Origin of the sequence: Xanthomarina arctica (assembly GCF_014638915.1) — a bacterium.
Taxonomy (GTDB): Bacteria; Bacteroidota; Bacteroidia; order Flavobacteriales; family Flavobacteriaceae; genus Xanthomarina; species Xanthomarina arctica.
In genome coordinates this window covers 403,700-461,370 of sequence record NZ_BMFQ01000004.1, presented here as the reverse complement: position 1 = coordinate 461,370, position 57,671 = coordinate 403,700, and the positions used below count along the sequence as shown (strand labels likewise).

At 32.7% G+C, this 57,671-nt stretch carries 50 protein-coding genes and 2 tRNA genes (2 of these 52 running past the window's edge); 13 read left to right on the top strand and 39 right to left on the bottom strand.

Annotated features, from left to right (window positions below):
• The 10 genes from IEV77_RS17135 to tgt form a co-directional block, all read right to left on the bottom strand.
• A protein-coding gene (locus IEV77_RS17135; protein ID WP_188467053.1) for an Ig-like domain-containing protein crosses the window boundary here: on the bottom strand, positions 1-1,379 show its 5' end (the start). Its footprint begins 2,296 nt before the window's first position; 1,379 of the gene's 3,675 nt are visible here — the first part of the coding sequence; it begins with the start codon at positions 1,377-1,379; its stop codon lies off the left edge, out of view.
• A gap of 97 nt (positions 1,380-1,476) precedes the next feature.
• Positions 1,477-2,145, bottom strand: a complete 669-nt coding sequence (locus IEV77_RS17130; protein WP_188467051.1) for a LytR/AlgR family response regulator transcription factor — start codon at positions 2,143-2,145, stop codon at positions 1,477-1,479.
• A complete protein-coding gene (locus IEV77_RS17125; protein ID WP_188467049.1) occupies positions 2,138-3,835 on the bottom strand; it encodes a sensor histidine kinase in 1,698 nt (565 codons plus the stop codon). Before IEV77_RS17125 ends, IEV77_RS17130 begins: the two co-directional genes overlap by 8 nt.
• 1 nt (position 3,836) lies before the next feature.
• On the bottom strand, positions 3,837-5,021 hold the full coding sequence (locus IEV77_RS17120; RefSeq protein WP_188467114.1) for an asparagine synthetase B: 1,185 nt from the start codon (positions 5,019-5,021) through the stop codon (positions 3,837-3,839).
• A gap of 122 nt (positions 5,022-5,143) precedes the next feature.
• Entirely contained in the window at positions 5,144-6,178 is a 1,035-nt protein-coding gene (locus IEV77_RS17115; protein WP_188467047.1) for an AI-2E family transporter, read from the bottom strand.
• A 31-nt stretch (positions 6,179-6,209) separates the two neighbouring features.
• Positions 6,210-7,757, bottom strand: coding sequence for a replicative DNA helicase (gene dnaB, locus IEV77_RS17110; RefSeq protein WP_188467045.1), 1,548 nt, complete (start codon positions 7,755-7,757; stop codon positions 6,210-6,212).
• Positions 7,758-7,924: 167 nt separating this feature from the next.
• A complete protein-coding gene (locus tag IEV77_RS17105) occupies positions 7,925-8,878 on the bottom strand; it encodes an acetyl-CoA carboxylase carboxyltransferase subunit alpha (protein WP_188467043.1) in 954 nt (317 codons plus the stop codon).
• A gap of 137 nt (positions 8,879-9,015) precedes the next feature.
• The gene (locus tag IEV77_RS17100; protein WP_188467041.1) at positions 9,016-9,930 is read right to left on the bottom strand and encodes a DMT family transporter; all 915 of its coding nucleotides are present in this window, start codon (positions 9,928-9,930) and stop codon (positions 9,016-9,018) included.
• Positions 9,917-10,993 (bottom strand): LptF/LptG family permease, encoded by a 1,077-nt coding sequence (locus IEV77_RS17095; RefSeq protein ID WP_188467039.1) that lies wholly within the window; start codon positions 10,991-10,993, stop codon positions 9,917-9,919. The genes IEV77_RS17100 and IEV77_RS17095 overlap by 14 nt, the downstream gene beginning before the upstream one ends.
• Before the next feature lie 119 nt (positions 10,994-11,112).
• Positions 11,113-12,243: a tRNA guanosine(34) transglycosylase Tgt gene (tgt, locus tag IEV77_RS17090; RefSeq protein ID WP_188467037.1), complete on the bottom strand. Its 1,131-nt coding sequence runs from the start codon at positions 12,241-12,243 to the stop codon at positions 11,113-11,115.
• Between the two features lie 94 nt (positions 12,244-12,337).
• On the opposite strand from tgt, the gene IEV77_RS17085 reads away from it, so the two are divergent.
• The 4 genes from IEV77_RS17085 to IEV77_RS17070 all read left to right on the top strand — a co-directional run bounded on the left by IEV77_RS17085 (position 12,338) and on the right by IEV77_RS17070 (position 15,258).
• Positions 12,338-12,604, top strand: a complete 267-nt coding sequence (locus tag IEV77_RS17085) for a hypothetical protein (RefSeq protein ID WP_188467035.1) — start codon at positions 12,338-12,340, stop codon at positions 12,602-12,604.
• 145 nt (positions 12,605-12,749) lie between these two features.
• A complete protein-coding gene (locus IEV77_RS17080) occupies positions 12,750-13,595 on the top strand; it encodes a transketolase (protein ID WP_188467033.1) in 846 nt (281 codons plus the stop codon).
• 70 nt (positions 13,596-13,665) lie between these two features.
• On the top strand, positions 13,666-14,619 hold the full coding sequence (locus tag IEV77_RS17075) for a transketolase family protein (protein WP_188467031.1): 954 nt from the start codon (positions 13,666-13,668) through the stop codon (positions 14,617-14,619).
• 48 nt (positions 14,620-14,667) lie between these two features.
• Positions 14,668-15,258 (top strand): porin family protein, encoded by a 591-nt coding sequence (locus tag IEV77_RS17070; RefSeq protein WP_188467030.1) that lies wholly within the window; start codon positions 14,668-14,670, stop codon positions 15,256-15,258.
• Between the two features lie 56 nt (positions 15,259-15,314).
• Here IEV77_RS17070 and IEV77_RS17065 read toward each other — a convergent pair whose 3' ends face one another.
• Entirely contained in the window at positions 15,315-16,394 is a 1,080-nt protein-coding gene (locus tag IEV77_RS17065; RefSeq protein WP_188467028.1) for an FKBP-type peptidyl-prolyl cis-trans isomerase, read from the bottom strand.
• A gap of 104 nt (positions 16,395-16,498) precedes the next feature.
• On the opposite strand from IEV77_RS17065, the gene IEV77_RS17060 reads away from it, so the two are divergent.
• Both IEV77_RS17060 and IEV77_RS17055 read left to right on the top strand, forming a co-directional pair.
• Positions 16,499-16,870: an RNA-binding S4 domain-containing protein gene (locus IEV77_RS17060; protein WP_188467026.1), complete on the top strand. Its 372-nt coding sequence runs from the start codon at positions 16,499-16,501 to the stop codon at positions 16,868-16,870.
• 53 nt (positions 16,871-16,923) lie between these two features.
• Entirely contained in the window at positions 16,924-17,427 is a 504-nt protein-coding gene (locus IEV77_RS17055) for a phosphoribosyltransferase family protein (RefSeq protein WP_188467024.1), read from the top strand.
• Here IEV77_RS17055 and IEV77_RS17050 read toward each other — a convergent pair.
• On the bottom strand, positions 17,408-17,923 hold the full coding sequence (locus IEV77_RS17050; RefSeq protein WP_188467022.1) for a shikimate kinase: 516 nt from the start codon (positions 17,921-17,923) through the stop codon (positions 17,408-17,410). The genes IEV77_RS17055 and IEV77_RS17050 overlap by 20 nt on opposite strands.
• Before the next feature lie 131 nt (positions 17,924-18,054).
• Between IEV77_RS17050 and IEV77_RS17045 the strand changes: the two genes are divergently transcribed.
• Together IEV77_RS17045 and IEV77_RS17040 are read left to right on the top strand one after the other, a co-directional pair.
• Positions 18,055-18,127, top strand: a tRNA-Lys gene (locus IEV77_RS17045).
• A gap of 57 nt (positions 18,128-18,184) precedes the next feature.
• Positions 18,185-18,268 (top strand) — tRNA-Leu (locus IEV77_RS17040).
• 3 nt (positions 18,269-18,271) lie between these two features.
• On the opposite strand, the gene IEV77_RS17035 is transcribed toward IEV77_RS17040, so the two are convergent.
• The 24 genes from IEV77_RS17035 to IEV77_RS16920 form a co-directional block, all read right to left on the bottom strand.
• Positions 18,272-18,835, bottom strand: a complete 564-nt coding sequence (locus tag IEV77_RS17035) for a TlpA family protein disulfide reductase (protein WP_188467020.1) — start codon at positions 18,833-18,835, stop codon at positions 18,272-18,274.
• 73 nt (positions 18,836-18,908) lie between these two features.
• Positions 18,909-19,781: an anti-sigma factor gene (locus tag IEV77_RS17030; protein ID WP_188467018.1), complete on the bottom strand. Its 873-nt coding sequence runs from the start codon at positions 19,779-19,781 to the stop codon at positions 18,909-18,911.
• 83 nt (positions 19,782-19,864) lie between these two features.
• Positions 19,865-20,536: a Crp/Fnr family transcriptional regulator gene (locus IEV77_RS17025; RefSeq protein ID WP_188467016.1), complete on the bottom strand. Its 672-nt coding sequence runs from the start codon at positions 20,534-20,536 to the stop codon at positions 19,865-19,867.
• Between the two features lie 105 nt (positions 20,537-20,641).
• Positions 20,642-22,984, bottom strand: a complete 2,343-nt coding sequence (locus tag IEV77_RS17020; protein WP_188467014.1) for a GumC family protein — start codon at positions 22,982-22,984, stop codon at positions 20,642-20,644.
• A 3-nt stretch (positions 22,985-22,987) separates the two neighbouring features.
• Positions 22,988-23,752 carry a polysaccharide biosynthesis/export family protein gene (locus IEV77_RS17015; protein WP_188467012.1) on the bottom strand — a complete coding sequence of 255 codons (765 nt, stop codon included), beginning with the start codon at positions 23,750-23,752 and terminating at the stop codon, positions 22,988-22,990.
• A gap of 100 nt (positions 23,753-23,852) precedes the next feature.
• Positions 23,853-24,968, bottom strand: coding sequence for a glycosyltransferase family 4 protein (locus IEV77_RS17010; RefSeq protein WP_188467009.1), 1,116 nt, complete (start codon positions 24,966-24,968; stop codon positions 23,853-23,855).
• A 306-nt stretch (positions 24,969-25,274) separates the two neighbouring features.
• A complete protein-coding gene (gene wecB / locus IEV77_RS17005; protein ID WP_188467008.1) occupies positions 25,275-26,366 on the bottom strand; it encodes a non-hydrolyzing UDP-N-acetylglucosamine 2-epimerase in 1,092 nt (363 codons plus the stop codon).
• Positions 26,367-27,372: 1,006 nt separating this feature from the next.
• Positions 27,373-28,071 carry a WecB/TagA/CpsF family glycosyltransferase gene (locus IEV77_RS17000; RefSeq protein WP_188467006.1) on the bottom strand — a complete coding sequence of 233 codons (699 nt, stop codon included), beginning with the start codon at positions 28,069-28,071 and terminating at the stop codon, positions 27,373-27,375.
• 4 nt (positions 28,072-28,075) lie between these two features.
• On the bottom strand, positions 28,076-29,296 hold the full coding sequence (locus IEV77_RS16995; RefSeq protein ID WP_229736712.1) for a delta-aminolevulinic acid dehydratase: 1,221 nt from the start codon (positions 29,294-29,296) through the stop codon (positions 28,076-28,078).
• Positions 29,256-31,394, bottom strand: a complete 2,139-nt coding sequence (locus IEV77_RS16990) for a bi-domain-containing oxidoreductase (RefSeq protein ID WP_188467004.1) — start codon at positions 31,392-31,394, stop codon at positions 29,256-29,258. The genes IEV77_RS16995 and IEV77_RS16990 overlap by 41 nt, the downstream gene beginning before the upstream one ends.
• Positions 31,395-32,621 carry an O-antigen ligase family protein gene (locus IEV77_RS16985; RefSeq protein ID WP_188467002.1) on the bottom strand — a complete coding sequence of 409 codons (1,227 nt, stop codon included), beginning with the start codon at positions 32,619-32,621 and terminating at the stop codon, positions 31,395-31,397.
• Positions 32,618-33,076, bottom strand: a complete 459-nt coding sequence (locus IEV77_RS16980) for an acyltransferase (RefSeq protein ID WP_229736711.1) — start codon at positions 33,074-33,076, stop codon at positions 32,618-32,620. Before IEV77_RS16980 ends, IEV77_RS16985 begins: the two co-directional genes overlap by 4 nt.
• A gap of 108 nt (positions 33,077-33,184) precedes the next feature.
• Positions 33,185-34,351 carry a glycosyltransferase family 4 protein gene (locus IEV77_RS16975; protein WP_188467000.1) on the bottom strand — a complete coding sequence of 389 codons (1,167 nt, stop codon included), beginning with the start codon at positions 34,349-34,351 and terminating at the stop codon, positions 33,185-33,187.
• Positions 34,344-35,435, bottom strand: coding sequence for a glycosyltransferase family 4 protein (locus IEV77_RS16970; RefSeq protein ID WP_188466997.1), 1,092 nt, complete (start codon positions 35,433-35,435; stop codon positions 34,344-34,346). Before IEV77_RS16970 ends, IEV77_RS16975 begins: the two co-directional genes overlap by 8 nt.
• Positions 35,436-35,439: 4 nt before the next feature.
• Complete coding sequence (locus IEV77_RS16965) at positions 35,440-36,519, bottom strand: glycosyltransferase family 4 protein (RefSeq protein ID WP_188466995.1); 1,080 nt, start codon at positions 36,517-36,519, stop codon at positions 35,440-35,442.
• Entirely contained in the window at positions 36,516-37,673 is a 1,158-nt protein-coding gene (locus IEV77_RS16960) for a glycosyltransferase family 4 protein (protein ID WP_188466993.1), read from the bottom strand. Before IEV77_RS16960 ends, IEV77_RS16965 begins: the two co-directional genes overlap by 4 nt.
• A complete protein-coding gene (locus IEV77_RS16955) occupies positions 37,666-38,802 on the bottom strand; it encodes a glycosyltransferase family 4 protein (protein ID WP_188466991.1) in 1,137 nt (378 codons plus the stop codon). Before IEV77_RS16955 ends, IEV77_RS16960 begins: the two co-directional genes overlap by 8 nt.
• On the bottom strand, positions 38,802-39,707 hold the full coding sequence (locus IEV77_RS16950) for an LB_356 family protein (RefSeq protein WP_188466989.1): 906 nt from the start codon (positions 39,705-39,707) through the stop codon (positions 38,802-38,804). The genes IEV77_RS16955 and IEV77_RS16950 overlap by 1 nt, the downstream gene beginning before the upstream one ends.
• Before the next feature lies 1 nt (position 39,708).
• On the bottom strand, positions 39,709-40,740 hold the full coding sequence (locus IEV77_RS16945) for an MBOAT family O-acyltransferase (protein WP_373282367.1): 1,032 nt from the start codon (positions 40,738-40,740) through the stop codon (positions 39,709-39,711).
• Positions 40,741-41,147: 407 nt separating this feature from the next.
• Positions 41,148-42,299, bottom strand: coding sequence for a glycosyltransferase family 4 protein (locus IEV77_RS16940; protein ID WP_188466985.1), 1,152 nt, complete (start codon positions 42,297-42,299; stop codon positions 41,148-41,150).
• 2 nt (positions 42,300-42,301) lie between these two features.
• Positions 42,302-43,231, bottom strand: coding sequence for a sulfotransferase domain-containing protein (locus IEV77_RS16935; protein WP_188466983.1), 930 nt, complete (start codon positions 43,229-43,231; stop codon positions 42,302-42,304).
• Entirely contained in the window at positions 43,231-44,238 is a 1,008-nt protein-coding gene (locus IEV77_RS16930; RefSeq protein WP_188466980.1) for a polysaccharide deacetylase family protein, read from the bottom strand. The genes IEV77_RS16935 and IEV77_RS16930 overlap by 1 nt, the downstream gene beginning before the upstream one ends.
• A gap of 4 nt (positions 44,239-44,242) precedes the next feature.
• On the bottom strand, positions 44,243-45,235 hold the full coding sequence (locus IEV77_RS16925) for a GNAT family N-acetyltransferase (protein ID WP_188466978.1): 993 nt from the start codon (positions 45,233-45,235) through the stop codon (positions 44,243-44,245).
• 22 nt (positions 45,236-45,257) lie between these two features.
• Positions 45,258-46,688: a lipopolysaccharide biosynthesis protein gene (locus IEV77_RS16920; protein ID WP_188466977.1), complete on the bottom strand. Its 1,431-nt coding sequence runs from the start codon at positions 46,686-46,688 to the stop codon at positions 45,258-45,260.
• Between the two features lie 227 nt (positions 46,689-46,915).
• Between IEV77_RS16920 and IEV77_RS16915 the strand changes: the two genes are divergently transcribed.
• The 5 genes from IEV77_RS16915 to IEV77_RS16895 all read left to right on the top strand — a co-directional run bounded on the left by IEV77_RS16915 (position 46,916) and on the right by IEV77_RS16895 (position 53,675).
• Positions 46,916-50,458, top strand: coding sequence for a DUF8693 domain-containing protein (locus IEV77_RS16915; protein WP_188466974.1), 3,543 nt, complete (start codon positions 46,916-46,918; stop codon positions 50,456-50,458).
• 134 nt (positions 50,459-50,592) lie between these two features.
• Positions 50,593-50,784, top strand: coding sequence for a hypothetical protein (locus IEV77_RS16910; protein WP_188466972.1), 192 nt, complete (start codon positions 50,593-50,595; stop codon positions 50,782-50,784).
• A 2-nt stretch (positions 50,785-50,786) separates the two neighbouring features.
• Positions 50,787-51,917, top strand: coding sequence for a phosphoenolpyruvate carboxykinase (ATP) (locus tag IEV77_RS16905; RefSeq protein ID WP_188466970.1), 1,131 nt, complete (start codon positions 50,787-50,789; stop codon positions 51,915-51,917).
• Positions 51,918-51,958: 41 nt separating this feature from the next.
• Positions 51,959-53,023: a nucleotidyltransferase family protein gene (locus tag IEV77_RS16900; RefSeq protein ID WP_188466968.1), complete on the top strand. Its 1,065-nt coding sequence runs from the start codon at positions 51,959-51,961 to the stop codon at positions 53,021-53,023.
• A gap of 79 nt (positions 53,024-53,102) precedes the next feature.
• Positions 53,103-53,675, top strand: a complete 573-nt coding sequence (locus tag IEV77_RS16895; RefSeq protein ID WP_188466966.1) for a porin family protein — start codon at positions 53,103-53,105, stop codon at positions 53,673-53,675.
• A 478-nt stretch (positions 53,676-54,153) separates the two neighbouring features.
• On the opposite strand, the gene IEV77_RS16890 is transcribed toward IEV77_RS16895, so the two are convergent.
• The 3 genes from IEV77_RS16890 to IEV77_RS16880 all read right to left on the bottom strand — a co-directional run.
• The gene (locus IEV77_RS16890) at positions 54,154-56,418 is read right to left on the bottom strand and encodes an aconitate hydratase (RefSeq protein WP_188466964.1); all 2,265 of its coding nucleotides are present in this window, start codon (positions 56,416-56,418) and stop codon (positions 54,154-54,156) included.
• A gap of 280 nt (positions 56,419-56,698) precedes the next feature.
• On the bottom strand, positions 56,699-57,652 hold the full coding sequence (locus IEV77_RS16885) for an AAA family ATPase (RefSeq protein ID WP_188466963.1): 954 nt from the start codon (positions 57,650-57,652) through the stop codon (positions 56,699-56,701).
• 2 nt (positions 57,653-57,654) lie between these two features.
• On the bottom strand, positions 57,655-57,671 hold the final stretch of the coding sequence (locus IEV77_RS16880; RefSeq protein ID WP_188466961.1) for a peptidylprolyl isomerase. It continues 1,429 nt past the right edge of the window; the window shows 17 of its 1,446 coding nt (coding positions 1,430-1,446); its start codon lies off the right edge, out of view; the stop codon is at positions 57,655-57,657.

Sequence of the window (57,671 nt, the reverse complement as noted above, 5' to 3'; positions counted from 1 at the left end):
GGTGTGCTCGTTAAATTCTCTACGGTTGCAGACCCACAAAAGGCTTGTGATGCTTCGCTAATTTCCTTAACGGTTATTGCTGTTTTTAAGCTTTCTCCACATGTGGTGGTTTGACTTACATAATACGTAGTACCATCTACTAAACTGACAGTTAAGTCTAAAGACGTGCCATTTGTAGCAACATCATACCAAAGTAAGCCTGTACCTGTAGCTGTTAAGTCTGCAATAGTTGCTTCACTAGTATAAATTTGTACGCTATTTGCTGTTGGTGCATGTGGCACTCCGTTTATTGAAATATTAACTGCAGTTCTTTCACTTTCACATCCATTCGCATTTGTTTCTGAAACATAATATGTTCCTGCTGTTAAAGATGTAGTAGAACTTAATGGGGAACCTTCCGTCTGTAAATCATACCAAATTATAGTTGAACTAGATTCTGGTAATAAATCTGCAACGGTTGCAACGCCACAAAAAGCTTGAGCTTCTGCTATTGGTGCTAAAATAGAATTAACAGAAACATTAACGGAAACTCTTTCACTTTCGCAACCATTAGCATTCACTTCTGAAACATAATATGTTCCTGTTGTTAACTCTGAAGTAGAGCTTAAGATTACACCTTCTGTTTCTACATCATACCATACTATTGTAGCACTTGGTTCTGGTACTAAATCTGCAACTGTTCTACTTTCACAGAATTCTTGAGCTTCTGCTGTAGGTATATTAGGAGTGTCATATACAGTGACAACAACCGAACTTCTCTCACTTTCACAACCGACGGCATCTGCTTGTGAAACCCAATATATAGTTGAGCCTAATACAGATGTGTTTGGAATTACTGAATTAGATGGCAATCCTCCAGAATTCGTTGTGTACCATTTTAATCTAGTTGCTCCTCCTGTTAAGGTTGCTGTTAAAGCTGTAGCAGAAGTATTTAAACAATATGAGAGCTCTGATGTTGTTGGACTAGTGGCTGGCATAGCTACTAGAGAAGAGCTTACTACTAAATTAGCATTTATTTTTATGGTATCATCAATATCATTGTAAGTATTATAACCCACTATTTTTACATTATTTATTGCGCCATAAGTTGACAAATCAAAAGATTGCGCTTCTCCTGTACAATAATCCCCAATTTCTACATCATTGACAAAAACTTTATATTTAACAAAAAGATTGGCACAAAGATTAGTTGGATATGATAAATTCCGAAATTCAGTAATATTTAACACTACATTAGATTGACAGGCACTGATATCGTTAAAATTTATTTCAACAGCAGAACCTTCAACTGTATCTGAATATATATGGTCGAAATTTTGAGCATAGCCAATTAAGCTAAAACACATTAAAAAGAATAAAAAGTAAATTTTTAGTTTCATAAAATTAGATTTGGGTTTATAATTGGGCCAAATCTAAGTATTTATCTATGAAATACAAATAAAAAGGGTTGAAATGCATTATTTTGTATTCCAATAACTACTTAAAGTGCTTTGCATAAGATCTGGACAAGGGTATTTCTGTTCCATTAATAATTACTGAATTTGGTGTAATTCGCTCCACTTTGATTTTATTCACAATATAAGATCGATGCGATTGTTTAAAAATATCGGAAGGTAGACTTTCAGCGATAGCCAATAAAGATTGACGTATGGTATATTTTTTTGAGGTAGTGTGAATATTAACATAATTACCATCTGCAACAACAAATCTTATATCGAAAAATTCTAAAGTAACAAGATCATAACCATCTTTAAATTGAAAGTTTTTGGACTGCTTTTTTTGCATAGCCAACCTTATTGCGGCCAAAACATCTACTTTTTTGATGGGTTTAGTTAAATAAGCATCCGGATTGGTTTTTAATGCTTCACTCATTAATGCAAAATCATGTTGCCCAGTTATAAAAATAACTGTTGCATTTTTATTTTTAACTTTAGATAATTCTATTCCAGAATTGACACCTTTCAAATTAATGTCCATTAAAATGATATCTGGTAAAAAAGAAGTCATCTCTGTTAAAGCTATTTCTTTATTCTTAGCTATTTTAATGTTTGAAAAATGTTCATCTTGTAAAAGTTCTGCTATATATTCTGCAATTATTACTTCATCTTCAACAATAAGAATTTTTATATTTTGCTCTTTAGTCATTTATTATTTCTTTTACAAAGGAAAAAGAAAAGCCGTTTTCCGTATTAATTTCATATTCTATTTCTAATTGACGGCAGATTTTATCTATCAGTTTGGGTTGAATAATATTATCCATACGGGTTGTTCCGTTATCAGAATATTTAAAAATAATTCTATCCGTGTATTTTAATTCAAAATTAATCTCTTTGTATTCTTGGTTCTCAAAAGCATGTTTAATGGAATTTATACACAATTCGGTAAGTAACAGTCCGAAATACATTGCGTAATCTGAAGGGATCTGGACCGGGGCAATATTAAAATTAGTTTCAATATTATTTTCCTTAAATACCTGAAAAAAACCTGTTTTCACGTCATTCAAATAACTACAAACATCCACTTTGTTTTTATCCTCATTTTTATACAAATGCTTATGCAATGTAGAAATTGCCTCAACTTTTGTCAAGATACTTTTAAGTTGAAAATTTCGTTTTTTAGGTGTTTTTTTTAATTGATCTGAGATAAGAATAACCATCAATTGTAAATTATTATTAATTCGATGGTTTGCCTCACTTAATAAAAACTTATTTTCCTGAGATAAACGTTGAAGTCGCTTATTACTCCTCTTTTCTTTTTTTAAGAAATAAGCAATTAGAACAGAAATTCCAATGGCAGCTAAAAGTAGAGCAAAGCTAATAAACAGTTGCCTTTTGTTTGTCTCTAAAGCTTTATTCTTGTTTTCAATTTCAAGATTATTAATTGTAATTTGATTTTCTTTTTCAGACAGCTTGTATTTTTCTTCAAGATCAAACAAAAAATTATCATGTTCAATTTTATAATACTTATCTGTAAGATCTAATCTAATTTCCAAATATTGATAAGCTTTGGTTATATTTCCCAGTTTTTTATAAATATTTCTAATATTATCTGTAAAGAGAATTTCACCATAAAACAGTTCATTCTCTTTTGCAAATTCCAGTGCTTTTAAGCATTCACGCAAAGCCTTTTCTAATTGATTGTCTTTTATTAAAATTCTAGTGTAATTTATATAAGCATCAACTTGTTGCTGAATGAGCTTATTATCCTCAGAATATTTTATTAAGGTCTCTAAAGACTTAATAGCATTTTGAAATTCTTTTTTGTCCTCGTAAACACCTGAAATCTCTAATGACGAATAAAAAACGCCGTCCTTATCATTCACTTTTTCTGCTAGCTTTAAAGCTTTACTAGCATAATACAAAGTAGAGTCTTGTATAAAATAATATTCAGTAAAAAGGGCCGCTTTTCGACCGTAAAAATTAGAGAGATACACATCATCAATTTGATGACTCTTCAAGATGATGTCCGCTTTTTTGAGTTCTACTGCAGCCTCTTTAAACAAGGTTCTTTTCCTGTAAAACTCAGCCATTTTAACATAATAAAAGAATTTTAATTGTGTGTTATTTGAAAGCTCAATTTCTTCAAAAGCTCTAGTATAATATTTACTTGCTTCACTGTAATTTAATTGCAACTTATAAGCTTCTGCTAAGCCTAAAAGCAAATGGATACTCTGTTCATCGTTTTGTGAAACAATTAAATGCTTATTATAATAAGAAATGGCAATATCTAATCGGTTTTCATTTAGTAAACTTTGCCCAAAATCTACTATAGTATCATTTTGAGAGAATGATACTTGCAAAAACAAAAACGTTAAAATAAATAATACAGACCTCATATTAGGTTTTCTGCTTCTTCTTTTTGGCTGCTGGAAACAAAACATTATTCAAAATAAGTCTATATCCTGGAGAGGTTGGATACAAATCCAATTCTGTTTTAGGATCTCCAACTTTGTGGGTGTAATCTTCAGGATCATGACCTCCATAAAAAGTAAAAAAACCTTTTCCTTTAATACCATGGACATATTTTGCCTCGCCATTGGTTTTGTTTTCACCTAAAACTAAGACATTAGATTTTATTTCATCTCGTGTAAAAGACGTTGTTTGGCCCATAAAACCTTTTACCAAAGCTGTGTGGTTTTGACATAACATAGTTGGAATTGGATCCCATTTGGCAGAGAAATCCATAAGCGTGAAATAGTCTGTCATTTTTGGGATTTGTCTTTTCTGAGTCATATCTATGGATGAAAACTCATAAACCATCGGGTTTCTTTCTAAGGTGAAATCCTTAAAGGCAAATGTATTATTGTAATTTATCTTTGCTTGATAATTGGCGTCACTTGGATCTCCATCGAACATAGGTTCACAAATATCTACGCCCTCTGCCGATAAAGCTATATCAAAACTATCTGTTGCACTGCACATGGCAAACATAAAACCTCCACCAATAACATAATCTCTAATTTTTAGTGATACAGCTAGTTTTTCTTCAGATACTTTGGCATACCCTAATTTGGTAGCTAAAGCTTCGGCTTCTTTTTTTTCTTCAATATACCAAGCGGCCGTTCTATAATTGGCATAAAATTTTCCAAATTGTCCAGTAAAATCTTCGTGATGTAAATGCAACCAGTCGTACAATAATAGTGCATCATTTAAGACTTCTTCATCATAAATGGTTTCATAAGGAATCTCGGCATAAGTTAAAACCATGGTTACAGCATCGTCCCAAGGTAAATTACCCTTGGGAGAATAGACAGCAATTCTGGGTGCCTTTTCTAGAACTACCGCTTCCATGTTTTCACTTGGACTGCTAATTTTTTCAAGAATAGATTCTGTTTTAGCATCAGACAATATTTCAAATGAAACACCTCGTATTTGGCATTCACGTTGAATTTCTTCTGTATCTGGTAATAAAAATGAACCTCCTCTATAATTTAACAACCATTTTACCTTTAGCTGTTTTTCTAAAGTCCAGTAGGTTATCCCATAAGCTTTTAAATGATTTTTCTGTGTCTCAGCATCCATTGGGATTAGGATATATGAGCCAAATGTATTTAACGAAAACAATAAAACGAAGATGAATGCTAGATTTTTCACAGTTGAAATATACTTAAAAATAACTCCTCTTAATTGGTTTTTAATAAACTTTAACCAATGCTTTTTTTATTGTTTCCTGAAATAATACTAGAGATTACTTTAGTTTCAGGAAATTGGTCTAAGATAATTTTTATAAAGACCGTTATAGGGATTGCCATTATTAAACCTGGAACACCCCAGAGAAAGCCCCAAAGCATAAGCATAACCAAAACAGTAATGACGTTTAGTGAAAAGGATTTTCCCATAAAAATAGGCTCCAAAATAGATCCAAATAAGACTTGGACGCCTGTAATTGATATGATAAAAAAGGCTAAGGTACTTGTTGGATCAAATTCTATAAAGGCAAATAAGGATAATAATACGACTGTAATGATAGAGCCTACCATTTGTACAAAATTTATTATAAAAGCAAATAGGCCCCAGAATATAGGAAAACTAACATCAAAAAACAGACAAGCCAAACCAGTCCCTATCCCAGTTGCCAAACTTACAAGAAACTTTACTTTAATGAATTTAATAAGGTCTTTTTCAATTTTAAGAAATGTTTTTACAGAGGTAATACGTTGCTTAAAAATGGTACTATTTAATACTTTCTGAATGTTAATAGATTCTGCTAGCCACAAAACCACGAAAAAGATGGTCATAAGAATCATGGTTAGGGTTTTTTGAACAAAATTTAAGGTTTCGCCTAAGTTATCATTAGCAACTAACTGCGTTAAAACATTCTCTTTATCACCTATTTGAAATCCAAAAGTTTCTTGGGCTGCAAACCATAAATTATCAATCTTTTGTTCAGCTTTTAAAAAGAAATTAGAATCTGAATTAAGTATTTCATAACTAGAAAGTTTGATTAATTCCACACCAATTTTCACTCCTGCAGCAATCAATAGAATAATGATTGCAATACTAATAAATTTAGGAATGTTCTTTTTAGTTAACCATCGCATTATAGGTAAAAACAACAAAGCAATAAACATTGAGAATACCAATGGAATAAATATAAATGATAGAATTTTTAAAAGATAAAAAACTAAGGGTACAACAATAACTAGTAATAAAATATTTGTGGTTCTTAATTTGTCCATAAGGCTTTGTTATATAAAAAACTTGGGAATTTTAAAATGGCACGTCGTTATCTTCTTCTGGTGCACCAAAAGCATCATCAGCTGATGGAGATGGAAACTTATCAGGTGAAAATGTATTATCGTTTGCAGCGGCATTCATTTTAGAATGAAACTCCTGTCCGAAAGGCGTATCAAAATCATCTAAATTGTCAAATTTACCTAAATGACCTACAAATTTTAATCGAATGCTATCCAAACCACCATTTCTGTGTTTTGCAATAATAAACTCTGCTTGACCCTCGGTTGGAGATCTTTCTTCATCGTCCCATTCGTCAATTTTATAATATTCTGGTCTGTAAATAAAAGATACAATATCTGCATCTTGCTCGATAGCTCCTGATTCACGAAGGTCAGAAAGTAAAGGTCTTTTGCTTCCACCACGAGTTTCTACAGCACGAGATAATTGAGATAATGCAATTACAGGAATACTCAATTCTTTTGCTAAAGCTTTTAGGTTTCGAGAGATTGTAGAAATCTCTTGCTCTCTATTACCTCCACCTTTCTGACTTCCACCAGCTGTCATTAATTGCAAATAATCTACTACAATAAGTTTTATACCATGTTGTGAAGCCAAACGTCTCGCTTTGGCTCTTAAATCGAAAATAGAAAGCGAAGGCGTATCATCAATAAATAAAGGGGCTTTTTCTAAGCTCTTAACTTTCACATTTAATTGTTCCCATTCGTGTTTTTCTAATTTTCCAGTTCTTAGTTTTTCTGAAGATAAGCCGGTTTCACTAGAAATTAAACGCATAATTAATTGTACTGATGCCATCTCTAAAGAGAAGAAAGCTACAGGAATATTTTGAGTAACAGCTATATTTCTTGCCATGGACAAGGTTAAGGCTGTTTTTCCCATACCTGGACGAGCAGCGACAATAATTAAATCACTTTCTTGCCAGCCCGAAGTCAATTTATCTAATTTGGTAAAACCTGAAGGTATTCCACTTAAACCTTCCTTGTTGGAAATTTCTTCAATTTTCTTTTTTGCTTGAATTACTAATTCTTGAGCCGTTTCACTAGATTTTTTTATATTTCCTTGTGTAACCTCGTATAATTTAGATTCTGCGCGATCTAATAAATCGAAAACATCTTGAGTTTCATCGTATGAATCTTCGATAATTTCATTTGAAATTTTTATTAAACTACGCTGAATAAATTTTTGTAATATAATACGTGCATGAAACTCAATGTGAGCTGAAGAAGACACCTTTTGAGTCAATGAAATAAGGTAAAAATCTCCACCAACCAAATCTAGTTTGCGATTTTTCTTTAATTGACTAGAAACGGTTAATAAGTCGACTGGCTCACTATTTTCAAACAACTGAAATATAGCTTCAAAGATGTGTTGATGGGCTTCTTTGTAGAAAGCATCCGGACTTAAAATATCGATTACTTCATCGACACCTTTTTTATCAATCATCATCGCACCTAACACAACCTCTTCTAAATCAAGTGCTTGAGGCGGGATTTTACCCCTCTCTAGATTAATAATCGTGCTTTTATCTACTTGATATCCTTTAATTTGATTTGGTTGTTTCATGTTTACGAAAGTAGCTAAATTGAGATGATAAACGGTGTAAATATCTGTCTTGATTGTCCACCATAAGTTAACAATTTAACTGTTAATAACTTAATTATATTGTTGATAAGCATAAAAAAAATCTGAAATAAGACATTTCAGATTTATATTTATAAGGTTTGAAAGTCTTAGCCTTTAAAAACTCCTATTTCTAAATACTTTTCTTGTCGTTTGTTTACTAAATCTTTTGGTGATAAGTTTTTTAATTCATCAAAAGTTTTAAGAATGGCACTTTTTACAGCTAGATATGTTTTCTCTCTATCGCTATGTGCACCGCCAATTGGTTCTTTGATGATTTCGTCTACAATACCCTGCTTTTTCATGTCTTTTGCAGTCAGTTTCAAAGCGTCTGCGGCTTGTTCCTTATATTCCCAGCTTCTCCACAGTATGGAAGAACAAGATTCTGGTGAAATAACAGAATACCACGTATTCTCTAACATAAGCACCTTATCTCCTACTCCAATTCCTAAAGCTCCTCCAGAAGCACCTTCACCAATAACGATGGTAATAATTGGCACTTTTAGACGAGTCATTTCAAGAATATTTCTAGCAATTGCTTCCCCTTGTCCACGTTCTTCTGCCTCCAATCCTGGATAAGCACCTGGCGTATCCAATAAGGTTACCACAGGAATTCCAAATTTTTCTGCAGACTTCATTAAACGTAAGGCTTTTCTATAACCTTCAGGATTAGCCATCCCAAAATTTCTAAACTGTCTTGTTTTTGTGTTATAGCCCTTTTGCTGGCCAATAAACATAAAACTTTGATCTCCAATTTTTCCTAATCCGCCAATCATGGCTTTATCGTCTTTAAAGCTTCTATCTCCATGAAGTTCTAAAAAACTATCTCCACATAGGGCTTTAATATAATCTAGGGTGTATGGTCTACTTGGGTGGCGAGACATTTGCACACGTTGCCAAGGTGTTAAATTTTTATAAATCTCTTTCTTAGTAGCGATTAATTTCTTTTCAATCTGTTTGCAAGTTTCAGTAACGTCAACCTCGCTTTCCTTCCCTATAATCTCACATTTTTGTAATTGATCTTCTAGTTCTTTTATAGGTAGTTCAAATTCTAAATATTCCATTGGAAATTATAGTTTGTTTTTATTAGCACACAAAATTACATATTTTATTTTGTTTTAATTTTAGAATTAAAACGAAATACCTGATAAATTTAGTGAATTGCTTTTAAACTAGATGTATCTAGCTAAGGATAAAATCGTTACTTGTTAACAGACCTTAATGCTTTTTTAGCTTTACTACGTATTCTCTGTTTTAAGATACCGTTTATCATGACCACAGAAATAATTATAATAGCGCCGACATAAAAGGAAGAACTCATAACTTCATTCTCAGGAAAAAACAAGAGAGCTAAAAGGATGCCATAAATAGGCTCCAGATTATAGGTTAAAACAACCGTATATGGGCTAATATACCTCATAACATAAACCGAAGCAATAAATGCATAAGCTGTACAAACAGAGGCTAAAATAAATAGAAATATAAAATCTGATGTACTTAAAACAAAAAACTCTTTTGAAAAACCATTTCCGAAGAAAAGCATGAATAAACTTATAAATAAAACCCCACTTACAAATTCATAAACTGAAATAACCGTCGCGGTGTGTTTTTCTAAAAACTTGCCATTTAAAACAGCAAATGTTGAAGATAAAAAAGCTGAAATTATTCCTAAAATAATCCCAGACAAATACTTAAACTCGCTATTGGTTATGATGGCAACTCCTACTATAATTAGGAGTCCGAAAATAATTTCATAACAAATTATTTTCCGTTTATAGACCAGCGGTTCTATTAAAGATGCAAAAAACGCACCTGTAGAAAACATAGCAAGTGTTATGGATATATTGGATATTTTAATGGACTCAAAAAAGGTGATCCAATGTAAAGCAATAATGATACCTGCAAAAGCTAGTTTGGCAACAGATTTTAATGGAATTCTTAAATTAATTTTGGCAAAAGCAACATAGATAAGCATTAGAATGGTTGCCATAAGCATGCGGTACCAAACCAATGAAACTGCGCCAATGGTAATAAGTTCGCCTAAAACAGCGGTAAAACCAGCTATAAATACCAGTACATGTAAGTGCAGGTAATTTTTTAAATTATCGTTTTGCATTGTAAAGAAGATAAGCTGCTAAAAAGCCAAATATAATGTTTGGAAACCAAACGGCAACCAAAGGTGAAAAATCTGACTGAGATGCTAAAACACCAAAAATTTTATCAAAAAACACAAAAACCATGGCAATGCAAATACCAAAAGCTAGGTTTACTCCCATCCCTCCACGACGTTTTTTAGATGAAACGGCAACGGCAATTATGGTTAAAATAAATACTGAAACTGGCAAACTCCATTTTCGGTATTTTACTAATTTATATCTATTAATATACGAAGACCCTCTTTTTTCCTCTTTTTCAATAAATCGGTTTAATTCGCCATAAGGTAAGGTTTCAGCAATGTAAACCACTGGAGTTAAATCTTCTAAATCGAAAGAAAAAATGGTATCTTTTCTTCTTGCTATTTCAAGAATATCATCTCCTGCCCCAATTTGTCTTTTGGTATAATTAGATAACCTATAAGTAGAATCTTTTTCTTCATATCTAATGGTAGAGGCACTAATTTTATAAGACATTTTATCTTCTTCAATATGCTCTAGGGTAAAATCTCTACCAATCTTTTGTCTGACATCAAAACTACTTACATAAATATATTCATTATCATTAATTTGCCGATACACGTTTTGATTGTCGAGGGCATCATTTTTATTCTTAAGATACTTATAATTAAAATCATTAAAGCCATTACTTGCATTTGGAGCCAAATACATCCCTAAAACCAAAGCTAAAAGGGCAACAATAGTTGCGCCAATCATATAAGGTCTTAAAAATCTAGAAAAAGACACTCCAGAACTTAAAAAAGCAATCACTTCTGTATTATTGGCAAGTTTGGAGGTAAACCAAATGACCGAAAGGAATAAAAACAAAGGAAATAATAGATGGGCAAAATAAATGGTAAAATCCAAAAAATAGAGCAAAACTTCCCCAAACGGCACTTCGTTTTCAAGTATTTTTCCAATTTTCTCAGCTAGATGCACAGTTATTCCAATAGGAATAAACAACAATAACATGATAAAAAATGTAAATAAATAACGTTTTAATATGTACCAATCGAGTATTTTCATCCTCCTACAACTTCTTCAAAAAAGAAGTCTAATTCTTTGTTTTTAGTTAATATAATAAGATTAAAAACATGTTCATTTCTCAATCGTTGTTTTTTAATCTATTTTCTACTTTATTTAGTCTATAAACGCTTATCCATCTGCTTCACCATCATATCTTTCCAAGTTCTAAAATCTCCAGCCAAGATATGTTTTCTTGCTTCACGAACCAACCACATATAAAAACCTAAATTATGGATGGTTGCAATTTGTGCGCCCAATCTTTCATTAACCGTAAATAAATGACGTAAATAAGCTTTGGTGTAATCTGTATCTACAAAAGTAATTCCCATGTCATCTACTGGAGAAAAATCGTCTGCCCATTTTAGATTTTTAATATTTATGGTTCCATGAGCTGTAAATAACATCCCATTCCTAGCATTTCTTGTAGGCATCACACAATCGAACATATCCACCCCTAAAGCAATATTTTCTAATATATTAATTGGGGTTCCTACTCCCATTAAATAGCGAGGTTTATCTTCTGGTAAAATATTAGTAACAATTTCCGTCATGGCGTACATTTCTTCTGCTGGTTCACCAACAGACAAGCCTCCAATGGCATTTCCTACAGCTCCAGCGTTAGCAATATATTCCGCAGACTGCATTCTTAAATCCTTGTAAGTACTTCCTTGAACAATTGGAAAAAATGCCTGACTGTAATCGTATTTAAAAGGCACTTTTTCTAAGTGATTAATACATCTATCTAACCATCTATGCGTCATTTTCATAGAGCGTTTTGCATAATGATAATCGCATGGGTAAGGTGTACATTCATCGAAAGCCATGATAATATCTGCACCAATAGTTCGTTGGATTTCCATGACATTTTCAGGAGTAAAGAAGTGATAACTTCCATCGATATGCGATTTAAACTTAACGCCTTCTTCCTTAATTTTTCTATTAGCCGAAAGAGAATACACTTGGTATCCTCCAGAATCGGTTAAAATACTCCTATCCCAATTCATGAATTTATGTAAACCACCAGCTTTTTCAAGAATATCAGTTGTTGGTCGTAAATATAAATGGTAGGTATTTCCTAAAATAATATCAGGATTTATATCATTTTTAAGCTCGCGTTGGTGCACTCCTTTTACAGAAGCAACCGTCCCAACGGGCATAAATATAGGTGTTTCTATTACGCCATGGTCTGTAGTAAGTATACCAGCTCTGGCACTAGATTGAGCGTCTTTTCCTTTTAATTCGAATATCATGTTCTTATTTCGTCAAGTGGCAAATATAAATAACATAATACTATAGACTCTTAAACATTTAATAAATTTGAAACCTATGTGAGAAAATTTTTCTGTGTCTAAAGTGTCTAAAGTGTCTAAAGTGTCTAAAGTGTCTAAAGTGTCTAAAGTGTCTAAAGTGTCTAAAGTGTCTAAAGTGTCTAAAGTGTCTAAAGTGTCTAAAGTGTCTAAAGTGTCTAAAGTGTCTAAAGTGTCTAAAGTGTCTAAAGTGTCTAAAGTGTCTAAAGTGTCTAAAGTGTCTAAAGTGTCTAAAGTGTCTAAAGTGTCTAAAGTGTCTAAAGTGAAAAATAATATTTTGAGAATTATTACATCCTTAAATTGATAAAAACTTTATCATATTCTGTTTTCCACTTCAATTTCAGCAATTGTTAGCAAATCCATACAATTCGTTAATAAGTGCCTCACATCTCTTTTTGATTAAGGATAATAAACCTTTATTTTTGCAACTGAAAATTAACTAATAAAACATGTCAAACACACAACAATTAAAAGATTTAACAACACAAGTACGTAGAGATATTTTGCGTATGGTGCACAAAGTAAATTCAGGACATCCTGGAGGTTCATTAGGTTGCGCAGAATTTTTTGTTTCACTTTATAGTGACATATTAGATAGAAAAGAAGGCTTTGATATGGATGGGATTGGCGAAGATTTATTCTTTTTGTCTAATGGCCATATTTCTCCTGTTTACTACAGTGTATTAGCTAGATCTGGATATTTTCCAGTTAAAGAATTAAGCACCTTTCGTTTAATAAATTCACGTTTACAAGGACATCCAACAACTCACGACAACTTACCAGGAATTAGAATTGCATCTGGTTCTTTAGGTCAAGGTATGTCTGTGGCTTTAGGTGCTGCACAAACAAAAAAATTGAATAATGATTCTCATTTAATTTATAGTTTACATGGCGATGGCGAATTACAAGAAGGTCAAAACTGGGAAGCTATTATGTATGCCGCAGGTAATAAAGTTGACAATATTATTTCTACTATAGATTTAAACGGGCAACAAATTGATGGTTCTACGGACACGGTGTTACCAATGGGAAGCATCAAAGGAAAATTTGAAGCTTTTGGTTGGACCGTTGTTGAAATAAATGAAGGTAACGATATTGATGCTATTTTAAAAGGAATGGCTGAAGCTAAATCTAAAACTGGAAAAGGCAAACCTGTTTGTGTTTTATTAAAAACGGTTATGGGTAATGGTGTGGATTTTATGATGCATACACATGCATGGCATGGAAAAGCTCCAAACGATGAACAGTTAGCAAACGGATTAGTTCAGAATCCTGAAACTTTAGGAGATTACTAAAATAGTTTACAGTCTCAGTTTGCATTAAGAAAATATTAATTAAAAGATACCCGCTTTAGTGGACATAAAAATGAAAACATACACAAATACAGGAAGTAAAGACACTCGCTCAGGTTTTGGAGATGGATTAACGGAATTAGGAAAAACTAACGAAAATGTTGTGGCTCTTTGTGCCGATTTAATTGGTTCATTAAAAATGGACGAGTTTAAAGCCAATCACCCAGAACGTTTTTTTCAAGTAGGAATTGCTGAAGCTAATATGATTAGTTTGGCGGCAGGAATGACCATTGGCGGCAAAATTCCTTTTACGGGAACTTTCGCAAATTTTTCTACTGGTAGAGTTTACGATCAAATTCGTCAAAGTGTTGCTTATTCTGATAAGAACGTGAAAATTTGTGCTTCGCATGCAGGTTTAACTTTAGGTGAAGATGGCGCGACACACCAAATTCTTGAAGATATAGGCTTAATGAAAATGTTACCTGGTATGACGGTAATCAACACCTGTGATTACAATCAAACAAAGGCCGCAACCATCGCTATTGCAGAACATCATGGCCCAGTATACTTACGTTTTGGAAGACCAAAAGTTGCTAATTTTACTGAAGCAAATCAAAAATTCGAAATAGGGAAAGCCCTTCATTTAGTTGATGGTACAGATGTAACTATTGTTGCTACTGGACATTTGGTTTGGGAAGCTTTGGAAGCTGCGAAAGTTTTAAATGAAAAAGGCATCTCTGCCGAAGTGATAAACATTCACACTATAAAACCACTTGATGATGAAGCTATTATCAAATCGGTTACAAAAACAGGCTGTATTGTAACAGCTGAAGAACATAACTTCCTTGGAGGTTTAGGTGAAAGTGTTGCAAGAGTTTTAGCAATAAACAAACCTACACCACAAGAATTTGTAGCTACTAATGATACTTTTGGAGAATCTGGCACACCAGAACAGCTTATGGAAAAATATGGTTTAAATAGCAATGCTATTGTAAAAGCTGTTGAAACTGTTATAAAAAGGAAATAATTGCTGCATTATGTCGTTTTAACTTAAGAAATCAAAAAAACGACAGACATGAAAAAAGTAATTTATTTAAGTTTAGCCTGTTTATTATGTGTCACTTTTACTCAAGCTCAAAATAAAACTGGCTTTGGCTTAAAAGGTGGTATTAATTTTAATGGGAATGGCGATTATTTCGAATCGGTAGGTAGCCAAGCTGAACATCCAGAAAAAAATATTGGGTATCATGTTGGTATATTTGGAAAATTTGGTGGAAAGATTTTTGTAAAACCAGAGCTAGTTTATACCAGTACAACAAGCGACTATAATGACGGAAGCTTTAAAATGCAAAAACTAGATGCACCGCTTTTAGTTGGCTTGAGATTCCTTAAGATGTTTAATGTGTTTGCAGGACCATCGCTCCAATATATTTTGGATACTGAATTTGAAAACAATAACATCCATACTATTGAAAATGATTTTACAGTAGGTTTAAACTTTGGGGTTGGTGTTAGTTTTAATAGCATTGGAATTGACCTTAGATATGAAAGAGGCTTTAACGACAATGAAGCAACCTTTATAAATAACAATGTAAGCCCTGTTGTTGAAAGTAGAATAGACACCAGGCCAGAACAACTTATTTTAAGTATATCATTTATTTTATAAAACAAAAAAAGCCACTTTTTACAAAGTGGCTTTTTTTTATATAATTATTTTTTTACTTAATAAACGCTACTGTCTAAGTAATCTGGAATTCCGTCGTCATTAGAATCGGTGAAAATTACTGTATTTAAAGTAAAAGTCCCGTCGTTATTATCAATAATACTATAAAGAACTTCATCTGCCGCCGCGTAGGTATCATAATAAACTTGCGCTGCAATATTAGATGTAAACACCATCATGTTCTGATCTTCTGTATAAACTGTATGCTCTATTTCGTCGGTTGTTAAAACACCATCACCATCATCATCAACATCAATAAAATTTGGAATACCATCTCCATCCGTATCATCATCAAATGAATCTTGATTATCATTTAAATCCTCCAAGTAAGAAAATACACCATCATTATCATGATCTAAAAGCACTCTCTTTTCAGCGCTAAAAGAGAAAATCAAATTAGAATACGCAGGTATTCCAGTTTGAGTTTGCGCAGAATAACCTAATCCTGAAGGAACAAAAACTGCCCCAATTCCATGATTATGATTTGTTACGGTTCCATCATTATTAACAGTATAACCTTGACGTGCTTTAAATTTTATAATTCCTTCTTTAAAACCATCAACCACACCATATAAAGTACCAACAGTTGTTAAATAAAATGGTACAGCAGAAATGGCACTATCAAATAGAGTTCCATCAATTAATAAACCATTATAATTAGCAAAAACCTGATCAATTGGGTGGATAACTCCACCTAGGCCATCTCTAACTACTAAATAATAAAGGGTACTAACAATTCCATCAGAACTTGTAACTTCTTCACTTGTTACTTGGTCAATTAAAGGAATTTTATCACTATTAGCTCCAGCAATTGTATCGAATACAATTTCGAAGTTATCGTTTGGTGTCACGGTGTATGGCATGGCACTTAAGTCGCTATAGGTAGGGTTTTGTTCAAACTCTTCATAGTTATAAAAATGAGTTTCAAGGTAAGTTACTATTTCTAGTATGTTTTCATCATAAACTTCTTGAGCATCTCTTACAGGAGCAACTTCAGGAGTTATTTCATCGTCTTCCTTACATGAAAAAACAGTGAGGCCAAAACATAAAATGATAACTGATAAATTTCTAATTTTCATTATTCTTTCTTTTTTACGGTGCAAGATACAATTTATTAATAATTTTGTACAAGAACATTAACGTTGTTTTACAAGAACATTAACTTAGTTTTTAGATTTTTATTATGCGAATTGACAAGTATTTATGGTGTGTGAGATATTACAAAACAAGGAGTCTTGCCACAGTTGCATGCAAAAAAGGACATGTTAGAGTTCGTGGAGAAGTTGTAAAACCAAGTCGTGATGTGTTCCCTACTGACGAAGTGCAAGTTAGAAAAGAACAAATAAACTACACGTTTACCATCAACGATGTTCCTCCAAATCGGGTTGGCGCAAAGTTGGTTGATATTTACCGAATAGATACCACGCCAAAAGAAGCATTTGAAGCCCAAGATCTATTAAAGTATTCAAAAGACTACTACAGAAAAAAAGGAGTTGGGAGACCTACTAAAAAAGATAGAAGAGATATTGATGATTTCCAAATTGAAAATGACTAATAAAAAACTGTTTTTTTAAAATTGTATTTTATCTTTGAACAAACACTCTTAAAATGGCTTTAACAAAAAACATCATCTTAAATCACGAAGAAATAAATCATAAGATTAAGCGAATTGCTTATCAGATTTATGAAAACAATGTAAACGAGACTGAAGTTGTTTTAGCAGGTATTGATAGCAATGGGTATATCCTTGCCAAAAAATTAAAAACCATTTTAAGTAAGATTTCGTCTATAAACCCTATTTTATGTAAGGTTATTATCGATAAGAAAAATCCTAGAAACGATATTTCAACATCTCTTAAGAAACAAGATTATGAAAACAAATCTGTTGTTTTAATAGACGATGTCCTTAATTCTGGAACGACTTTGATCTATGGTGTTAAGTTTTTCCTAGACGTGCCCTTAAAACAATTTAAAACAGCTGTCTTGGTAAACAGAAACCATAAAAAGTATCCTGTTAAAGCAGATTTTAAAGGAATCTCTCTATCAACTTCCTTAAATGAACATATTGATGTTATTTTAGAAGGTAAAGAGTTTAGAGCATATTTAAAATAGATTCTATCACTTCCCCCTTCGATTTATTAGCATCGACCTTATAATTGGCTTGATTATAGAATGGCAAGCGTTCAAACAAATGCTTCCCAACAAATTCTAACATATCATTTTCATTTGTTACATATTTTACAAGTGGTCGGTTGTTTTTATCATTCATCAATCTTTTAGCAAGCTCATTTACGGGAACATTTAAAAAGAAAGATCTAATATCCTTGTTTTCTGTTAGTAGTTTTAAATTGTTGGAAAAACAAGGGGTCCCTCCACCAAGTGATAAAACCATCTTTTTATTTGAAGATAAAATTTCATTTAAATAGCTGTTTTCAATTTTTCTGAAAAATATTTCACCTTTTTCTAAAAATATTTTCTGAATGGTTTTACCCTCTTTTTCTTCGATAAATTGATCCAAATCTAGATATTCTAAATTCAAAATCTTAGCTAATTCACTGCCAATTAACGACTTCCCTGAAGCCATATATCCTATCAAAATAACTTTCATAACTGCATTATATTATCAATTAAAACTCTTCGCAAAGTAACAAAACAAAAAAACAAAAAACTTTTTTAAAAAAGGCTTGCAAGATCCATAAAACGTTCTATCTTTGCACCCTCAATAAAGAGAAACAAATTGACCTGGTAGCTCAGTTGGTAGAGCATCTCCCTTTTAAGGAGAGGGTCCTGGGTTCGAGCCCCAGCCCGGTCACAAAAAAAAAGTTAAGCAATTTTGCTTAACTTTTTTTATTTTTACACAAAACATAATGCGCACGTGGCGGAATTGGTAGACGCGCCAGCTTGAGGGGTTGGTGAACATTAGTTCGTGGAAGTTCGAATCTTCTCGTGCGCACTATTATTCTTTAAGTAGCTGCTCTATTTGATTTCTTACGCCATCACTATTCCAATTAGCTGCCCCAGTTTTATCTATAACTATCTGACCCTTTTTATCTATAATGAACGTTCTAGGAATGCCGCTTACATCAAATAATTTTGGATTGGAAGATTTTGGAGAGTAATATTGAAAACTATAGTTATTCTTAGTCATAAAATTTGCAATCGCTTTTGGATCTTCATCAGAAACAAATAGAAAAACCACCTCATCCTTATAAGAACTATATAAAGCTTCCAAACTAGGCATTTCGGCAATGCATGGTGGACACCAAGTAGCCCAGAAGTTAATTACTACCACTTTTCCTTTCGCATCGTTAAAATCGAAGCTTTCACCAGAATCGCTTAGCAATTGCCAACTATAATCTGTGAGTTTCTCCCTTTCAGTTTCTTCAATAATGGAAGGACCAAATAAAGCCAAGCCTTTATTCATAAACACTTGAATGGGTTGTCTGGTCTGTGGAATTATTAATAGTACAATGACTATTAAAAAAATAATGTTACTGGTATTTAATTTAGGTCTTTTCATAATATAAATAAAGCATAGTTTCTTAGACGAAACTATGCTTTAAAACTAACAATTACAAAATCTTTAAAAGCTATTATCTGCTTACAGAACCAGTTGGCATTGAGCTTAAATTAAGACCTAAATCATGTGTTGCAGGAGCTGTAGCAGTTCCTGTGACCCCAACTAAAGGTTTCATAACAAACGGGGCTGGAGAATTATCTGGTACAGGCTCAATAGAGATAACAACCGTTCTATTTCTAACATCTAAGGGAAAGGTTTCTCCAGCAGGTGCATTTAAAAAGAAATCTTCACCAGGAACCGGAGGGCCTGATTGCATTGTTTCGCTAAAAGGTGCCGCATGATCAACTATATCAAACATATTGAAAGTTCCAGTAGACAATGGTCCTGAATCACCAACTACCCATCCTTCATAAGCCCAACCATTAGGTAATGTTGGTAAATTAAAATTTGGTGTTGGAGGTGCACCTGGAGTACCAAACCAAATACCATTTTCATCATTACCATTATTTGTACCATTTTCGTCTGTTGGAGTTCTTAAAAAATAAGCTCCTGACGCATTTAAGAAATCTCCAACAATACCTGTACTAACATTTGCGGCATTTCCAGAAAAATCACCAGCTAAAATTTTAGTAGCAGACGGATCTGGATCAAGATCGTTTGTAGGTTCTATAGACAACACAAAAGTTGTTGCACTACTCAGTTGAACCGTATTTACTGTAAATGTTTGAGGAAAAGTGACACTTGAAAAGGTTCCTGTAGAAACAGGCGCTCCATCTACAATTATCCAACCTTCATAAACATAATTAGCTCCTAAAGGTTCCATTCCTGAAAGATTTAATGTTAAGCTTGAAGTGGTAGGTTCCATACTGTTATTATCGTCATCGCTACTACAAGAAACTAATACTGTAGACAATGCTAATACCGAGAAAATCATTTTTTTAATCATCGTTTTATAATTTTATAATTTATTCTACAAAATTATAACCCTCGATTTAAATTAAATGTTAGCTATCTAACATAAACTAATAATTAAGCTGAATTTTTTAAAATACGAATCTCTTTTCTATTAAAATCAATATAATTTTCATCCTTAAGTTCATTCAATAAAATGTTAAGCGTGGGCCTGGAGGTGCCTATTAAAGATGCAATATCTTTTTGAGTATAGGGATGCTTAATCACATGATCGCCTGTTTTATCACAATCATATCCATATTCCACACAAAGCTCATCTAAGAATTCTTTTAAACGGGTTTTGGTATCCTTAAATAATAACAACTGAAGTCTGCGTTCTAACTTTTTAAACTTGAAGCCAATAAATTTATATACGCTAAAACTAAATGTTTGATTGTTTCGCATTAACTCATGCATTGTTTGCACACCTATTGGGCAAATTGAAGTGGTATTATCTATTGACTGAGCGAATTCGTCTCGAGTAATATCTCCAAGAATGGCTTTTTCTCCAAATAATTCTCCTTTAGATAAGATGGCTTTTACAATTTCATTGCCATTTTCATTGTAGTAGCCAATTTTCACTTTTCCTTTTTCTATGAGATAAACCTTGTTCGCGGAATCTTCTTCAAAGTAGATGTAATCTTTTTTATGATAGGTATCAAAACTATGTGTGCCCTTATAAGCTTTAAATTTATGTGGACAAAGTATTTTAAAAAGATTGACATCGTCAAAAAACCAAATGGAATTCATAACGTCATATTTGTTAGTTATGTAGGTAGTCGTGAATTTATTAAGACCTTGCAAAAAAAAAGCTCCTTAATAGGAGCTTTTAATTATACTTATTCGATTATTATACTATTTATCCTCATTATAGCCATACCCGTACCCGTAGTTATAACCATAACCATGAGACTTACTTGTACCGACACTATTCACTACGTAAGCCATGTTTTTCAATTTACCAGACTCGTTTAATTCTTTAGAGAATTCTAATAGGTTCTTTTCAGTATAATTTGCTTTTACTATGTAGACATTTACATCCGACAAATGAGAGATTAACATGGTATCGGTTACTAAGATTGTTGGAGCTGTATCTACAATTATATAATCGTATAGAGATTTTGCCTCTTTTATCAATTCATCAAATCTGCCATTAGTAAGTAAATGTGCTGGATTTGGAGGGATAGAACCCGACAATAACACATCATGAGTTAGATGATTTTTAAATCCTCTAATTAATAAATTTTTCCAATCAAGATCTATATCGTGTAAATAATTAGATAATCCTTCTGCATTTTTATTTTTATTAGAATATGAATGTATTTGCGGATTTCTTAAATCAGAACCAATCAAAAGCACTTTTTTATTTAAACTAGATAAGGCCAAAGACAAATTAACACTTACATAGGTTTTCCCTTCCCCTTTAATTGTGGAGGTACAAAAAATAACCTGTCCGTCTCCATTTTCTTTAAGAGGTAAAACGTATTTCACATTAGAGCTTAAAATTCTAAAAGACTCTGCCAAGATTGATCTATCATTAGGGTCTTCGAAAATAAGTTTCGCTTTGTCTTTAACTTCAGGAATTTGACCGATAATAGGCACGTTTTTTACAATTTTTTCTATATCCTTTTTGTCATGTACTTTTGTGTCTAACATAAAAATAAGATACAAAACTCCAAAAGGCAAGAGGATTCCCCCAAGTAATGCCGCCGCATAAATAACATTGGGTTTTGGTGAGATAGGACCTGAACCCGACAAAGCAGATTCTACAATTTTAATTGACGGTTCCGTTATGGCTAAATTAATAGCTGCTTCTTCACGTTTTTGTAAAAGCAATAAATAGAGACTTTCTTTTATTCTTTGCTGTCTGTCTATAGCTCGCAATAGTTTTTCTTTTTGAGGGATTCTACTCACCTCTCCTCGAGCTCTTAAATTTCTTGCATCTAGTTGCTTACGTGAAACCTCTAATTGATTGTTATAGCTATTTAAAGTTTTATTAATATTTTCTCTTAAATCTGCCATGGTCAATTTAAGCTGTTTCACCATAGGGTTATTGTCACCACCTCCACTTCCGGTAAATTTCTCATATTCCAATACTGCTGTATTGTATTGGCCAATTAACTCATTAACACCTCCACTCTCAACTCCAACATTTGAAGGCAACAAGCCACTTGAGTTTTCATTACTATTTAAAGCTTCCTTGACTAGCTGCGCTAAAGCAATTTGACTTTCAATTCTAAATAACTCATCTTCAGATTGGGCTCTTCTTTGTAATCCTAATTCCGTATCGCTTGGTAAATAGACCAGGTTATTATCTTGTTTAAATTCCTTTTTATCTATTTCAATAGAGTCTAATTCTCTAGCTAAAAACATAAAGCGATCATCTATAAAATCTAGGGTTCTTTTAGATACTTGGGTTCTATCGTTTATACCATCTTCATTAAATACTTTCACCAGCGTATTTAACACATGCTCGGACCATAAGGTGCTTTCAGAATTAATAGATAATTGCAATAAATCACTTTGTTCTCCAATAGGTTCAATCTTAACTTGTGATTTTAATCGCAAGGTTGCTGATTTCATTGGCATAAAACGAACGACGTATTTCTTGCCTTCAATACTAGATAAGGTAGATTTGTTATTCAGCTTAATATCAAAAGGTAGATTATGAGATTTACTATATGAATCATGTCCCTTGAATGAAATTTTCTCATCTGATTTAACATTTAGTACTTCAAAATCATTTTCATTTACTAAAATCTCATATTGAAAATTATTGGAAATACTATCTGGTTGTATATGCTGATCAAACTGAAAAGGGAGTTCAGCCAATAGTGACGTTTGAATTTGACCTTCTTCTTGAAATGTTGTATTCAATTTTAATTCTCGAACAACTCTTTCAATTATCATGTAAGAAGTTAAAATCTGTATTTCATTTTCAAGATTGATATTAGAACGTTTAAATACAAAAGCAGACGTTGGCAATTCCAAACCATCAGACTCATCTAAAATTTTAATTTTAGTGTGGGTTTGATAAATTCTAGGCGTATAGCGTAAATACACATATGCTGCAGTAAAACATAAAGCAATAGCGAAAGCAAACCATGGCCAATACCTCAGGTACTTTTTAACTTCATGTTTTATATCAACATGAGAATTATCTTCTTGAAAATTTGAATTAGTTAAGTTTGTATCCATTCTTTATCTCGTTAATAAAATAATGACACTTAATATGACCGTGGATACCCCCAATAAGGTCGCTATATTCCCTATATATCCAGCTGAGGTTACTTTTGGTGGGTTTTGGTTTATGACAATCACATCATTTGGTTTGACATATGAAAAATCACTATCCAACCAGCTTGATTGGGTTAAATCCAGATGTCCTATTTTTCGCACACCATCTACTTCTCGCATGATTAGTACATCCTCGCGTTTACCTTGAATTGTTAAATCTCCTGCATATCCAATGGCTTGTAAGGTGGTAATACTTTCTTCGGTAAAGGTATAGGTACCAGGGTTATTAACTTCTCCAAGAACCGTCACTTTCGCATTTATAATACGCACCGTGACATCTGGTTGCACTAAATGTCCCTCATTGGTTAATCTATCTTTAATAAAAGTCTCCAATTGCAAAGTTGTTTTATTTTCTACAGAAATAGATCCTAAGTTAGGGAAAGAAATTGTGCTCTCCTTTGTTACTAGATAGCCTTGCAACCTCAATATATCCATTGAATTTTGTTGTATCGTACCTCCATCAAAATTTCTATTGTAAGGTTTTGCCGTTTCTGGAACTAAAGCGCTAACAGAAATATTTAAAATATCATTGGGCTGAATGGTTATATCGTTGTAGATTATTGCTTTATTATTATAGTCTTCCACATCTTGAAGATAAAAGATTTCTTTCTTAGAAACGCAAGAGCTAAATAATACAATACATGCTATGCCAATTAATTTAATTTTCATTTAGATATGGTTACAGTTTTTATGCAAATATAGGGGCTATTCATTCAAAAGCAAAGGCATTTATACGATTAAAAAATTATGAATCATTCGTTTAAACGGCTTAATTATTCACTTTGAAACCAAAGCTTTTTGTTTTAGTTCTTAGGATTACAAATGGTAAAACATACAACATGCTACCATAAATAAGAAGACAAACAATTTGTGTATTTAGATTAAGGTGCAATAAACTATAGGCAATCCCTATAATGGCTACATTAATTACGGTTATAATAATAGTAGTAGAAACATGGCTAAATCCAGCTTTTATAAAATGATGATGGATGTGGCTTTTATCTGGTTTAAAGGGACTCGCTTTTAAAAGTATAATTCTAACTAAGACAACTCTTAACGTATCAACCAATGGATAAAATAAGATTGCTAAAACCAAAGCGGGTGCTGCTCTATGAAATTGTGAATCTTGATTGACTTGCGCATCAGAAATAAAACTAATTGAAAAAAACGCGAGTAAAAACCCTACAATCATGGACCCCGTATCACCCATAAATATTTTGTTTTTTGTCGAAAAATTCAATCTTAAAAAAGCAATCAAAGATCCCATTAATGCCACTGAAATAGTTGCTAAACTATATTCTTTCGTCATAATAAACAACGCCCCGAAAACGGCACTTGCGCAAAAAGCAAAAGAACCTGCAAGTCCATCGACACCATCCACTAAATTATAGGCATTAATAATAAGGATGTATACAAATAATGTAAACCCTATGGAGACCCAATAAGGTAACATTTCCACATCTAAAATATTTGAAAAACCAATAATTCGTGTGTCTGTAAAGACTATTAATAAAAGCGCCGCGAACAGTTGACCACTAAATTTTTTTCGGGCTGAAAGAACGGTTAAATCATCTTTTAAACCTAAAAAGAAAAGTAATGTGATTGCTCCCATAACTAACAATATTACTTTAGGATTTAATAGCGCTCCAGTAATGGTCATTACCATAACTAAACTAAAAAATATCCCTATTCCTCCTAGTGTTGGAACACTATTTGAATGAATGCTTCTTGAATCTGGTACATCAACTAAATGCTTTTTTTTGGCCACATACAAAATAGTAGGAAAGGTACTATATGCAATTACAAAAGCCATCACAAAAGCAGATAGCAACCAGACGACAAGATGGTCTTCAGGATTAAATACATTAAGTAATGAAGTTGACATTTAGTCCGTTTTTATATAATTCGTGCAAATATCTACCATTTTTTTGAACAATCCTTTCAGAAACTAATAAGTTTTGTGCCAAACAAGATTATTATATGATTAATCCATTGGGAACTATGCTCTCTAAATGTCATTTGATATTACTGTGGCATCCTGAGTATCCTCTGGCGATCGACTAGTGACTATAAGTGACTTGCCTTCTACAAGCTCAGGCTGACAGTTAGTGACAATTAGTTTCTAAATGATATTTGGGATAAACACTTATTTTTACCGATTAATTTATGAACCTTTAAATAATATTAAAAACTATGAAAGTTTTAAAATGGCCTCAACGATACGATGGGCTGTTTTTCCATCCCATAATGGTATGTTTTGAGCTACCTTCCAATTTCCTTTGAACAGTTTTTCAAGATAAGGCTTGATGTTTTCGGGATTCGTGCCAACCAACTCATTTGTTCCTAAGGTAATAGTCTCAGGCCTTTCCGTATTATCTCTTAAAGTAAGACATGGCACATTCATAATGGAAGCCTCTTCTGTAATTCCTCCAGAATCTGTAATAACCGCTTTGGCATGCTTTACCAAATAGTTAAATTCTAAATAACTTAAGGGCTTAACAGTGTGCAATCGTGGATGTGAGATTTGAAGACTTTCTAAAATTTGTGCTGTTCTCGGATGAACAGGAAAGATTAATGGCAGGTCCGTTGTGTTGGCTACTATTTCATCAATCATTGCTTTTAACTGACCTTCTTCATCTACATTTGCCGGTCTATGTAATGTCATAACTATATATTCCTTTTCCTTCAAATCCAATTCATCCCAAACTTCTGGAGCCTTAAAATTGGGCATTTGTTTTAGAAGCGTGTCAATCATGGTGTTTCCAACAAAAAATATTTGATTTTCTTTTACACCATTGCCTTTTAAAATATTATTAGCAGTTTCTGAGGTTGTGAAAAAATAATTGGTAATACTATCGGTTACTAATCTATTTATTTCTTCTGGCATAGTCCAATCGTTAGAACGAATCCCTCCTTCAACATGTGCTACTTTTGTATTTAATTTTTGTGCCACCAAAGCACAAGCCATTGTGGAAGTGACATCGCCAACCACTAAAACTAAATCTGCAGGGTTTGCTACTAACTCAGTTTCAAAAGCCATCATAATATTGGCCGTTTGTACCGCTTGGCTTCCTCCACTACATTCTAAATTGGCGTGAGGTTCTGGGATTTGAAGTTGTTCAAAAAAATCGCCAGACATATTTTTATCGTAATGTTGGCCTGTATGAACCAGCCTAAAATCTATAGCATGTCCGTTTGATGTTGCGGTTTGTATTTCATGAATTATGGGCGCTATTTTCATGAAGTTTGGTCTAGCACCTGCTATGATTGTGATTTTATACATGTTTACTATTTTTTATTGGTATTCTTTATTGTTTATTGGAGAAGAGGCTTCAGCCTCAGTTTTCAGTCATCTATCACTCATGTTCTGTCTTTGTTCATTGAGTTTCTGTATTTATGTCTCTCGCTGAGATGCAAAGATGCAAAGAATCTAAAAAAAAACGTCCATCTTTTGAATTATAAATGTTCATGGGACAATGAATTAATGTGGCAATGAATTAATGAGTTAATGAGTTATGATAAAGGAATTAGAATTAGTCTAATACCTATTCAATATTCCTTTATTGCTTTCTTTTCTCATAGGACGCCATAGGATAGCCATAAGGAAGGTATAGGATAGCCATTGATATGACCAGCCCTAAAATAACTATGCAGATTAATAAATAAATCCTAATATAATTATACAACTATATTTCTTAATCCTAAAATGACTGTACAAAGGTTAAAGTCGTTTAGAATTCAAACCTCCTGCTTGTCTACCTTTATTTTAGCTCTGTTGCACCTGGCCAAACTATTGATCCACGTGCCTTCTCTGCTCATTCGCTAAAAAAATTCACTGGATTATTTTACATGCTTGGGTGCCTCATTAACCAAAGAGAGGAGCTGGACTTCGTTTGTTTTTCGAAATTATTTAACACGGAGTTACTACGGAGTCACTACGGAGTCACTATATAGTTTTCCCGTCTAAAAAACACCAAGCGTGGCTGTACGTTTTTTTTTATTTGGTTATAGGCATGTCCATCCAATTCTTCTATTCAATCCTTGTTCAAAAAACCCTATTAAGGTGGGAAGTTAGATCTTGTCTTTTCCGTTTTCAAGTTTAGATATGAAACCATTTTTTTTTGCACCCGCTTTGTCTGCAAGTGGTTCCATGACTTCTGTTTTTTGTTTTCATACACTCCTCATACATTAGCCATACATGAGCCATACATGAGCCATACATGAGCCATACATGAGCCATACATGAGCCATACATGAGCTATATAGTAAGTATGAATCTTTATGTCTTTTTAATACTTTCCTAGGTGCAAATTTACGAAGAATTTCACTAAATGTATTTGTCTTTTTATTCTTGATGGTTGCTTTACTAGGCGATAGGCCCACTCTAAATTGTTCTTTACCCACCATTCTGGAGCTCTTTTTACATTTCCAGTATAGACATCAAAACTACCACCTAAACCTTGATAGGTTGCCTCATGAGAATTTTGAATGCGTTCCATAAGTAATTCTTGCTTTGGAGAACCCATAGCTACCAAAACGATATCTGGTTTATGCTTGACAATATCTTCAATTAAAGCTAATTCTTCCTCTTCTACTTTGATATACCCATTTCTATAATTACAGATATTCATACCAGAAAAATCTTTCTTTAGGGTATTTACAGTTCTTTCAATAATCTCTTGTTTTCCTCCAACAAGGTAAAAGGATTTTTCTTTATAAAAAGATTGAACTAGATCCAACCATAATTCGCAACCAGGAATTTTCACCACATTTGGATGACCTTTTTTCTGTAAAGCCCAAACAGCACCTATACCATCTGGATATCCTAAATTTCGGTTTATAAGGTTCCGACTTTCATCCGTTGCATGTAAAATCTTTTCTGCATTTACAGCAATCAAAATCTTTTTATGACTCATAGCATAGTCCATAAGTTCTTTTCTTGAACTTGGAGCATAGGTTTTAACGCCATTTAGAAATTCTGTTATCATAATTTTAGGATTGCATTTCTAAGTGATAATGAGCCATGGCATTAAACATAAAGGCATTAGACCAGCGCATATAAGAAATTTTAGAACTCACTCCTTTTTTTAGTTGATAATAAAAATAACCTTTTTTATGTTGCATGTTATCTATAGTCCAATCTAAAACCTTAGATATTAATACTTCATTTTCTTTAAACAAGTTTAGTTTAGAGAGTGTTACCATTACTTGAGCGGGACAATGAATGTCTATGGGATATGTTTTATTATGATAATATTTTGGCATCCCATTAGTTTCAAAGAAATTGTTGATGTAGAAATCCAAACCTTTATCAATATGTTTTTGAAATGAAACATCACCAGTATTTTTCTGATAGGTTTCTATAGCATCTAAATTAAAGCCTGTATGAAAGCTATCAATCCAAGATTGAACAGGTAATAAACCATAAATCCAAGAGCCATCTACTTTTTGCAATTCACAGGCTGCCAAAACGGCCTCTTTTGCTAATTTTAAATGTTCTTTATTTTTTGTGTATTTATAAGAATAACTTAACACTTTAGCCCCCAAAAGCGACGCATTAATAACCGTATTATTGCCATCTTTCACACTATATGAAAACAAAAACCCATTGCCTTGTGGCGTTCTGGATAAATCGTTTATCACAAAATCGGCTGCCGTTAAAGTGTCTTTTAAAACAGCTACGTCTTTTGTTATTTCATAACTCTCCAACAAAGCCTCTACACAAAATGCAGTAGCCACAACAGTAGGTGTATTTTTTTTGAATAAGAATAAACGTCTTGCCTGCCAATCGAAATTATAGCCCCAGCAGGAACCTGAATACCCCGGAGATTTGAGACTTAAAAGCAACTCGGTAATCTCCTTAATCTGCTTTAATAAAACATCACTATTCCCGAACGTATTGTCCCCTTTTAAAGACGCTTTATACAACTTGCAGTAACCTAGTAAAAATAAGGCTACTCCTTTTGAGTTATGCTGTTTTGGTACTAATAAAAATTTCCTAAAATTAATAGGACTTCTTTTAAAACCTTGAATCCAAGCCAATCTGGCAATGTCCCAATGTTTTAAAGGCAGAGCTTGAAAAATTTTCGAATTCAGACCATCATAGGGATCCCAACCCTTAAAATTTTCAGCTTCGCAATAGGCCTTTAATTTTAAAAAACTTGTTTGAAATTTAGATATCAACCTGCTCTCCTCCACGTTTAATTGATTCAATGATGCTAAAACACGTTTTTGTTACTGCAACCACTTCATTAAATGCAATTGGCGCATTACCATCTTTTAAAAGACCATTCACAAAAGCATCTACCATTTCTTTCTGCCCTTTATTCTGATTGATTAGTTTTGTCTTTTTTGGTTTACCTTTCCCATAAAGATTCAGGACTTTAAAATCCTCAAGAACTCCTGTAAAACCAGCGCTAAAAACTTCTATATATTCTTTTGTTAATGATTTTGATCCATTTGAATAATACGCAATAACTCCTGAAGAGCCATTCTCAAATTGTATTAGGACGTTAATCGTATCATTTAGCTGATTGGCATCTGGGATGGCAGTTGCCGACACCTTAATAGGTAAACTACCATTTAAATAGGTCAGATAATCTACAAAGTGACAGACCTCTCCATGAATTCGCCCACCACCGATTTCCATATCCTGAATCCAATTGTCTTTAGGAATGGCTCCAGCATTAATTCTATAAATCATCGTCATAGGATTATTACCTACGGCTTTTTTTAATTTTTGAGTTAAAGGCGAAAAGCGTCGATTAAAACCAATCATAACCGATTTATTAGAAACTTTTTGCACCTCCATAATCTGTTCTAGCTCGGACTCATGAAGACATAAAGGTTTTTCTACGAATACATGTTTGTTGGCTTCCAACGCTTTTAAAACATAAGGACCATGAGAATCATGACGCGTAGCTATAAAAACAGTATTTGTTTTTTCATTTAAAACATCTTGTTCCTCACTGGTACAAAATTGAAACTTGAATTTCTCTGCAACTCTTTTTGAAGTAGTTCCTGTATTGGTTAGAACACCGATTCGAGAAATATCTGCATGTTGTGGAATATTTGGCAATAAATTGCCCTGTGCATAACTTCCTGCGCCAATAAAGGAAATATTAATCTTCCCTAAAACTTCAGATTCTGAAGTTGCAATGGCTATTTTTGATGGCAATTTAGCCACATCATATTTAAGAGCAATCCCTGTAAAGGGCTCTGTTTTTTCCACCACCAGATCGAAAGCCTGTTTCGCATTATCGAATTCAAATTCGTGAGTTGTTAAATAGTCAATATTTATGCGATTTGTAGCTAACAGCGATTGAAAGGCTTCCATGTTACGTTTTTCTGTCCAACGCACATAAGCTACGGGATAATCGATCCCTTTTTCTTCGTAATTTAGATCGTAACGTCCTGGACCATAAGAACAGGCCATTTTTAATTCTAATTCTTTACGATACCAAAATGGATCGCGATCAAAACCAGTTGGAACAGCACCAAGAACGATAACCTTTCCTTTTTTGCGCGCAATAGCACCTGCAAAATTAATAGGATCTAAACTTGAAGTCGCCGCAGCAATAATCACCGCATCAGCTCCAATGCCATTCGTTGCACTTAGAATTTGCTCTTCTATACCTGCAACATCTCTTGTTAAGCCTATATCAACGGCTTTATTTTTTACTGCTTGCTCTACTGCAGATTCAGATACATCAACTCCTATTACTGTAACACCTGATGCTTTTAAAATTAAAGCCGCTAGTTGACCTAGTAAACCCAGCCCAATAACAACACATGATTCACCTAAACGCAAATCGGCTTGACGAACACCTTGCATGGAAATGGCACCAACGGTATTATAAGCGGCATCTTTTAAATGAGCATCCGCCTCTAATTTTACACATAAATTTACAGGTACCGAAACTATTTCTGCATGATTGGCATAACCTGCACCTGCACAGGCTACCTTGTCTCCTACCTGAAATTCTGTAACGCCTTCTCCTACTTCGATAACTTCTCCTGCGCAACTGTAACCTAAAGGGGAATAGGCATCTAGTTTTTTCATAACCGCCCGATAGGTTTGAAGAGGGCCTTGCTTTTTTAAAGCGTCAAAGACCTGCTTTACCTGTTGTGGACGTTCTTTTGCCTTACCAATTAAGCTTTTACGAGCTGCTACTACGGTAGAACCCTCGGTTCCTGCACTAATAATGGAATAATGGTTCTTGACTATGAGCATGCCTTTTCCTAATTGTGGATAAGGTACTTCTTGGATAATCATGTCGCCAGAACCTAGCTTTTGTGTTAATTGTTGCATTTAAATTTTCTTTATAAATAAATCTTTTCTTAATAATAATAAACCGATGAGGCCCCAAACCAAAATGTTATAATAGTAATAGACACCAGGCACTAACCCGATACAATCTATCATATACATTCCAAGCAACATCAAACCAAAAACGCGAATGGTTTTATGAATTTTAAACACATTCTTAACCATGGTGAATACAAAAATAACCAATAATAATAAGCCTATTATACCATTTGCCATTAAAACTCGTAAAAACTCGTTATGTACTGGCCTTACAATCCCGTCACCCATCCATTGAAAAAATATGGTTTGCTTGGTTGTCCAAAAATTCCATGCACTATCCCAAATATAGCCTCTACCAGCTAGAGTATACCTTACATCCTTGACATCGCCTGCTTCATAACCAATTTCTTTACTAAATAATTGTTCTATGCTATTATAAAAAGTATCTCCAAAAACTATAAAAATTACAGATAGACCAACAATAATTGAAAAAACCTGTTTTACTTTCGATTTTGAAAACAATAACAATAATACAATCCACAATCCTATAATCCCCACTCCTGCTTTAGTAAAAACTAAATAGATGGAGAAAATAGCCCCCATACTAATTAACACCATAAATATTTTTAACCAGATGGACTTTGTTATAAATAGTGTGTTGTAAATTAATACGGCCATCAAGGTCATCAGTCCATAAAAACGTACTGGAAATGCATCGTGATAAAAACCAACATAACGAATTAAGCCAACTGTTTGTCTTACTTGAAAGATAACACCGGTTTGAAATTGATACAAACTAACTAGAATCGGGAATATGCCCCCTATCATAATTGCAATTAAAAGCTTTCTGAAATCTGATTGTTTGTTTATAAGTAATGGGATTATAAAGAAACCTAAATAAGCATTTAAACTTAAAAATACATTTTCAAAAGCTCCCAAAGGTTTTTCTAGAAACCCCCAAACTAATCCAAAAGACATCGCTACCAAATATATGTTAGCCGTTCGTAACCAAAATTTGGGAACTGTTTTCCTTTTTTTTAGAATATCGAAAAACAAAATTGGAATTAGGACACCTTGCAGAGCAAGAATAGATAGTGGCCCAAATTTAGACTCCCAAAAGGCATCTATTATAGATTTTGTAGCCACCAATACTAAAAAGGCCATGAACATGCCTTTTTGCATTTTGGTAATAACAATAACAAATAAAATTATAAGGGGAATTAAAATCATTCGACTGATTTATGCTTTTTAGGAAGTGGTTTATAAGGTTTTGTAAGCTCCTTTAATATTTTAATAGGATTCCCTGCGGCAACCACACCCTCTGGAATATCTTTATTAACCACAGAACCTGCCCCTATAATAGAATGACTTCCAATAGTTACATTTCGCATGACAACTGCGTTTACACCTATAAAAACATGATCGCCAATGGTAACATAACCAGTTCCATTATCCTCGGGATTGATAACATGTGCTGCACCATCGTGAGATAAAACATAACATCCATGGGTAATTAAACAATGGTCTCCAATGGTTACCTTCCCTCGTCTCACATCAATTTTGGCATTTAAACTTATCATGGTGTTTTTTCCAATCTTTGCACCTGAAGCTCTTAGAAAGGACAGATGGAAAAACCTCAGAATATTCCCAAAATAATGTACCAATTTTCTTATAATAGTTTTCATGTGTATCTATCTATAGTTTTTTAGGACATACTTCGACTTCGTTCAGAACAGGCGTGTTATTCGCTTTTAACAATTCTTTAGAAGAATAAATCTTTAAGCACCCTCTTATCATGTTGCAAGTGTATTTGAAATGATTGACTTGAAATCATTTGCTATAGTCTCAATAGAAAAATTTGCAATAACATTTTTTCTATTGTTCTCTCCTATCTCTTTACGTTTTTGCTCATCACTTAATAACATTCTCAAAGCATCTTTAAGTTGGTCTAATTTACCAGGCTCAAAAGAAAACCCATGAACCATGTTATTAAAAACTTCACGATGTGCTCCAACGGGTGTAAAAACTGTAGGTTTCCCTATTGACATAGCTTCTAGTAAGGATCTTGAAAATCCTTCAGAATAAGAGGCTGTTAAAAATATATCGGATGATTGTAAATGCTTCATTTTATCGTTTCCACTAATAATCCCTAAATTGACATAGTTATTTTTGTAATCTGAATTCAAAATTTTTAGCTCGGCTTCAAAAGGATCTTCATAGGTTATTTTTTCACCAGTAAACTGATTATAAAACACCCCTCGTTCTCCTTTTCTAATATTCCCGGCAAAGTAAAAATTAGCAAAAGGAAATTCTTGACAAATTTGAGGAATTATTTTTAAAATATCGGTATAACCTTTGGCTTTCGTCATATGGCCCATGACCAATATTTTTCCTTTTTCTACGGCAACATGAGTATTATTGGTGTATTCGGTTACATCCATCGCCTGATACAATACAGCCATTTTCTCTTGCGAAATAAATGGTTCAAACTGATCTTTCAAATAGTTTGCTTGCACAATGGCACAGTCTACTTTTCTTAAACTAAAACCTATAAATCTTTTTATGACACCATTAAATTGTTGAAAATTGAGTTTAAAATGACTCCCTCTTAAATGAATAATCACTTTCGCTCCAAAAAGTTTACTTAATAAAATAGTCCAAACATCTCTTCCTATCCAACCAACTTGTGTGGGTGTAATTGGGTAATACACACAATTAGGCCTATTTGATATAAGAAGCTTTAATAACTTTGAAAAGAAGATAAAAAAGTTAGTTAGCATGGATAAATCGAACTTCCCTTTTTTGGTGTTATCGGTTCTAAAATTGGTTTTTAGAAAACTGATATCATATGTTGCATTTAAAGTTTTGGATTCTAGAAACTGTTGCATGCTCAATTCTGGGCCAGAATAAGGAGGTGGTGTTGGGCCTATAAATAATATTTTTGCTTTTTTATTATTCATGTAATAAACTTGATTTTAATTGATTTACCCATTTCTGGACAGATAAAGAAGCACCCTTTTGTTTTGCATTCACACAAAATCTTTCTAATTCATTAGCGTTTATAAGCAACTTTGAAATTGTATCAATATTAGTTTTAAAATCTCCAGCTAGAACATATCCGTTTTCTTCATTGTCAATATAATCAAGTTCTGGGGCATGACTTAGCCCTTTTAGGGTAATGTATGGTCTTCCATAAGCAAATGCATGATTTATTGATAAACCAGAATGACCTGGAACAAATACTAAAGATCCGTTAGACATTATTGGGGCTATTTTAGATTCGTCAACTAGGGTGCCATGCCAAAAAACATCAATGTCAACTTTTAAAATAGGTTCTAAAATTGATTTTTCTGGCCCATCACCTATGATGTCTAATTTCAAATTTGGAATTCTTAATTTTAGTTCCCTATAATATTCAAGAAGAACCTCTATTTTCTTAGAAGCAATTAATCTACCAATAAATACAATTCTAGGATTATCATTTGGTGGTAGATGAAAAGAATAAAATTTTGCTATTTCAGTATTGTCAATAGTATTATTTGCCCAGAATGCTTTATTAGAATTGATAAGCTTCTTACTTATTGCCCAATCGCAACTTTGTTTTGTATAAAAAATAACCCGATCTAGTTTTTTGTAATAAATTTTAGTAATTAGTTTATCTAAAAATGTAATTTTTCCATTTTTAGATTTCAAAATTGGATGATTATAAGAAAACAATTGAACTGATGGATTATTTTTTTTAAGCTTCAAAGCATAAAATAATAATAACAAGTTTTTTTTTTCGGCAGGAATTAAGACCCAATCAAAATTATCGAAAATAGATTTAAGTTCGTTTCTAACAATTTTAGATTTACCAAAGTCTTTTTTAGACACATTGATTTTTATGTGCTCAAATTTCCAATTATCATCAATTTCTTGATCTCCCATCTTATCTCGACCAGCACCAGATAATATGGTTAATTCAACATTGGCATCGTTTGCCAAATGATTGAGAAAACGCGCTTTGTAGTGATTGAAATTTGGTGCGAGCCATAGAATTTTCATAAAGCTAAAGGATGTTTTTATAAACGTTATAATAATCTCTTTCCATACGTTCTATTGAAAAATTATTTTGAGCATATTGTATTCTTTTTTCCGAATTTTGTTGGATTTTATCTTTGTTTTGTAAACACCAAATTAAGCGTTCGGCTAATTCATTTTCAGTGTCGACAATGTTTTCTGGTTCTAAAGGGGCTACAACTTCCTTTAAACCGCCAGAATCGTTAAAGGCTAAGACTGGTTTACCATGAAGGTAGGCTTCAACAGCAACCAAACCAAATGGTTCATGTTCAGAAGGAAATACACATACATTAAATGTTTTATAGTAATCTTCTACTTTCGATTGATACCCTAAAACATCAATGAAGTCTCCTATTTCTAATTTAGTTATTAATTCATTAATGACCTGGAATGTCGAACCGTCTCCAACCAAAATGAGCCTACCTTTCCCTCCTTTATCTAAAAATAGTTTAAAAGCCTCAATTAGTCTATCAATTCTTTTTCTTGGCGTAAACCGAGAGACTAAACCAATATTGAAATCCTGTGAGCTATTATTTCCTGTGAGCGTATCTTTAGGTAGTTTAATGCCATTTAATACAACTAACTTATTAATATGTTTTAATCCATAACCAGCAATAGCTAAACCTAAAGTATATTCTGAATTAGCCACCAAAATATCAACGCGATTTAAATAATATGTCTTGATAGCCTCCCTGATAACAGTTTTTATTTTACTCTCATTTCTTATTCCTTTAGAAAGCCCATGTATTGTATAAACAATTTTTACTTTGGAAGCTTTAGCCGCCATAGATCTTATAGGTGAAAAATTATGAAGGTGAATAATTTGAAATACTTTAAATGCTGTTTTTAAATTTTTATAAGTTCTTAGACTCATATCGAAACCACCTTTAACTTCAGACTCTAGAATTGGTATGTTTTGAGATAACAAATACTCATAGTATTGTCCTTCTAAACTATCTAACATTACGGACACATCAATCCCTTGTTTTTTTTGCTCTATAGCAAGCTCAATCACCAAACGCTCAATACCTCCTATATGGGGACTGTTTATGCAGTGTAATATTTTCATTTAGTTTGAAGGACTTTTAAAAAATTATCAGTCATTTTTTTTATACTGTGATTTTCTATAGCATATGTGTAGCTGTTTTTGGATAACTTCTCATATTTGGCCTGGTTATTTAGTAAATCTTCTATTCGTTTTACGGCTTCGTCTGGTTGTGATACATTATAACCTAATTTATTATTAAAAATAATATTATCTGGGTCAAAGCCAAAACTAACAACAGGAACCTCTCTTAACCAAGCCTGAATAAATGTATTTGGAAAACCATCACCACCAGGTGCCGATGTATTCACAAAAATAGTGGCTTCATTAAAATAGCATAAGGCCTCATCAAAATTAAGCGTGCCTGTGGTAATAAGATTCTTTGGTTTGTTAGAAAATAACTGTTCAACATAACTTTTATCACTATGACCTCCAACCATAACAAATTTATAATCTGTATGTACCATTTTGGATGCTAATTCAATAAATAACTCAGGACGCTTATGGGCTCCAAAATTTGCACACCATAAAATGGTTTTGTTCTGAAAACGTTTTGAAATTGATATTCCATGTTCTGGTAAGGGATGACCAGAAATCATATGATGTGATTTTAAACCAAAACTACTTTTTACTTTTTCCTTCTGAAAATCATTTTGTGAGAATGCTATATCTACTTGATTCATACCTTTATTTCGGTAATAATCCATGAGTTTATTACTCGCTAATAAAAGTGAGTATTTCAAAATTCCTAAAGATTTAATTGTTGACCGTTCTTTAAATTTTGAAGCATGAAAATCAGAAAACGGGCTTTTATTATCTGTACAAAACCATATTAATTTACAGTTATTTTTAGAACTGTATTTCCCTATTACATAAGTGACATTAGAAGACAACCGCTGTAAAATATAGTCTGGTTGAATTGCATTTAACGGTTCTAGATATTTATATTGATCACGCCATTGAAACCTTCCAGATGCTCTTAAGAAATGTACATGAATATTGTCTATTCGTTCAATGGTATTTATTTTGCTTGTTATGGTTGTCTGACAAATATAGGAAACATGAAAACCTCTTTCTGCTAATTCTTGGGCTAAATAATTAGCCTGAACCTCTGCTCCACCACCTCGTTCCGAAATATGCCAAGGCATTACAAACACCACTTTATCTCCTTTACGCATTTTTCTGAAATAAATTTATATAGCTTTCTATAATACTATCATTTGAAAACTGCTGTTTTGCAAATGTTTTTGAATCAGCACTCATCTTTTTCAACTTCTCTCTATCTTCCAATAAATCATTTAGAGTTCTGGTTAAATCTTCTAATTTACCGTTAGCGCAATATCCAATGTTAAAATCGGTTAACCAATTATTAGGATTAGAATTCAAGGATAAAACAGGAACACCATTTAACATCGCTTCAATAAATGTATTTGAAACCCCTTCTCTATAGCTGGTGTTTACAAATATTAAAGATTGTGCAAAATAATCATTTACATTTTTGTAAGCTATTTTCCCAGGTGTTTCTATATTAAATTGTTTAGCCTTTTCCTTTAATTTGTTATTCTCATCCAAATTATTAGAGGTTCCTGCCATGATAAAACTAAAATTCTGTTTTTCTAATTTTGATACCATTTCGATAAATAGTTCGGGCTGTTTCTCTTTAGACCATCGAGCTAACCATGACACTTTATTTTTAATTGGACTTCCTTCTGTACTTTCAATATAATAGTAACTGTTTAAAACAAGTCCATCTCTATTTAAGCACTTTTTAGTTTGCTCTTTTTGATGTGTATTTTGATTTACTATGTAGTTAGGCATTTTCATACCCATATTAATGTAAATATCTTCAAGAGCTTTAAAAGGATAGAGCAAGAATTTTTTGACTATTGATCTTTTAGACTCTCTTAAACGCTTTACATTTTTGTTAAACTCCGCACTATCATCACCATTGGTTCCCCATACAAAAACTTTATTTTCGGCTTTGGCATAAGTACCCGCTATAAATTGTAATACATTTCGACCACGAACATAAATAGCGTCAGGTGAAATATTAATAAGTATTTTTTTGTAAAGAGTCATGGTTCGCTTCCATTCAAAAAGACCCTTTTGAGACTGAATCCAATAAAATTGAACGCCATTTATAAGTTCATATTTTGGTTTAGAGGTATCATTCGTTGTACATATATAATGAACCTCTACTCCATTTTTGTAGAATCCTTGAGCTAAATTATATAATTGCACCAAAGACCCATTGATGGAAGCAGTTTCATCAAACAGGTAGGATTGTGCAAGTATGGCTAATTTCATTAATTATTTATTTCTTCAATTACCAATTCAGTGAAATATTTAGCTCCTTCAAAATTTAAATGATCGCTATCTAGATAGAAGTTATCTGGAATGCTTAACTCTGTATAATCAAGTATTTGAATTTTTGGAAATTCCTCTTGTAGCTGTGACAAAAATAATTTATAGTCCCCATATTGTTCTTGAGACAATAAGCTTAAATATTTTTCATGAACTGGTGTACCAATAATTATTACCTCCTCATTTGTTGAGGTTGTAAAATCGATTAATTCTATAAAATATTTCTTAAATTTCTCCGAACTTAACTCTATATTTTTATTATTAAAATTTTCATCACCAAAATGACGTTGGAACGATTTTTTAACAAATTTTGAACTTAAAATTGTTGTATCCTTATCTCTATAAAAACCACCTTTAAAATTATTTTTAACTAAAAATGAAGACTCAATATTAGGAGCACCAGTTACTTTTTTTAAATGCAATAGGGCTCTTGTTTTCACAGGTAAGCTACTGTAATTATTCAACAGATATCTATGACCTATTAGACTCCAATATTTGCTGATCATTCCTGCAGAAGAATCTTGTTCATAATATTGTTTTTCTCGCCAGTTACTAATATTATGAGGTGATAATGTCATAACAATTTTCTGATTACTATTTGGTTTTAGAAGGTGTTGAGCTTTCAATAATGTAAAATTAGGAGCTTCAGAGCGCACACCGAAATTTTGAATCTCATTACCTTCATCATAAAAATTACATTCTGCATGAGAATCACCAAAAACTAAAATAGTTTTATCTGCTTTTATTTTGAAATCCTTTAACGCAATCCTTTTTATTATGAAATTCATAATTAAGCCAAAGACAAAGATTCCAGCTATACTTAAAATTATATGTTTTACAAATTTCATCTTAAAAATCAAAATATATAAATTCTTGAGGATTCAAAAAGTTACCCAACCAAATTATTAGAATTATTACGAGTACAATCATCATGGAATTAAACCAAGTAAATTTATTTGAAAAAATCATGGACTTATTTGCTTTACGCAAAAACCACTCCATTATAATAAATATGAATAAGATAGGTACAATTCTTATAAACTCAAGCCTCCCTAAAAAACCATTCGGATTAAAAACAATAGAATGATAATAATTAAATGCATCATTTATAGTATCCGCACGGAAAAACACCCAAGCAATGGTTGTTAGACAAAATGTTGTAAGCATCAGAAATAATTCTTTTATTGATGGCAAAACCGAATTTGGGGCAACCACATCCAAATGATTCCTATTATTCTTGGTGAGCAAAATTGGTAAAAAATATAATGCATTTAAAAATCCCCAGACAATAAATGTCCAATTGGCACCATGCCAAAACCCACTTACTAAAAATATAATAAACGTATTCCTAACCTTAAACCATACAGACCCTCTACTTCCACCTAGCGGGATATAAACATAATCTCTAAACCAAGTTGATAAAGAAATGTGCCAACGTCTCCAAAACTCAGCTATATCTCTAGAAAAATAAGGAGTTGCAAAGTTTTGCATCAAGTTAAAGCCAAATAATTTAGCTGTACCAATAGCTATATCTGAATACCCTGAAAAATCTCCATAAATTTGAAACGCAAACATAACTGCTCCAAAAACCAAAGTAATCCCATTATAATCTTGAGGTGCATCAAAAATTTGATTGACGTAAACAGCACAGTTATCTGCAATCACCACTTTCTTAAAAAGCCCCCAAAGTATTTGTCTCAATCCATCTTGAGCTAACGTAGCACTAAATTTTCTCTTCGTATTAAATTGTGGTAATAGATTCTTTGCTCTTTCAATGGGTCCAGCTACCAACTGCGGAAAAAAACTCACATAAGCAAAAAACTGAATAGCATTTTTTGTTGGTTTTAGTTTTTCTCGATACACATCAATAGTGTAACTCATGGTTTGAAAGGTGTAAAAACTAATACCCACAGGCAAAATAACTTGCAATGAGGACAAGTTCATATTAATACCAATAGAGTCAAACGCAAGCTTAAAATTATCGATAAAGAAATTATAATACTTGAAATACCCTAGAAACCCTAAATTAACTAGAATGCTTGTATACAATAATAGTTTTCGTTTTTTTACAACCTTGGTCTTATCTAATTGTAACCCTATGTTATAATCTATTAAAGAACTAAACGCAATTAATGTAAGAAATCGCCAATCCCACCAGCCATAAAAAACATAACTTATAACTAATAAAAAAAGGTTCTGAAGTTTTAAGTGTCGATTAAATACAAACCAATATAACAGAAAGACTGTTGGTAAAAAAATTAAATATTCGAAAGAGTTGAATAGCATAATTAAACAACACTTTTATAAACTTCTACCATCTGCTTTGAAATCCTATCCCAAGACAATTGGTTTATAGAGGTTTTAATTACTTTATTATTTAATTTTAGCATCTCCCTATCCTCATATAGACTAAGAATTAAATCGGCTAACCCATTTGGAGTTTCAGATTCCATTACCCAACCTGTTTTACCACGTTCAATAACATCTTTCACCCCGTGTTTTTGACCTATAACTATTGGAATACCGCAAGCAAGCGCATCTGTTGAAGCACCACTAAAAGCTTCGACATAAGAACAAGACACAAAAACATTCGATGCTCTGTAGGCATTGATTAAATCTGGATAAGGGGGCTGTATATTGAAGTTCATATTTTCTGGAATAGATCCAGACAAAACTACCTGATCAAGAACATCATACTTTTTTGCCAGCTTTTCTAAATTTTGTTTAGGTCCAACACATAGACATTTTATCGATTTATAATCCTTTAATTTTTGCAAGGCTTCGAAAAGTAGTTCCATACGCTTCACCGGTTTATTACGACCAACAGTAATAATCACAAAATCATCAGGTTTTAAATTAAATTGTGGTCTTAAATCATAAAAAGGTATGGCATTAATTTTTTCTATATCTACACCATTATGCACTACTTCCACATTTTCTGGTTTGGCACCAAGATCAATCATATTCTGCTTGTTAATTGAACTTACAGCAATTAGCTTATCTGCTCTTTTTAAGACCTGTTTTATTTGCTCCTTTTGTTCTATATTATTTAATGCTCCATAATTAATTTCTGGAACTACTTGAACATCTGCTCCATGTGATTGTGCAATAAACGGAACTTGAAACTTTTTACTTAAATCCATAGCATCAAAACCTCCTCCATGAAGCATTTGACCATGCAACAAATTTATTGATTCTCGTTTCACCATATGTTCCCGGTTCCTCTGAAACAACCAAGGTGTTAATATTGAAAAACTTTTAGCTCGATAACATGGGTAACTATACTTAAAATCAGAAGGAATATCAGTCAAGGTACTACAAGCTACAGCAACATTTACACCTTCTAAGTGATTCAGGTATTCTGCTAAATGATGCGTGCAGTATTCTAAACCACCCATTTGAGGGTAGTGATTATTCGTTATAAAACCAATGTTTAGCATATTCAATTTTCATTAAAATCACTGCAAATGTAACCTTTGCTTTTAATATCCATGTCTAGTAATTGGTTTAACTCAGCATTACTTTCCTTAAACCTATTATCTATATCTACCAGTATTTTGGGTTTTAAAAACCCATGATTCATCCAAGAATAAAACATGACATCCATGAACTTACAAAATTTAGTAATTATAAATCTTAAAAATGGAATTTTTATGGCTGGATACGGGTTTAGATTTTTGTTTTTTGAAAATTTATTGGCCCACCTTAAAAGTTTTAAAGACTTCGTGGAGAAACCTTTATTAACCTTTTTATTAAAATCAAATTGTGACAAATCAATATCTAAATTTAATTCTTTGGAAAAGGCTGTTAAAAACTTTTGCGGTTCGTCTGTAAAATCTTCATAGGCATAAACCTTAACATTCGATTTCCCAAATAACTCATAATAATAACTAACATGTTTATGATAATTAAAATAATCTAATTGAAAACTCGGGATGGTTCTTTCGTGTGTATAGATCCATTTTTCAAAGGGTGCAATACCTCCACGTTTCACATACTCCTTATAGGTAGAAACAATCGCTTTTTTTTGTTCCCTAATAAACAAAACGACTGTTGCATCCGAATAGGTTGCCTTAAGCCTGTCTCCAATAAGCTTTGCGTCATAACCTCCTGTAAAGGGATGACCAGACAAACGCTCTCTTGATAATAAGAGTGTTTTGTTGTCATCTACCGGTAATAAATCATCAATATGTCCTCTTACCTTTTCAGAAGAAAAATCGAAAGGTCTAATAAGTATTAAGTTCTCATCTAAAGATGAGTTTGCCCGATTACTAAAAGCAATATTATTCACTTTTGGAAAGAACACTTCTTGAAACCAAGTCGTTCCTGTTTTAAAATATCCAATATGGATTATTACCTTTCTATCCATCATTAAGTATGTTTTGTGTCTTTATTGTCAAACACGGTTTTGAACTCTGAAAGTCCTATTCCAAACGTATTATGTGTTTTATTTAACCACTCTAAATAAGAATCTAAACGTTCCATAATTTTATCCAATGCTGGTTTTGTTAGACTATAAGGACTCATGTCTAATTCAAACTCATTGCTATGAAACATCATACATAAAAACACATCTTCATTATCGCTTAATTCGATAAATTTATTAGTAACATTTTGCATTGTTTTAAGATTAGAGTAAGTTGGCCTCAACCATGTTGGCTTAGTAAAATTAGTCCCATAATTAAACATAATATGTTGATATGGTTTATTTAACTTAATTCCTCTTTTTAACCATAAAGGTAATCTTGAAAGTTTAGGATTGATTAAAGTTACTGGAACCTGCAAAATATCCATGGTTCCTTTTTTCCTAAAATCCTTTATTGAAGGATAGTAAGGCTGATAAGGTGCACCAAAAAAATTTGCTACATTACCACTCACTTGATTCCGCCATTGCATATCTGGAGTTACAGAACTATCAACGACATAACCTAAGTCTTGAAGAATCTGCAAGGAATCTTTACTAATTCCAAAACGGCCAGCTCTAAATGTTAATGGCTGATAACCAAAAGTTTTCTTAAACAAGTCGGTTAAATTTTCGAGTTTCGCTCTTTCAATATCGGCATTAAAATCACTCTGATAAAGACTTGTATTTGTACAATTAAAATTTGATTGCGGTTCTATAAACTCAGCATGTAAATGGGTACTTAATTCAACTCTATCCTCAAGATTCTTAAAAACCTTTACCGATTTTTCATCCATCATAATCTCTGGACTTAATAAATAGGTCGCCTTAATTTGATGTTTATCAAATATGGGTTGCAGATTATTAACAACACCATGATAAATATTCTCAAAAGTTAAGGGCTGTTTTACCTTCCACTTAGCGCCTTTATCGCATTCCGTATCTATAGTAATTGCTAGATGGATTTTTAAACTCATTACTTTACTCGTTTTTATCTATTCGCATGTAGTGCATCATTTCCAATTCAGATTGCGATATTTTAAATCCTGGTTTCAATGCGAAAAGTAAAGCACTTGAACCTTCTGTAGCGATATTAAATTTATTAGCCTCAAATACTTCTTTTATGTTCTTGAAGTTGTTATGCACACTATTTATTTTTAAAACATTTTTATCTAGAATGGCTAACTTATATACATATTTAACCAACTGGGTTAGATAGGACGTTTCATTATTGTAAATGGCATCTACAATATACAGTAAATTCTTTGATGCTTTAACAACAAGTACAGCCTCTAGAATTTGATTATCATTTAATGACCCATAAATTTTATAATTCCCTGTTGGATCTGCTAAACGCCATTTTAGATAACCTTCCGTTTTTTCATAACTTATGGTATGTTGACTTTTTTGTTGGGCAGAAAACACAACATAGTCTTTTATGGATATCTCCTTAATATTATCCGTCTTTTTAAAAGTAAACTTTCCAAAGTTATTTAAAAAAAGATTGTACCCCATCATTAACGGATGATTATACCTAACTCTCTTGGTTGCTTTAAGTGTCGTAAAAAAATCTTCAAAACCCAATTTTAATAGCGCCTTTCTCGATTTCTCATTTCCTGTACTATATACAAAAGCGACATCATTCTTTTCTCCAAACTCATTAATATGACTCAATAAATCTTCAAATAACCCTAGTCTTCTATAGTCTTTATGAGTTGCTCCATCACATAATATTCCAAAACGATATTTTTCACCATTAATTATGATTACATTGATTATCGCTTGCGTTGTAGCAATACACAAGTTATCTTTAAATATACAAAAGGTATATTCCTCTATTTCCTGAGTTTCATTAAAGTTATGTTTCCATTTAAAATATTCTAAGCTACCTTTAAAACTATTTTGTAATAAGTCAAGGCATTGACTCACTTCTGATTTTGATGTTTTATCCAATAATTTAACTTGATACGTCATTATTTCTAAAATTTATCTAGGCTTATTTCTTAATTTTCATTTTTATAAGCAGACTTTCAAATAATTCTCTCTCAAACTTTCTTAGCAAAAACACAAAAATCATTGTACCCAATATAAGTTGTAATAATAAACCAAATAAGGGCTTTAAATTTAAAAAATCAATGCTATAAACCGGAATAAAAATTATGAAAGCCATATAAATTGCTTCCTTAATTGCAGACAAAGCTGCATTATTTTCTTCGAGAACCTTGTTATAAAAAAATGAGGTATAAACCCAACCTGATAGAGCGCCTACCATATATCCACAAATTAAACCATAAATCCCTAAATGTGGTAAAAGCAAGTACATTAGTGGTAAGGAAACAACTACTTCAACCAAAGTTGAAACCAACATAACACGAGATTTCCCTTTTGAAATTATAGCACTTCTTAAAATATGAACCAACCCTCTTAATAAACCAACTACCGCTAACATACTTAACATTTTTCCTGATTCAGACCATTCTGGACCATAAAAAACAAAAATTAAATTATTACTAATTGCCATCAACATAACCATAAACGGCATAAATAATAAGGAGGTATAATGTAAGGCTTTTGTATAATTTGCTCTAAATTTCTCAACTTCGTACTGTAATTTTGAAAATCCAGGGGTTAGCACACTTGTTAAAACTGATTGAATTTTTGAAGCTGGAACAATAGCTAAATTAAATGCAATATTAAACATCCCCATAATTTCCTTCCCCAAATATCTACCTGTTAACAAGCCTATCATATTTTCAGCAAAAAAATAAACCATTTGAGCTCCTAACATGTTAACTCCAAATTTCAACAAGGGTTTAATCCCTTTAAACTCTGGTTTACCAGGTAGCCATTGTCCAAAATAAAAGGAAAGAATACCGTAAATGACGCCTTGAATAATCAATCTCCAAACCAAAGACCAAACCCCAAACCCATATAAAGCCATAATTACAGCTACCACGTTAGAGATTACCATAGAGCTTATTTCAGCAATCGAAAAGTTTTTAAACTCCATGCGCTTACGCATAAGAATATTTGGAAACTGAAAGGTTTGTAAAAAAAGCACTACGGCAATAGCTTCAATGATAGGTCTAATTCCTGGCTCCTCAAAAAATGAGGCAGCAAGACCAGCTCCAAAGTACACTGTTAAAGTTAATACTAAATTTAAAACGAATTGCATATAAAAAAGAGCAGATATTTGCCCCTTCGAAATCTCTTGACTTTGAATAATAGCCTGACCAAAACCAATAGATGTCAAAGCTTTTACAAAACGATTAACAATTAACGCCATAGCCACAAGTCCAAAATCACCTCTAGTAAGTAATCGAGCTAATATAATTGTAAAAACTATCTGAAGAATCTGTTGTAATATATCAGCACTTCCTCGCCAAGCAATTCCATTTAATACTTGTTTTTTTAATGTTTTTTGCAAAATTTTCGGGCAATGAATTTAAAGTAAATATCCTGAAACATGGAAACGGCCACAAAGATATCTTAAAATTATTTCCATTAGCAAGTTAGACAACTATTTTATTTTAAATTCTCGAAAACAAAATGTTTCAGAAGTCAGCAACTTTTCATACATTTGAGGTCAGCTATTAAAAAATCAAACACCTGATACTCAAGCTTGACTATCAATTAGTTAACAAATTATAAATTATGAAAAAAATTTACTTACTTTTAGTTTCAATTACTTTCAGCCTCTTAACTTATGGGCAAAGTCCAATTGTAACTGTAGATCGTGCAAATATTGCTGTTCCAACCGCTACTGGTAATGCAGCCTCAATTTCTTCTATTGGTATAACAAGAGGAACAGGCGTAATTAGACGTGTGGGTACTGATCATACTACAATAAGTTGGAGTGGAGTATCACAAGCTACAGCCCAGACAAACAATGATTATTTGCAATGGTCTGTGAAGGCAAACACAAACTTTGAAGTAGAATTAACTGAAGTGGACATGCACCTTAGACGAAATACCGACGGGCCTAAAGTTTGGCAACTCTTCTATAGCACCAATGGTTTTGCAACTGCTGGGACTGCTATTAATAGCCCAGTAGCAATGCCAGAAAACAATAGTATTGTATATAATTTAAATGGATTAAGTATTAATTCAGGAAATTCAGGGACCATAACTTTTCGATTATATGCATGGAATGCCAATACTAATCAGGGATGGCTTCGTATAAAAAGTTCTCCAACATGGTCTGAATTTGGAATAAGTCAACCTGGCATAAGATTAACAGGAAATATTACACCCGCTTCCATCAATAGTGCTGAGTCTAACATCATTTCTTCCATAAGTTTTGACCCAATGGATGACATAGATTACTTACTATATGATGCACCCTCTGGATTAACTGTTTCCAATGCTTTAAAGATTGGTGAATTTACAATACAAGATGGAGGAAATGATTTAATGGATGCCGATGCTTTGCCAACCATTCTTGAGGATTTATCTTTCCAAGTAGCTGGTTCAAGTAATTTTGCAGCCATTTCCATATTTGATGGTGCTACAAATGTGGGCGAAGTAACTTCTGTTGGGACAACCATAACCTTTAATGGGATTAATGGTGGAACTGGATTATTGGCACCAGACAATGGTTCTAAAACTTTTGATGTTTACGCCACATTTGGAACTAGTATTACGGACAATGAACAATTTCAACTGACAGTTAGTAGTGCGATACCCGATGGCGTTAATGGCTCCACATTCGAGTTATCGGATGCAGGAGGGGCTCAAACATTAATTATTGGTGATGATAATCGTCTAGAAGTTGTAGCTTCTCAGTTAATTTTCACAACACAACCTACAGATGTTAATCAGTTTGAAATAATGACACCTTTTCCTATCATCCATGCTGTTGATATAAATAATAATTTTGATTTAGATGGTACAGGTACTGTTTCCATTCTATCTGCGGGATCTTTAAATGGAGCTCCCATAGATTACACCATATTAGGAGGTGTTGCCACATTAAATACTTTAATTTTCAATGAAACAGAAACAGATATAAATTTATTTGCTTTTGGATCAGGTGGATTGGGGTTTGTAGTTAGTGATACTTTTAATGTATTGGGTCCACTAATTACAATTGCTATGCAAGATTTTGACCTTCCTTCGCCAGAATGGACTTATACCCATGATACCCCATTTTTTGATAATGGTTGGGGTACTGATGGATATTATGGAATTATCGATATCGCTGATGCAGCTCCATTAAACTACCCTTCTTTTACCAATAATATTTTAGGCGAAAATGATTTATACGATGAAATTGATAATGGAACTAGTGGATTTGCTACTATTACTTTTGCCGATGTTGACATAAGTAGCTTTAACAATGTTACTGTACAATTTGACTGGCAAATTATTGGGTATGTCGATAATGGTGACGATGCACAATATGAACTTTTTTATGATGGTATAAGTCAAGGTTGGGTATTTTTACTTGATGGTAACGGTCCTGTTGAGGAGGATGCTGAAACCATTATCTTAGATATTCCTGATTCAGTTGAAACAGTCGCGTTGCAGATTAGAGTAAGTAACAACGGAACAGATGGCTATTCAGGATTTGATAATTTTAAAGTGGTAAGTGTTTTTGATGGCTTGTTATACACGAACAGTGCATGGACACCTTATCCACCCACTAATTCAACAGGGTTGGAAAATGCCTTTGTAAAGGATGGTACTTACAATGTAGGTACTAATATTGAATTAAATAATCTAGTTATTGCAAATGGCGCTACTGTTTCTGTATCTAATAGTCAATCCATTAAATTAAATTCCGATTTGTTTACAGACGGATTATTAGAATTAAATTCCATTTCTAACAGTTACTCTAGCTTAATTGTTGAAGGAAAATCTACTGGAGCTGTAACTTATAACAGACATGTAAATTCATATGCTGGCAATAACGATTTAATTTCAGCACCTGTTACTGGTCAAACTTTTGGAGAGTTAGCAAACAATAATCCTAATTTATATTCATACCCTGCCACTCCAACTCGAAAATTATTTGGACCTTTCGATAAAGTAACAGGTTTGTATTTAACTTATGATACAAGTATCCCTTCGGACGAATCGGTAGTTTTAGCGCCAGGTACTGGTTATAGAGCCGCAACAAACGATAATTTAAATTTAAACTTTACAGGTATTGTTAATACAGGTAATGTTAATGTGCCTATTGTAATTGCAGGACCTTATAATCCGGAATGGAATTTAGTGGGTAATCCTTATCCATCTTATATCTCGTTATCTGATTTTTTAGCCTCTAACAATTCAGAATTTGAAACAGTTAGTTCGGGTGTTTACGGATATGATGGTAATGCTTCAGATGGCTGGAATATCTGGAATCAAGCATATTCTGATGCAAATCCTGCCGCAGTTATGGCACCTGGTCAAGGTTTCCTAGTAGCTTCAAAAACAGGTGGAGGAACTATTTCTTTCAGCCCTAGTATGCGCTCTATAGGGACTACAGATGATTTTATTCCAGGAAGAATGGCTACAGAACCAATTGAACATTTAAAACTTGAATTGAGTAGTACAGATAAACTATATAAAACAGATTTCTATTTTACTAATAATGCTACTTTAGGACTTGATCCAGGTTACGATTCTAATGTCTTTGGAGGAAGTGCTCCTGCATTCTCTATATATTCTCAATTAGTTGAAGATAATACTGGAAATGCTATTGCAATTCAATCTTTAGGTTATTTAGATTATGCTGATGTTACCATCCCATTAGGAGTACGTGCACCTCAAGGACAAGAATTAACTTTTAGCATTTTAGAATCGAGTTTACCAGAATCTACAAATGTGTATTTAGAAGATATGGTAGCTAATACAGTAACCTTATTAAACGAAGGCAATTATACATTGACACCAACATCTAATATTACCGGAACTGGGCGTTTCTTTTTAAGATTTGCAGAATCTGCCTTATCTATTGAAGAAGTCGCTTTTAATAGCATTCATGTTTTTGCTACTGCAACACCTAAAGCTATTTTTATTAAAGGAAACTTGACAGACACTACTTTAGTTAAAGTATATGATATGCAAGGTCGCTTGGTATTAAGCTCCAGTTTAGAATCTGGAAGTTCAAATAATCAAATTGACGTATCCACATTAGCAACTGGAATCTATGCTGTTTCAATATCGAATAAATCATTAACAAAAAATCAAAAAGTAATTATTAGATAATATTTAAAGCCTCTTATAAATTATTCAAACCTTATGATAATTTATAAGAGGTTCATTAAATTGCTAATTATTGTTTTAAACAATCTATTGGCACATAAAGGTAATTATATATAAATGATTTTTATATTTGCAATATGAATAAAGACTCTTCAAAAAATCAAATAACGCGTAACGAAGCGCTAAAGAAAATGGGTAAATACGCCGCAATAACAGCTGTGGGTACCTTTTTTATATTAAGTCCTAAAAAAGCACATGCGTCTTCACCTCCAGACCCAGGTAATAGAGTGCAACAAGAAGGTCCTGAGGATGTTTTTGAAACTAACTAGTTTTGAAATTGTCATTAGCTCCATCCTTAATTCGTGAAATTCATGGAGTTACTATTTTATGGTTTAAAAACTCAAATAAGTATATTCTCTTAAATGATTTGAATTATTCGCTATTATCTAGTTTTATTAAAAGCAAAGATGATAGCGAATTTCATTTTTTTATAAACACCTTAGATAATTTTCCATCTACTTTATCTAACAAATTATATTCGGAATTTGAACAGCTTTTGAACTCATTAAATGTTGTCCAATCTGATCTGAATACTATAGAATTTACAGGGTTTTCAGACACAAATTATATCTCTGTATTTTATAAAATTAAAGATTTAGTAATAAAAGTGTGTTATCAATCTCAATTCGAGAAGGACATAATTCACCCACAATTTTCTTATTTAGAACTTAAAGACCCGAATCTAAGATCTAATTTCACCTTTTACATAAAAAACAACAATGAGACGTTACACTTATTTAAAAACAAAATTCATTTAGGAACCTATAACCAAAGTGATTATCATTTGCTTCAAGGCAAATTTGCCATGGAGTTATTATGCGGTTTGACCCACACAATTGAAGATGATTGGCTTGGAACATTTCATGCTTCTACCATATCTAATAGTAAAGAAGCTATTATGTTAGTTGGGGAATCGGGTAAAGGAAAAAGCACTTTGGCTACCTTATTAATGGCAAATGGCTTTAATTTAATTGCAGATGATTTTACGCCTATATTGGCAAAATCTCAAAAAATCAATCCCTACCCTTCCGCCATTTCAATGAAAAATGGCTCATTTCGATTATTAGATTCTCTTTCTGAAAAGATTGAATTTAAAGCTAATTCTTTGTCTCATATTAAAAAAGGAGATCTTAAATATGTTAGCCCAATTAACACCATTGAAGAACCTATCTCCTGTAACAAAATAATTTTAGTTGCGTATAGTCCTGAGGCTGAAACCAAATTGGATATTATAAGTGCTGAAGAGATTTTAAACATTTTAATACCTGATTCCTGGCTTTCTCCTATCGCCGAAAATGCTGCTTATTTTCTTGATTGGTTAGAAACCTGTCATTTTTATAAATTAACTTACAGTGACTCCAATTCTGTCGTGTTAAAAATTAAAAGTCTAATTGACGAATAAAATCCTTTTTGACTCATTAGAGCAAAATTAAATTGAATAATATGGTCTCCTATTATCATACTCTTAAAGTTATTGCATCTATTTTGAGCTATAAGAACGATCCTATTCAATTAAAAAAATTATTATCCAATCCCTTATTCGATTGGGAAACACTTGTAAAATATGCAAGCCGTCATTTAGTTTTACCCACAATTTATACCCGATTAGATCAAAAATCGCTTTTACATGTCTTACCCTTAGACCTTAAAGAATACCTTAATGAAATAACAAGTATCAACAGAAATAGGAATACCTCAATTCTTAACGATGTTAATAATATCAGTAATCTATTTCAAACCCATCATATAAATCACGTTTTTCTAAAAGGAACTGCTTTATTAGCTGGAGCCTATTATTCTGATTTAGGAGAAAGAATGATTGGAGATATAGATATATTAGTAGATTCCAAAGATATGCATACAGCTTATCAATTGTTACTTAATGCTAATTTTGAAGCGGCTCAAGAATCTCCTTTACATCAATACACTGATCATAAACACTTACCACGTTTAATTCCTAAGTCGGGTTTAGCTGCGGTGGAAATACATAGACGCTTGTTTAATAGTAAAAACACAAGCTTATTGATGCCTAATTCAATCTTAGAATCAAAGCAGTTAATTAATAAAGTTTTTATTCCTTCGAACATTCATTTATTACAACATAGTGTCTTGAATTGGCAAATTAATGATAAGGGTTACTATTTTTCAAAAATAGGATTTAGGAGTGCCTTTGATAGCTTAACAATTTTAAATAGACATCCTGAAATTTGTGTTTTAGACGAAATAAACAATAAATATTCAAAAAACTATTTTCAATTGCTATCCCTGTTTTTTGATGAAATTGAACCACAGATTTTTAAAAAAAATAGTTTAAAATTATACTATCTAAAATATAAATTTGAGCATACTAAGCTATCCCATTTAATTGACTATGTTTTAAATAAATTAAGCTTTCTAAAGGTTTTATTTCAAAGGATCTATATGTTTATAATTAATAAGGAATATAGAAAAGCTGTTCTTGCTGATTATAACCGTATATTCAAACTATTAAAAATATCAAAATTCTAATCAATTCAAATCTTTCTTATATCTTGATTATTATTTTGTTGATGACAGAATTAATCTTATTTTTACGCCAAAATATACTATGAATAAATTAGCCCTATCAATTTGCCTTTTAATTAGCACTTACGGTTTCAGCCAATATGGTGCTGTTACAGATGTGCCTTGGACCATTAGTGCTGGTATCAATGTAGTAGACAATGATGGTTTTCAATTTGATAAACCTTTTGATACAGGAAATTGGAATTTCAAAAATCCTTTTACCATTGGAGCAGAAAGACGTTTTTCTGAGTTACTTGCAGCTAATGTCTCTTTGACTTTAAATGGCTTGGAAAGTTCTAATTTACAAAATGGTGGTTATTTAAGTAAAGATGAAACCTTATTCGCTATAGACGCCACTGCCAAATTTTATTATGATCAGTTATTTATGCCTACGTATCAGTTAAATTGGTTTCAAGGGTACTTAATCTCTGGACTTGGTTATACCAGTGTTGCCAGTTATAATACTGCTACTTTTGATTTTGGATTTGGTTTCCAATTTTGGTTAGAAAACAACATTGGTTTTAGAATTCAAACTATGGGTAAATGGGGCTTCAATGAATGGATTTATCTAAAAAATTATATTCAAAACAGTGCTGAAGTTATTTATAGATTCTAATTTTTTGCCTCTCCCGAAACTTCCTAAAAAAGAAGTTTCGACCTCTCCAAAGGAGAGGTAAATCGGAAACTCCAAGGCATACGTTAGTTATCGGGATGGAGAAATTGTTTAGATTAGGGATAAGATCCTCACAAAATTATGGTTCGATACAAGTAAACTCTAAAAATCTTAAGATTATATATTAAAACATAAATAAAACTCCTGAAGTAATTCAGGAGTTTTTTTGTGTCTCTTTATTTAGCTTTTTTTTGATTAACATTTGAAGCCCATAATTTCTTCCAAAAGGTATTAGCCACTTTAACCTATCATCGTGTAGCAAAAGATAATAAGAACTCCTTCTTGATATCTAGTTCTATCTATACCCACAATTTGAATTCTAATGTGTAATATAAAAAGCTTTTTTTTAATAAAATTGGCATTAAAAAATCCGTTAGAAAATTCTAACGGATTTTTTAAATTTATTTCAAATACTTACTTTTTAAGAAGCATTATGTCTTTTAATTAAGTTTAAAGCAGAACCTTCATGGTACCAATCAATTTGAGCTTGATTGTAGGTGTGATTCGCCGTTATAACGTCTTTAGAGCCATCTTTATGAACAAACTCTATAGTTAATGGTTTCCCTGGAGCGAATTCGTTTAAATCAAGGAAATTGATAGTATCATCTTCTTGGATTAAATCGTAATCTGATTCGTTAGCAAATGTTAAACCTAACATCCCTTGTTTTTTAAGGTTTGTTTCGTGGATACGTGCAAACGATTTTACTAGAACTGCTACAACCCCTAAATGTCTTGGTTCCATAGCGGCATGTTCTCTAGAAGATCCTTCTCCATAATTATGGTCACCCACAACTATTGAGTTAATTCCTTTAGCTTTATAATCTCTTGCTACATCTGGCACTCCACCAAAATCACCTGTCAATTGGTTTTTAACAAAGTTTGTTTTCTTTCCAAACGCATTTACAGCACCTATTAAACAGTTGTTAGAAATATTATCTAAGTGTCCTCTAAAACGTAACCAAGGTCCAGCCATTGATATATGATCTGTAGTACATTTACCAAAAGCTTTTATTAGTAATTTAGCTCCTTTAATATTATCTCCAATTGGTTGGAAAGGCGTTAATAATTGCAAACGTTCTGAAGTAGGACTTACAGATACGTTTACTTTACTTCCATCCTTTAAAGGCTCTACATATCCAGCGTCAAGAACATCGAATCCTAAAGGCGGTAATTCTATTCCTCTTGGCTCTTCTAATTTCACTTCTTCGCCATCTTCATTTATCAAGGTATCATTCATTGGATCAAAATCCAAACGCCCTGAAATTGCAATAGCCGCAACCATTTCTGGCGAACCTACAAAAGCATGCGTATTTGGATTACCATCTGCACGTTTAGAAAAGTTTCGATTAAATGAATGTACAATGGTGTTTTTTTCATCTCCTTTTAAATCACTTCTATCCCATTGTCCAATACAAGGACCGCAGGCATTCGTAAAAATAGTAGCATTTAAATCTTCAAAGATCTTTAAAATACCATCACGTTCTGCAGTAAAACGAATTTGTTCAGAACCTGGATTGATACCAAAATCAGCTTTAGATTTGATTTTCTTATCCACAGCTTGTTTTGCAATAGAAGCGGCACGTGTTAAATCTTCATATGAAGAATTCGTACAAGAACCAATTAAACCCCAATCTACTTTAATTGGCCAACCATTCGCTTTTGCTTTAGGTCCCAACTCTCCAACTGGTGTAGCTAAATCTGGTGTAAATGGTCCATTTAAATGTGGACGTAAGGTATCTAAATCGATTTCAATAACTTGATCGAAATATGCTTCAGGATTTGCATATACTTCATCATCTCCTGTTAAATATTCACGTATTTTATTTGCTTCATCTGCAATATCACTTCTATCAGTGGCTCGTAAATAACGTTCCATAGAATCATCGTACCCAAAAGTAGAGGTGGTAGCACCAATTTCAGCTCCCATATTACAAATGGTTCCTTTTCCTGTACAAGATAAGTTTTTAGCACCTGGGCCAAAATACTCAACAATAGCACCAGTTCCACCTTTAACAGTTAAGATTCCAGCTACTTTAAGAATTACATCCTTTGCCGACGTCCAACCATTAATATTTCCTGTTAATTTAATTCCGATAAGTTTTGGGAATTTAAGTTCCCAAGCCATTCCTGCCATAACATCTACAGCATCTGCTCCCCCTACTCCAATAGCAACCATTCCTAATCCACCAGCATTAACTGTATGAGAATCGGTTCCAATCATCATTCCACCTGGAAATGCGTAATTTTCTAAAACTACTTGGTGAATAATACCTGCTCCTGGTTTCCAAAATCCAATACCATATTTATTAGATACAGACGCCAAAAAGTCGAATACTTCACTACTTGTTTGGTTAGCACGCAATAAATCTGGAGTTGCTCCTTGTTTTGCTTGAATTAAGTGATCGCAATGAACCGTTGTTGGAACAGCTACTTTGGTTTTTCCAGCTTGCATAAACTGTAATAAAGCCATTTGTGCAGTCGCATCTTGACAAGCAATTCTATCTGGTGCAAAATCTACATAATCTTTTCCTCTAACAAACGCTGTGGTTGGTGTTCCATCCCAAAGGTGTGTGTATAAAATCTTTTCTGAAAGTGTTAATGGTTTTCCTACAATTTTACGCGCAACATCTACACGCTCCGCCATTGTGGAATACACTTTTTTAATCATGTCTATATCAAATGCCATAAGTTTTATTTATAAGATTGTTATTCATTTCAATAGTTCCAAGGACCCCTGGGAATGCAAAATTACAAATTTTAAAGGAGATTTAAAAATATGCAACATAATAGAATTTATGCTGAATATAATTCAACAAATAGCTGTTTTTAGTGAAATTATTTAGGAGTTTCGTAAATTTTCAACCTATAAAATAATAAATTAACAAAAATGTTAATCTGAATAAAGCTTCTAGAAAATTAAATTATAGAATTTTAGAGCAAAAAATGAAAAAGTGAAAGAATGTAATTTAGAACAAGCTTTTAATAATTTGCACTTCAGAAATACCTTCGGCTTCGGCTTTGTAATTTTTAATAATTCGATGCCTTAAAATACTTTCTGCAACTGCTTGCACATTTTCAATATCAGGAGAAAATTTTCCATGAATGGCTGCGTGCGTTTTTGCCGCAAGTATTAAATTTTGAGAGGCTCTTGGACCTGCTCCCCAATCTAGGTAATTTTTAACTAATTCTGGGGCCGAATCTCCATGTGGTCTCGTTTTAGCAACCATTTTTACCGCATATTCAATAACGTTATCTGCCACTGGAATTCTACGAATTACATGTTGAATTTCCGTAATTTCTTGAGCGGAAAATAATGAATTCACCTTAGCTTGAACATCACTTGTTGTGGCTTTTACAACTTGTACTTCCTCCTCGAAGGTTGGATAGTCTAAATTGATTGCAAACATAAAACGGTCTAATTGTGCTTCTGGCAAGGGATAAGTACCTTCTTGCTCTATTGGATTTTGAGTTGCAAGAACAAAATAAGGTAAATCTAGCTTATAATTATGTCCAGCTACTGTTACTGAACGTTCTTGCATGGCTTCCAATAAAGCCGCTTGTGTTTTTGGAGGAGTTCTATTTATCTCATCTGCTAAAATGATGTTAGCAAAAATAGGGCCTTTTATAAATTTAAATTGCCTGTGCTCGTCTAGAATTTCACTTCCAAGAATATCACTTGGCATTAAATCTGGTGTAAATTGAATGCGTTTAAAATCGAGCCCTAAGGTTTGTGCAATAGTATTTACCATTAAGGTTTTTGCCAATCCAGGAACTCCAATAAGTAAGGCGTGACCACCAGAGAAAATAGCAATTAATATCTGACTTACTACCTCATCTTGACCAATAATGACTTTGGCAATCTCTGATTTTAAGGCATGATATTGTTTAACTAATGCTTCTACTTTGGCTACGTCCGACATATTTATTTTTTTAACCAGT

Coding starts and splice junctions, on each gene's coding strand:
- IEV77_RS17130 (WP_188467051.1), bottom strand. CDS start 2,145: ATGACTAAAGAGCAAAATATAAAAATTCTTATTGTTGAAGATGAAGTA.
- IEV77_RS17125 (WP_188467049.1), bottom strand. CDS start 3,835: ATGAGGTCTGTATTATTTATTTTAACGTTTTTGTTTTTGCAAGTATCA.
- IEV77_RS17120 (WP_188467114.1), bottom strand. CDS start 5,021: ATGGATGCTGAGACACAGAAAAATCATTTAAAAGCTTATGGGATAACC.
- IEV77_RS17115 (WP_188467047.1), bottom strand. CDS start 6,178: ATGGACAAATTAAGAACCACAAATATTTTATTACTAGTTATTGTTGTA.
- dnaB (WP_188467045.1), bottom strand. CDS start 7,757: ATGAAACAACCAAATCAAATTAAAGGATATCAAGTAGATAAAAGCACG.
- IEV77_RS17105 (WP_188467043.1), bottom strand. CDS start 8,878: ATGGAATATTTAGAATTTGAACTACCTATAAAAGAACTAGAAGATCAA.
- IEV77_RS17100 (WP_188467041.1), bottom strand. CDS start 9,930: ATGCAAAACGATAATTTAAAAAATTACCTGCACTTACATGTACTGGTA.
- IEV77_RS17095 (WP_188467039.1), bottom strand. CDS start 10,993: ATGAAAATACTCGATTGGTACATATTAAAACGTTATTTATTTACATTT.
- tgt (WP_188467037.1), bottom strand. CDS start 12,243: ATGATATTCGAATTAAAAGGAAAAGACGCTCAATCTAGTGCCAGAGCT.
- IEV77_RS17080 (WP_188467033.1), top strand. CDS start 12,750: ATGTCAAACACACAACAATTAAAAGATTTAACAACACAAGTACGTAGA.
- IEV77_RS17075 (WP_188467031.1), top strand. CDS start 13,666: ATGAAAACATACACAAATACAGGAAGTAAAGACACTCGCTCAGGTTTT.
- IEV77_RS17070 (WP_188467030.1), top strand. CDS start 14,668: ATGAAAAAAGTAATTTATTTAAGTTTAGCCTGTTTATTATGTGTCACT.
- IEV77_RS17065 (WP_188467028.1), bottom strand. CDS start 16,394: ATGAAAATTAGAAATTTATCAGTTATCATTTTATGTTTTGGCCTCACT.
- IEV77_RS17060 (WP_188467026.1), top strand. CDS start 16,499: ATGCGAATTGACAAGTATTTATGGTGTGTGAGATATTACAAAACAAGG.
- IEV77_RS17055 (WP_188467024.1), top strand. CDS start 16,924: ATGGCTTTAACAAAAAACATCATCTTAAATCACGAAGAAATAAATCAT.
- IEV77_RS17050 (WP_188467022.1), bottom strand. CDS start 17,923: ATGAAAGTTATTTTGATAGGATATATGGCTTCAGGGAAGTCGTTAATT.
- IEV77_RS17035 (WP_188467020.1), bottom strand. CDS start 18,835: ATGAAAAGACCTAAATTAAATACCAGTAACATTATTTTTTTAATAGTC.
- IEV77_RS17030 (WP_188467018.1), bottom strand. CDS start 19,781: ATGATTAAAAAAATGATTTTCTCGGTATTAGCATTGTCTACAGTATTA.
- IEV77_RS17025 (WP_188467016.1), bottom strand. CDS start 20,536: ATGAATTCCATTTGGTTTTTTGACGATGTCAATCTTTTTAAAATACTT.
- IEV77_RS17020 (WP_188467014.1), bottom strand. CDS start 22,984: ATGGATACAAACTTAACTAATTCAAATTTTCAAGAAGATAATTCTCAT.
- IEV77_RS17015 (WP_188467012.1), bottom strand. CDS start 23,752: ATGAAAATTAAATTAATTGGCATAGCATGTATTGTATTATTTAGCTCT.
- IEV77_RS17010 (WP_188467009.1), bottom strand. CDS start 24,968: ATGTCAACTTCATTACTTAATGTATTTAATCCTGAAGACCATCTTGTC.
- wecB (WP_188467008.1), bottom strand. CDS start 26,366: ATGTATAAAATCACAATCATAGCAGGTGCTAGACCAAACTTCATGAAA.
- IEV77_RS17000 (WP_188467006.1), bottom strand. CDS start 28,071: ATGATAACAGAATTTCTAAATGGCGTTAAAACCTATGCTCCAAGTTCA.
- IEV77_RS16990 (WP_188467004.1), bottom strand. CDS start 31,394: ATGCAACAATTAACACAAAAGCTAGGTTCTGGCGACATGATTATCCAA.
- IEV77_RS16985 (WP_188467002.1), bottom strand. CDS start 32,621: ATGATTTTAATTCCCCTTATAATTTTATTTGTTATTGTTATTACCAAA.
- IEV77_RS16980 (WP_229736711.1), bottom strand. CDS start 33,076: ATGAAAACTATTATAAGAAAATTGGTACATTATTTTGGGAATATTCTG.
- IEV77_RS16975 (WP_188467000.1), bottom strand. CDS start 34,351: ATGAATAATAAAAAAGCAAAAATATTATTTATAGGCCCAACACCACCT.
- IEV77_RS16970 (WP_188466997.1), bottom strand. CDS start 35,435: ATGAAAATTCTATGGCTCGCACCAAATTTCAATCACTACAAAGCGCGT.
- IEV77_RS16965 (WP_188466995.1), bottom strand. CDS start 36,519: ATGAAAATATTACACTGCATAAACAGTCCCCATATAGGAGGTATTGAG.
- IEV77_RS16960 (WP_188466993.1), bottom strand. CDS start 37,673: ATGCGTAAAGGAGATAAAGTGGTGTTTGTAATGCCTTGGCATATTTCG.
- IEV77_RS16955 (WP_188466991.1), bottom strand. CDS start 38,802: ATGAAATTAGCCATACTTGCACAATCCTACCTGTTTGATGAAACTGCT.
- IEV77_RS16950 (WP_188466989.1), bottom strand. CDS start 39,707: ATGAAATTTGTAAAACATATAATTTTAAGTATAGCTGGAATCTTTGTC.
- IEV77_RS16945 (WP_373282367.1), bottom strand. CDS start 40,740: ATGAGTTACACTATTGATGTGTATCGAGAAAAACTAAAACCAACAAAA.
- IEV77_RS16940 (WP_188466985.1), bottom strand. CDS start 42,299: ATGCTAAACATTGGTTTTATAACGAATAATCACTACCCTCAAATGGGT.
- IEV77_RS16935 (WP_188466983.1), bottom strand. CDS start 43,231: ATGATGGATAGAAAGGTAATAATCCATATTGGATATTTTAAAACAGGA.
- IEV77_RS16930 (WP_188466980.1), bottom strand. CDS start 44,238: ATGAGTTTAAAAATCCATCTAGCAATTACTATAGATACGGAATGCGAT.
- IEV77_RS16925 (WP_188466978.1), bottom strand. CDS start 45,235: ATGACGTATCAAGTTAAATTATTGGATAAAACATCAAAATCAGAAGTG.
- IEV77_RS16915 (WP_188466974.1), top strand. CDS start 46,916: ATGAAAAAAATTTACTTACTTTTAGTTTCAATTACTTTCAGCCTCTTA.
- IEV77_RS16910 (WP_188466972.1), top strand. CDS start 50,593: ATGAATAAAGACTCTTCAAAAAATCAAATAACGCGTAACGAAGCGCTA.
- IEV77_RS16900 (WP_188466968.1), top strand. CDS start 51,959: ATGGTCTCCTATTATCATACTCTTAAAGTTATTGCATCTATTTTGAGC.
- IEV77_RS16895 (WP_188466966.1), top strand. CDS start 53,103: ATGAATAAATTAGCCCTATCAATTTGCCTTTTAATTAGCACTTACGGT.
- IEV77_RS16890 (WP_188466964.1), bottom strand. CDS start 56,418: ATGGCATTTGATATAGACATGATTAAAAAAGTGTATTCCACAATGGCG.
- IEV77_RS16885 (WP_188466963.1), bottom strand. CDS start 57,652: ATGTCGGACGTAGCCAAAGTAGAAGCATTAGTTAAACAATATCATGCC.